The sequence below is a fragment of the Corynebacterium tuberculostearicum genome (assembly GCF_022347385.1).
GTDB classification, from domain to species: Bacteria; Actinomycetota; Actinomycetes; order Mycobacteriales; family Mycobacteriaceae; genus Corynebacterium; species Corynebacterium tuberculostearicum_M.
This window is the reverse complement of sequence record NZ_JAKRDT010000004.1, coordinates 57,672-115,342: the sequence shown is the minus strand read 5'-3', so window position 1 is coordinate 115,342 and position 57,671 is coordinate 57,672. Positions and strand designations below refer to the sequence as shown.

At 60.5% G+C, this 57,671-nt stretch carries 41 protein-coding genes (2 of these 41 cut by a window edge); 25 read left to right on the top strand and 16 right to left on the bottom strand.

Going from position 1 to position 57,671, the window contains the following annotated elements:
• The 4 genes in view from MHK00_RS03595 to MHK00_RS03580 are tightly spaced (at most 52 nt apart) and all read right to left on the bottom strand, a layout consistent with a single transcriptional unit that may run on beyond the window.
• Positions 1-2,054 carry the 5' portion of a type I restriction endonuclease subunit R gene (locus MHK00_RS03595; protein ID WP_250410502.1) on the bottom strand. The gene continues 1,165 nt to the left of window position 1, outside the view, so only the first 2,054 of its 3,219 coding nucleotides appear in the window; it begins with the start codon at positions 2,052-2,054; its stop codon lies off the left edge, out of view.
• 36 nt (positions 2,055-2,090) lie between these two features.
• Complete coding sequence (locus MHK00_RS03590; protein WP_250410500.1) at positions 2,091-3,287, bottom strand: restriction endonuclease subunit S; 1,197 nt, start codon at positions 3,285-3,287, stop codon at positions 2,091-2,093.
• Positions 3,287-4,918, bottom strand: coding sequence for a class I SAM-dependent DNA methyltransferase (locus MHK00_RS03585; RefSeq protein WP_250410498.1), 1,632 nt, complete (start codon positions 4,916-4,918; stop codon positions 3,287-3,289). The genes MHK00_RS03590 and MHK00_RS03585 overlap by 1 nt, the downstream gene beginning before the upstream one ends.
• Positions 4,919-4,970: 52 nt before the next feature.
• Positions 4,971-6,965, bottom strand: a complete 1,995-nt coding sequence (locus MHK00_RS03580; RefSeq protein WP_250410497.1) for a helix-turn-helix transcriptional regulator — start codon at positions 6,963-6,965, stop codon at positions 4,971-4,973.
• A gap of 464 nt (positions 6,966-7,429) precedes the next feature.
• Between MHK00_RS03580 and MHK00_RS03575 the strand changes: the two genes are divergently transcribed.
• Positions 7,430-7,630 carry a DEAD/DEAH box helicase gene (locus MHK00_RS03575; RefSeq protein ID WP_200288542.1) on the top strand — a complete coding sequence of 67 codons (201 nt, stop codon included), beginning with the start codon at positions 7,430-7,432 and terminating at the stop codon, positions 7,628-7,630.
• Between the two features lie 65 nt (positions 7,631-7,695).
• Entirely contained in the window at positions 7,696-8,283 is a 588-nt protein-coding gene (locus tag MHK00_RS03570; protein WP_250410495.1) for a three-helix bundle dimerization domain-containing protein, read from the top strand.
• Here MHK00_RS03570 and MHK00_RS03565 read toward each other — a convergent pair.
• The gene (locus MHK00_RS03565) at positions 8,280-9,542 is read right to left on the bottom strand and encodes a hypothetical protein (RefSeq protein ID WP_250410493.1); all 1,263 of its coding nucleotides are present in this window, start codon (positions 9,540-9,542) and stop codon (positions 8,280-8,282) included. The genes MHK00_RS03570 and MHK00_RS03565 overlap by 4 nt on opposite strands.
• Before the next feature lie 106 nt (positions 9,543-9,648).
• Here MHK00_RS03565 and MHK00_RS03560 point away from each other — a divergent pair, with 106 nt between their 5' ends.
• From MHK00_RS03560 to MHK00_RS03500, 13 genes are all read left to right on the top strand, one after another.
• Positions 9,649-11,601, top strand: a complete 1,953-nt coding sequence (locus MHK00_RS03560; RefSeq protein ID WP_179387094.1) for a glycosyltransferase — start codon at positions 9,649-9,651, stop codon at positions 11,599-11,601.
• Entirely contained in the window at positions 11,591-12,106 is a 516-nt protein-coding gene (locus MHK00_RS03555; protein WP_005325407.1) for a phosphatase PAP2 family protein, read from the top strand. The genes MHK00_RS03560 and MHK00_RS03555 overlap by 11 nt, the downstream gene beginning before the upstream one ends.
• Positions 12,099-13,079 carry a decaprenyl-phosphate phosphoribosyltransferase gene (locus tag MHK00_RS03550; RefSeq protein WP_005325409.1) on the top strand — a complete coding sequence of 327 codons (981 nt, stop codon included), beginning with the start codon at positions 12,099-12,101 and terminating at the stop codon, positions 13,077-13,079. Before MHK00_RS03555 ends, MHK00_RS03550 begins: the two co-directional genes overlap by 8 nt.
• Positions 13,080-13,132: 53 nt before the next feature.
• Complete coding sequence (locus MHK00_RS03545) at positions 13,133-14,827, top strand: arabinofuranosyltransferase AftB family protein (RefSeq protein ID WP_250410492.1); 1,695 nt, start codon at positions 13,133-13,135, stop codon at positions 14,825-14,827.
• 137 nt (positions 14,828-14,964) lie between these two features.
• On the top strand, positions 14,965-15,978 hold the full coding sequence (locus MHK00_RS03540) for an alpha/beta hydrolase (RefSeq protein ID WP_250410491.1): 1,014 nt from the start codon (positions 14,965-14,967) through the stop codon (positions 15,976-15,978).
• Between the two features lie 159 nt (positions 15,979-16,137).
• A complete protein-coding gene (locus MHK00_RS03535) occupies positions 16,138-17,283 on the top strand; it encodes an HNH endonuclease signature motif containing protein (protein WP_250410490.1) in 1,146 nt (381 codons plus the stop codon).
• A 21-nt stretch (positions 17,284-17,304) separates the two neighbouring features.
• Positions 17,305-18,705: an NAD-dependent succinate-semialdehyde dehydrogenase gene (locus MHK00_RS03530; RefSeq protein ID WP_250409113.1), complete on the top strand. Its 1,401-nt coding sequence runs from the start codon at positions 17,305-17,307 to the stop codon at positions 18,703-18,705.
• A gap of 137 nt (positions 18,706-18,842) precedes the next feature.
• Entirely contained in the window at positions 18,843-20,789 is a 1,947-nt protein-coding gene (locus MHK00_RS03525; protein ID WP_250410488.1) for an alpha/beta hydrolase-fold protein, read from the top strand.
• A gap of 2 nt (positions 20,790-20,791) precedes the next feature.
• Complete coding sequence (locus tag MHK00_RS03520) at positions 20,792-21,223, top strand: DUF732 domain-containing protein (RefSeq protein ID WP_250410486.1); 432 nt, start codon at positions 20,792-20,794, stop codon at positions 21,221-21,223.
• 22 nt (positions 21,224-21,245) lie between these two features.
• Positions 21,246-22,160: a cutinase family protein gene (locus MHK00_RS03515; RefSeq protein ID WP_250410484.1), complete on the top strand. Its 915-nt coding sequence runs from the start codon at positions 21,246-21,248 to the stop codon at positions 22,158-22,160.
• 59 nt (positions 22,161-22,219) lie between these two features.
• On the top strand, positions 22,220-23,932 hold the full coding sequence (locus tag MHK00_RS03510) for an AMP-binding protein (RefSeq protein ID WP_250410482.1): 1,713 nt from the start codon (positions 22,220-22,222) through the stop codon (positions 23,930-23,932).
• A 79-nt stretch (positions 23,933-24,011) separates the two neighbouring features.
• Complete coding sequence (locus MHK00_RS03505; RefSeq protein WP_250410480.1) at positions 24,012-28,718, top strand: type I polyketide synthase; 4,707 nt, start codon at positions 24,012-24,014, stop codon at positions 28,716-28,718.
• Positions 28,693-30,249, top strand: a complete 1,557-nt coding sequence (locus MHK00_RS03500; protein WP_250410478.1) for an acyl-CoA carboxylase subunit beta — start codon at positions 28,693-28,695, stop codon at positions 30,247-30,249. Before MHK00_RS03505 ends, MHK00_RS03500 begins: the two co-directional genes overlap by 26 nt.
• Before the next feature lie 189 nt (positions 30,250-30,438).
• Here the strand turns inward: MHK00_RS03500 and MHK00_RS03495 are convergent, their stop codons facing one another.
• From MHK00_RS03495 to trmB, 5 genes are read right to left on the bottom strand one after another with little or no spacing between them, the layout of a single operon-like run.
• A complete protein-coding gene (locus tag MHK00_RS03495; RefSeq protein ID WP_250410477.1) occupies positions 30,439-30,768 on the bottom strand; it encodes a DUF3054 domain-containing protein in 330 nt (109 codons plus the stop codon).
• Positions 30,765-31,781: a lysylphosphatidylglycerol synthase transmembrane domain-containing protein gene (locus MHK00_RS03490; protein ID WP_250410475.1), complete on the bottom strand. Its 1,017-nt coding sequence runs from the start codon at positions 31,779-31,781 to the stop codon at positions 30,765-30,767. The genes MHK00_RS03495 and MHK00_RS03490 overlap by 4 nt, the downstream gene beginning before the upstream one ends.
• Positions 31,782-33,935, bottom strand: coding sequence for an MMPL family transporter (locus MHK00_RS03485; protein ID WP_250410474.1), 2,154 nt, complete (start codon positions 33,933-33,935; stop codon positions 31,782-31,784).
• Between the two features lie 12 nt (positions 33,936-33,947).
• The gene (locus MHK00_RS03480; protein WP_005325427.1) at positions 33,948-34,541 is read right to left on the bottom strand and encodes an NYN domain-containing protein; all 594 of its coding nucleotides are present in this window, start codon (positions 34,539-34,541) and stop codon (positions 33,948-33,950) included.
• Positions 34,542-35,318, bottom strand: coding sequence for a tRNA (guanosine(46)-N7)-methyltransferase TrmB (gene trmB, locus MHK00_RS03475; protein ID WP_005325428.1), 777 nt, complete (start codon positions 35,316-35,318; stop codon positions 34,542-34,544).
• Between the two features lie 349 nt (positions 35,319-35,667).
• Between trmB and MHK00_RS03470 the strand changes: the two genes are divergently transcribed.
• Positions 35,668-37,491 (top strand): phosphoenolpyruvate carboxykinase (GTP), encoded by a 1,824-nt coding sequence (locus tag MHK00_RS03470; protein ID WP_250409120.1) that lies wholly within the window; start codon positions 35,668-35,670, stop codon positions 37,489-37,491.
• 45 nt (positions 37,492-37,536) lie between these two features.
• On the opposite strand, the gene MHK00_RS03465 is transcribed toward MHK00_RS03470, so the two are convergent.
• On the bottom strand, positions 37,537-38,280 hold the full coding sequence (locus MHK00_RS03465) for a class I SAM-dependent methyltransferase (RefSeq protein ID WP_250410471.1): 744 nt from the start codon (positions 38,278-38,280) through the stop codon (positions 37,537-37,539).
• Between the two features lie 24 nt (positions 38,281-38,304).
• Between MHK00_RS03465 and MHK00_RS03460 the strand changes: the two genes are divergently transcribed.
• Positions 38,305-39,414, top strand: a complete 1,110-nt coding sequence (locus MHK00_RS03460; RefSeq protein WP_250410470.1) for a glycosyltransferase family 4 protein — start codon at positions 38,305-38,307, stop codon at positions 39,412-39,414.
• Here the strand turns inward: MHK00_RS03460 and MHK00_RS03455 are convergent.
• Entirely contained in the window at positions 39,329-40,747 is a 1,419-nt protein-coding gene (locus tag MHK00_RS03455; RefSeq protein ID WP_250410468.1) for an MmpA family trehalose lipid delivery protein, read from the bottom strand. The genes MHK00_RS03460 and MHK00_RS03455 overlap by 86 nt on opposite strands.
• On the bottom strand, positions 40,737-41,891 hold the full coding sequence (locus MHK00_RS03450; protein ID WP_250410466.1) for a PorA family protein: 1,155 nt from the start codon (positions 41,889-41,891) through the stop codon (positions 40,737-40,739). Before MHK00_RS03450 ends, MHK00_RS03455 begins: the two co-directional genes overlap by 11 nt.
• Positions 41,892-41,900: 9 nt before the next feature.
• On the opposite strand from MHK00_RS03450, the gene MHK00_RS03445 reads away from it, so the two are divergent.
• Positions 41,901-43,061, top strand: a complete 1,161-nt coding sequence (locus MHK00_RS03445) for an acyltransferase family protein (RefSeq protein ID WP_250410464.1) — start codon at positions 41,901-41,903, stop codon at positions 43,059-43,061.
• Here MHK00_RS03445 and MHK00_RS03440 read toward each other — a convergent pair.
• From MHK00_RS03440 to MHK00_RS03430, 3 genes are read right to left on the bottom strand one after another with little or no spacing between them, the layout of a single operon-like run.
• On the bottom strand, positions 42,982-46,050 hold the full coding sequence (locus MHK00_RS03440; protein WP_250410462.1) for an alpha-(1->3)-arabinofuranosyltransferase domain-containing protein: 3,069 nt from the start codon (positions 46,048-46,050) through the stop codon (positions 42,982-42,984). The genes MHK00_RS03445 and MHK00_RS03440 overlap by 80 nt on opposite strands.
• A gap of 2 nt (positions 46,051-46,052) precedes the next feature.
• The gene (locus tag MHK00_RS03435; protein WP_005325448.1) at positions 46,053-46,250 is read right to left on the bottom strand and encodes a DUF2613 domain-containing protein; all 198 of its coding nucleotides are present in this window, start codon (positions 46,248-46,250) and stop codon (positions 46,053-46,055) included.
• A 22-nt stretch (positions 46,251-46,272) separates the two neighbouring features.
• Positions 46,273-46,779, bottom strand: coding sequence for a universal stress protein (locus MHK00_RS03430; protein ID WP_250410461.1), 507 nt, complete (start codon positions 46,777-46,779; stop codon positions 46,273-46,275).
• A gap of 58 nt (positions 46,780-46,837) precedes the next feature.
• Between MHK00_RS03430 and MHK00_RS03425 the strand changes: the two genes are divergently transcribed.
• The 7 genes from MHK00_RS03425 to MHK00_RS03395 all read left to right on the top strand — a co-directional run.
• Positions 46,838-47,998, top strand: a complete 1,161-nt coding sequence (locus MHK00_RS03425) for a glycoside hydrolase family 3 N-terminal domain-containing protein (RefSeq protein WP_250410459.1) — start codon at positions 46,838-46,840, stop codon at positions 47,996-47,998.
• A 34-nt stretch (positions 47,999-48,032) separates the two neighbouring features.
• The gene (locus tag MHK00_RS03420) at positions 48,033-49,718 is read left to right on the top strand and encodes a VanW family protein (protein WP_250410458.1); all 1,686 of its coding nucleotides are present in this window, start codon (positions 48,033-48,035) and stop codon (positions 49,716-49,718) included.
• A 3-nt stretch (positions 49,719-49,721) separates the two neighbouring features.
• Positions 49,722-51,503 carry an ABC transporter ATP-binding protein gene (locus tag MHK00_RS03415; protein ID WP_005325452.1) on the top strand — a complete coding sequence of 594 codons (1,782 nt, stop codon included), beginning with the start codon at positions 49,722-49,724 and terminating at the stop codon, positions 51,501-51,503.
• A 645-nt stretch (positions 51,504-52,148) separates the two neighbouring features.
• Complete coding sequence (locus MHK00_RS03410; protein ID WP_005325453.1) at positions 52,149-53,633, top strand: SpaH/EbpB family LPXTG-anchored major pilin; 1,485 nt, start codon at positions 52,149-52,151, stop codon at positions 53,631-53,633.
• 193 nt (positions 53,634-53,826) lie between these two features.
• Positions 53,827-54,735, top strand: a complete 909-nt coding sequence (locus MHK00_RS03405) for a class C sortase (RefSeq protein ID WP_049378962.1) — start codon at positions 53,827-53,829, stop codon at positions 54,733-54,735.
• A 4-nt stretch (positions 54,736-54,739) separates the two neighbouring features.
• Positions 54,740-55,591 carry a SpaA isopeptide-forming pilin-related protein gene (locus MHK00_RS03400; protein ID WP_083312490.1) on the top strand — a complete coding sequence of 284 codons (852 nt, stop codon included), beginning with the start codon at positions 54,740-54,742 and terminating at the stop codon, positions 55,589-55,591.
• Positions 55,591-57,671 carry the 5' portion of a DUF6923 family protein gene (locus tag MHK00_RS03395; protein WP_250410456.1) on the top strand. It continues 1,429 nt past the right edge of the window, so 2,081 of the gene's 3,510 nt are visible here — the first part of the coding sequence; the start codon lies at positions 55,591-55,593; the stop codon falls past the right edge of the window. The genes MHK00_RS03400 and MHK00_RS03395 overlap by 1 nt, the downstream gene beginning before the upstream one ends.

Sequence of the window (57,671 nt, the reverse complement as noted above, 5' to 3'; positions counted from 1 at the left end):
TCCTGCTTGTCGCGGAACGTGCGGTTGACGCGGGCGAGGGTCTGCATGAGCAGTGCACTCTTGAGTGAACGGTCAATGTAGAGCGTGTGTAGCGGCGGTGCGTCGAAGCCGGTGAGCATCATGGACTGAACGATGGCGATTTCCAGCTCGTCGTCGACATCCTTGATGCGGTTCTTCACTGCCTTGAGCGCGCTCGGGCGGCGCATATGGACCTTGAGTTCATCCGGGTCGGACGGCGCGGCAGAGTAGATGACCTTGATTTTTCCCTTGTCATCGGCATCCGAATGCCACTCAGGCCGTAGCGCCACGATCTTGGAGTAAAGGCGTGCTGCAATGGAGCGCGTCGCGGTGACAATCATCGCTTTTCCCGGAGCGCCGATGAATTCCCGCATATTTTCGCGGCGGTCTTCCCAGTGGCGAACAAAGTCCTCAGCGAGCGCATCCAAGCGGTCGTCGGAACCGTAAATGATTTCCAACGCTGCGACGGAGCGCTGAATCCGGTCGCGCTCCACCTCGTCGAGACCCGTAAGTACTTCCTCGGCAGAGTCATCAATATCGTCATCCGTGATTCCAGCAATGCGCTTGAGCGGGATGAGGCGTGGCTCGAAGTAGACGGGCACCACGGCACCGTCCTCGACGGCGCGGTTCATGTCGTAGACATCTACGTCGTCACCGAAGACCTTGCGCGTATCGCGGTCCCACTCCTTGAGCGGGGTACCGGTAAACGCCAGCATGGAGGCATTCGGCAGCGCATTGCGTAGGTGCTGTGCGTAACCGTCAGCCGCGGTATCGCCAAAGCCATAGTGGGAACGGTGTGCCTCGTCGACGATGACCACGATGTTGCTCCGGTCAGAGAGCGACGGGTGCTCGGTCTCACGCAACTCACCCTGGCCGTTCAAGCCAAACTTCTGGAGCGTCGAGAAGTAGATGCCGCCGGAAGTTTTCTGCGACAGCAGCTCACGTAATTCAGCACGCGACTCGATATTGCGCGGTGCCTCCGGAAGGATGGTGGACCGGTTGAAGGTCTCGAAGAGCTGCTCATCTAGCTCCGTACGGTCATTGAGCACGATGACAGTCGGGCTGAGCATCTCCGGCCGACGCATAATCTTGGCGGTGTAGAGCTCCATCTCCATGGACTTGCCGGCACCCGTTGTATGCCAGATGACGCCAGCGCGCTTGTCGCCGCGCGCCGCCGTGATCGTGGAACCCACAGCCTTGGTCACCGCGAAGTACTGGTGCGGCTTCGCGATGCGCATGACCAGGCCTTCGGCGGTGTCATCGAACGCCGTGAAGTCGCTGTAGAGTTGTCCAAAACGCTCCACATTAAACAGACCATCAAGCAACAGATCCAGCTGCGTGACCGGCTCGCCGGCCACAACCATGTTGTTGGGGTCTACCGGGCTGCCGTCCTCATCCACATTCCACGGCGCAAAGTGGTTCCACGGAGTAAACGGCGTACCGTACTTCGCGCTGAGGTCATCCGAAGGAATCACAATATTGGCAAAGCGGAAGGCCATGCCGAATTCCTTGACGTAGGTCTGCAGCTGGTTGTACGCGCCCTCGACGGAGGTATTCGCGCCCGTCTTCTTCAGCTCAATAAACGCCAGCGGCATGCCGTTGACGTAGCAGACCACATCGAAGCGACGCTCTCCATCGAGGTTCGCAATGGTGACCTGGTTGAGCGACAAGTAGTCGTTCTTGTGCGGCTGCGAAGATAGGAAATAGATGGTGGGGTTCTGAACGTTGCCCTCGTGGTCGATGTACTCGATACCGCGATAGCCTTCCACCAGAATCTGGTGAATGCGCCGGTTCTCTGCAATCGCAGACTGTGATTTCGGCGTGATGACCTCACCAATCGCCTGGTCAAGGTACTCCTCCGGTACGCCCGGGTTGAGGTTGCGCACGGCATTGCGCAGACGCCCGCGCAGCACGATGTCATTCCAGGTGTCGCGCTCGCCGGAGCCCGGCGCAAAGTCCGGGCCATGCCCAGACACCCATTCCAGTTCCGCCAGGTGGTCCTGAACAATGAGCTCGAGGGATTCTTCGCTCAGCATGAGCTTCTCCTTAGTGGTTGTAGGGATAGGGGTTGCTTAGCTTTCCGACGCCGTCGTGCCCGCAACGTCCGCAGCCTCTTCCGCTTCACCGACCGTGATACGGCCGCTCATGAGGAGGGGAAGGAGCTCGTCGCGGGTGCGGGCGAGGACTTGGTTTTCATTTCGAAGCGCCGTAGCCTTCTTGAGGAGCGCGTCTGCGAGCTGCCTGTACTCTGTCAAAGCGCTTTCGGAAAGCCAAGGAACCGCAATTTCCTTGAGGTCGTCGGCTGCAATCCGTTGACGTCCAGAGGTGCCGGTAAGTGCTTTATACCCAAATCCTCGGAACTCAGGACTAGCGATAATGGCATGGATCGCAGCGGCAGGGATGCCTTCCTTGGGACGGAAAACGATGTACTCGGTAGAGCCCATTCCCACTTCGTCATCCTCCAGGAAGTCGACAATTGCCATCTTGCCGTTCTCAAAACACGGGGTGATGCGCGCGAGAAGGACGTCACCGTTCCTGAACTTGGTGCCTCCCTTGGTCTCGCGCTTTCCCCAGCGGTCCACAATCAATCCGTACTCCGGAAGATCCTTCATCTCCAGGAAGCTACATTCATCGCTTTGCGGCTTTGACGTGCGGGGATTGACGTCGGCGATACTGGAAATCGGCTCAGTAGAACTAACTTCGGTGTTGGTGATGGCATGCCACTGAGCATGCAGCAGCTCCTGAATCTTGTGAATCGCTAACTGGTTAGCGGCGATTTTGTCGTCGAGTGCTCTTAAGACGGACGCGATCTTTTGTTGTTCGCGTATTTCAGGCAAAGAGAACTGGAAGTCCATCATTGCCGCAGCACTGAGATTCGGTTGTGCCGACTTGGAGTGAGCGTTGGCAAAAATAAACTGCTTCCATGCTGGGGAATTCAATACATATGAAACAAAGACTGGGTCGACGTCTGGGGTCCTTGTTCTGAATCGCACTAGATAAGAAGCGAAGACTGTTGGCTCGGTACCTCTAAAGAGATGGCTAGCCCCCACGGTTGCACCTGTTCTGGCTACAACGATGTCATTTTGTTTAAGTAGCTTTTTTCTCCGATCTTCGTCATCGATGTCGATGAAAGGTACACCGGAATAGTCAGTGAAGTTAACTATGTCAGTGATACGAAGGAAATGGGTGCCTGTAGGCTGTTCGGTCGCACTGGCGGTGACTCCGTAGTCAGACTCGCATACTTCTTTTAGCGAAACGATTTTTTTCATTACTTCAACCTCCCCAGCTGTTCGCGCACGACCTGATCGAGGTGGGCGGCGTCGTCAAGCGCGGCGGTGAGCTCGCCGGTGAGGCGGGTAATTTTCTCGTCGATGGGTTCGTCGTCTTCTTCGGCCTCGGCGAAACCAACGTAGCGGCCGGAGGTCATGGCGAAGTCGGCGTCGCGGATGTCGTCGAGGGAGGCGGACTTACAGAAACCAGCAATGTCTTCGTAAGCCTCGCCCTCAGGTGCGGAGGTGCGGCCGCGCCAGAGGCGGTAGGTGTTCGCAATCTTTTGGATGTCTTCGTTGCTGAAGGTGCGCTCAGTGCGGTCAATCATGTGGCCGAGCTCGCGGGCATCGATGAAAAGCACCTGGTTGGTGCGGTCAATGGTGCCCTTGGAGCCAGCCTTCTTGTCCTTGGCGAAGAACCAGACACAGACCGGAATCTGCGTGCCGCGGAAGAGCTGCGCAGGAAGAGCGATGACGCAGGAAACGATGTCGTCTTCGACCATGGCCTTGCGAATATCGCCTTCACCGGAGGAGTTCGACGTCATCGTGCCATTGGCCATGACGACGCCGGCCTCACCCTGAGAAGTGAGCTTGGAGATAATGTGCTGCATCCACGCGAAGTTTGCATTGCGCTTGGGTGGAACGCCGTATTTCCAGCGGGTGTCTTCCTCGTTGCGCGACCAATCCTTGATGTTGAACGGTGGGTTGGCCATGACGTAGTCCATCTTTTTATCCGGATGGATGTCGCGGGCGAAGGTGTCGGCCCAGCGCTCACCCAAGCCAGCAGAGCTAATGGCGTGGATGGCCAAGTTCATCTTGGCCATGCGCCAGGTGCGCTCATTAAGCTCCTGACCGTAGATGGCCAGAGCAGTGCGGTCCTTTTCCGTGGTTTCGAGGAACTTCTCAGCCTGCACGAACATGCCGCCTGAACCACAGCACGGGTCGTAGACGCGACCCTGGGTCGGCTCCAGGATTTCCACGAGAGTGCGGACGACGGGACGCGGGGTGTAGAACTCACCGCCACGCTTGCCCTCAGCACGAGCGAACTTCTCCAGGAAGTATTCATAGACCTCACCCAGCAAATCGCGAGCACGCTCGGGACCCTCCGCGGTGAAACGCGTGGTGCTGAACAAGTCGATGAGTTCGCCCAACCGACGCTGGTCAACGCTATCCGAGGCGAAGTTCGTGGGCAGGGTACCTAATAGCGACTCATTGTCCAGCATGAGCTGCTTCATCGCGTTATCGATGAGCTTGCCAATGGACTGGTACTCCTGGCCGGCGTCGGCCGTCTTGCCCTTCGAGTTGTCGCGCAGGAAGGTCCAACGAGCGATGCGGTCCACCCAGAAAACGTTCTTCTCACGGTAAGCGTCGATATCCTCCAGGTCTTCCTGGATGTACTCTTCGCTATCGCCGTGCTCCTCGCCTTCGGCACGCAGCTCCGCGCGCCGGGCATCGAAAGCATCAGTGACGTATTTGAGGAACACCAGTCCTAGGACGATGTCCTTGTACTGGGATGCGTCCATGGAACCGCGCAGCTTGTCTGCTGCCTTCCATAAAGTGTCCTTGAGCTCTTTGAGGGTGGTGGCGGAGGCAGACTCTACGTTCTGCACATCCTTGACTGAGTTAGTCATTTTTCTCCTTACATATAACGGTGTTTGTGCGTTTGAATGTTGAACTCTGTTATTAGCCTGGCGGGGATTGTGCACGAGATTCAGCGATGGTGACAGCACCGGTACCTATCGAAATAGTGAGGTTGTGCCGTAGAACATCGATGCTCCTTAGCTGCTCAACCAACTGGCGACGCCGTGCGCCGAGCTGTTGCTCGACTGTGCTGAGGTCTTCCGCATTCTTGCGAGGCAATACGGGGAAGTACACCGATGCCAACTCGGAGGAGACAGCTTCGTTAATAGCCTTCTCTACGAGGTAGGGAAGGCAGACCTGTTCCAAGGGAGTGTGGCTGCGTCCACGGAAGGTGCGGCATCGTAGTGCTTGAGCCGGTGCAGTGACTAGCTTGCCGCCTTCCTCATCGATGAGCGCGCGTGGTCTTGGGTTCTTGATGAAGACCACGTCCCCTGGTTCTGTGAGGGTGCCGCGCGGTGCAATGTCTTCCAGCCGGAGACGATCGATGCAACGTGCGCCCTGTGGAATGCTCCCCAGAATTTCGGGTTCACCGATGAGTTCCAGTTTTGCTACTGCTTCAGGGGCGAGATCATGTTCGGCAATGCGGGATCCGCTGAGTTTCTGCAGTACCCCAGTGCGAGCGTTGGTCGCGGCCTTCCACGGTAGGTACTCAAGGCGCGTTGCCCCCGATTCAGCGCGCATACCAATCTTTGGCTGCGCGTCCTCCAGCCCTGCTGAACTGATGTCTAATCCTGCTTGATGCGCGGTATGCATGAGATCGGCGGCGGAGGACGTCGACGTAGAAGAAAAGACCGAGTCATCGAGAGAATGAGTACGACTGCGCCAGGCATCAGCGGCGCGAAGAATACGACCGCGGACAAAGGCGTGCTTGCGTGCTTCATCCGGTGTGGTGAGCATGGTTGCCCAGTCTGAGACGAGACCGGGTCTCTTAAGGTCCGGCACGTCAGCGATAACCACAGCAGCATCGGCAGGGTTGCCTATGGCCTCGCGATTAGGGCGCTTGAGAATCCATAGTGCGCCCTGCTGCTGTCCGCGGTCCGGAAAAATACCTCGGGGCAGCCGTGCGCTGTAACGCAGCGGTGCAATTGCGCCGGTTTCGGTCGGTGCGAGGAACCGCCGTCGGACGACCTGCGCTAAAGAGTCCTCGATAAGCATGTCTGCGGTGGAAATGCAGAACATTGCGCCGTGCTCGTCCAAGTTGTCGAGCAAGTCTTGGAGGTGCTCGAAGTATTCGGGCGCATTCTTGAGAAGGGAAGGAGCAGCGTGGACGATAAGAGAATTCGCTGGGATCTCCTCGCTAGCGTCGATGAATTCCACGTTTCGGCACGCTAGTTCGGCCCAATAGAGAGAACCTGGTGCGCAGTCCTTTCGATATCCGATGTTGAGCGCCAGAGTTTCTTCGAGTTCCCGGGCGAGTCCAGTGACGAAACCTAGGCTGTATTCATCAGTAGGGATGATAGGTGGAGTTGGGTTCTCTAACGTGAGGGCTTCCGATACTGCTTGCATAGCGCGGGAAGTAAATCGGGAAGAGAGTGTGACCTGGCGCTGAGCACTGAGGTCATCTGCAAGACGGGCGAGCGCGGCCGCGGGCCCGAAAGCTGCCTCGGCTACCTGCTCTGCTGCTTTTGCGATATCAGCTTCAGGGGCATCAGAAGGAATGTTGTCTGCTGCGCGCTGGTACGCCGCGGTAAGAGAGTCGATTACTGCAGCAGAGGGCGAAAAATCCTGAGGGGAGAGAGCCGTGTTGCAGTTCAAAAGGCCCAAGGCCGCGCGTGCCGGATTGCGGAGCAGCATTCGGTAGAGCGAAGAATAGAAGAGGGCATCTTTAACGGCTGTGTCGCGGCGGCCGAGCTTGGTTTCTTGCAGCCAGTCTTGAATTTCGGTGATGGCGTAGTAGGGGTGGCCATCATGTTCTCCGTAAGGGGAGGGGAAGGGCACGTTGGATTCTGAGTTAAAGCGCTGAATCCACTCGTTGACCGCGGGGCGCGTAACGCCGGTCAGCCGGGCGACATCGGCGAGTGTCAGTGTTGCGGTCACTTGAGGCCTCCTTTCATGGGGTAGTGATGGGGAATAAGGGCGAGCGGTCATTGCTGATTGCTCTGTCCACTACGTTAAAGGAACTCGAGTGAAGTAAACAGCTTTTAGTATGGTAATCGTCCTGAAGGGGGCTTAAGGCTGGTTAATTAATACTAAAAAGTGTTGCCCGAGAGTGGTTTGGGTTTCGTGGGGATCGGGCTTCAAAAGCGCATGACTTGCTGACGTGTTCGGTCAGATCCGGTGCTAAAGCGGGGGATTGATGTGCACTTTGTGGCCGATTTCCTGCTTGTAAACGTGTTGGCTCGGGCTGTCTGTCGATGTCGACATGTGCATGGCTATCGTTTCCGCGCTGAGCATGTTCGACATCAAGCTGGCTCCGTTCTGGAACGAGGGCAAGGCCATTGAGCAGGAGCGTGGCCACTAAGCGCTATACTTAATCACCTCTGAGGAAAGGAGGTGACGGCATGGCTGACCGCCGCATGTGGAAAATGTCGCCGGAGCGGCTGCAGGAGCACCTGAAATTGCGTAGCCGCGCATCGCGAATTCCCGATAAAAAGAAAGAACAGTCCAAGAAGGCCTGCCGGAACACCCGGCGGGCCTTTCCGCTTTCTTGGTGCAGAAAACTATTGGGTTATTCCCAACCGTTTGACTTAACCCAACGTTAACTATTAAAGTTAACGACAGGTTAACAATTAGCAAACGGGACAATAATCCGAGAAAGGGGATAACAATGAACCAGTTTGAAACCCTGCGCCAGGATCTGCACGAGAACTACGGCCACGAGTACACGGCCGCGGAAATCGATGCCAAGCTCGATGAGGTTATTGCCAAGCACACCAAGAAGGCGGAGCTCGAGGAATTCGTGCCGCTTTTGGTGGAGCGTGAGGTGCGCAACTACTTCGGTGCTCACCGCCTGCACGTTCGCTTTGCCGCCGGTACCAATAATGCGCTGGCCCAAGCCGCAGCGGAACTGACCCGCAAGCACGCCGGCGAAGCCCTCTTTGTAGATACCGCCGTTGCTCACCCAGAAACCGAAGCGGAAGGCCACCTTGCCCACGTCATGAACGAGCGTGGCATGGGTGAGGCCCCGAATAAGTACCTCGACGAGGTGCGCACGGTAGCGATGCCGGATTACATCGTGTTCTTGGGCCGCGAGGTAGAGCGCGATGAGGCGGGCAAGGACATCAAGATTTGGGATATTCCTTCCGCGGATACCGTGGAGCAGGCGCGCGAATTGGCCGATGACCTCGAAGCCCGCGTGCTCTACATGCTCAATAAGCTGGGCATCGATCCGGTAACCGAGCCGGTCAACGCCTAGAAGCGATAGGGGTCGGGCAGCTGGGAGGAGACGTTATTATTAGCCACCCAGAAGCCCGCAAACCTATAGGGCATGTAGTGCGTGCCCATACCGGGGCGCCATTCCGGCGTGCCCAACAGTGGGGGAGTTTTGCGGTCGCGCTGCGGATATAGCCGTTCTGGCAGCGCGCCCACCATGGGGTGATAGTCCTCGAGGACGCGAGCGAAGGCGGAATCGAAGTCTTCCCGCGACAAATCCTGGGACAGGTCGCTAATGCGCTGCGTTATCTGGCGCAAGCTGGCGTTGTCGGGCTGGCGAGAGAGGGCCGCTTGGGCGTCGCCAAGCAGCCATTGCACCTCGCCCGCGCGCACCGCAGTATCGCCGTCGCAGAAACTTTCCAGAGAATCTATCTGCGCTGCGGCCGTATTGATCTGCTTGAGCGCTTTGTAGGCCTCCTTGATGGAGGCAGCGTGAAGCGAATAGTCTTGGATGTCCTCCAGCGCCTTGAGCGTCGGCCGCGCATCAGTGTACTGATTGACCAGAGAGCGCCACTGTACCTTCAGGTAGTCGCCCGCCAAAGGGGAATGCAGGGCGTCAATCCGTGTCTCCGTGCGCTTGATGAGCTCCTCAGCCCCGTCGCGAGCGCCCTTAATATAATCGTAGCGCGTGCGCACTCGGGCGCGGCGGATGAACAAGTAGGAAATGAGGCCAACCGCGCCCAGAACCACGAGCACCATAGTGGCTGCGATGAATAAGGACCACGTGGGCACATCCTGCGTATATTGCCGGCGCACGGTGGTATCCGCGGCGGCACGCGTCGCTAGGATCATGCCGACGGTATAGTCATCGTCCGCCAGCGCCGGCCGCATCTGGTCCAAGATGCCGTCCATGCGGCCTTCGTCATAAATCTTGATGTCCTGGCACACCTCTGTGCCGCAGTGCACGGCCATACTATTGGGCTCAAAACCTACCGCGATGACGAGCACATTTTTCTGTAGCCCACTTCCGCTGATGAACTGTGGATGCTCGCGTTCCAAGTCATGGAACAGGGTGCGGGAAAATTCCTCGCCCGAATTCGGGTACGTAGCGTAGAGGACCTCGTGCACGGAATCCGGCAAATGCATGGACTGGGCTTGCGATTTGATGGCCTCTTCGTCCGAAGTGCTAAGGATTTGGGCGTGGTCCAGAAACTCCACCGCGGGCTTTTCCTCTGCGATAGCGGCGGGCGCGCTGGCTACAGCGAGAAGACCCACTGCTGCCGCGCAAGGAACCCATCTCATGATGTTCCATAATACGGGCTCCGCGTGTAAACCGTAGTACTTATGCAAAAGCAACTACGCTAAATCGCTGACTACTGTTTATACCGTTTGGAGAATCGAAGCTATCGTGACTGCCAACAACACCCAGGCCCATGAGCCCCTGCAGCGCATCCTGCTGCCTAAGCGCGGCGAGCCCTTTGATGTGCGGATGCTCTACCTCATCGAAGCCGAGCAAAACCGCGAACGCCTCAGCTGGTTTAACCGCACCTCCGTCACCATCCCGGCCGGCGAGGAAGCATCTTTTGAAACCTACTTCAACGCCTTCCCAGCCTCCTACTGGCGCCGCTGGTCCCAGCTGCGCTCCGTAATCCTCAGCCTGGACATTGAGGGTCAAGCAAATATTTCCCTCTACCGCTCCAAGCAGGATGGCCAGCGCATTTCCGTGGCCAACCACCTGGTAGGCACCGGCCACCACGAGTTCGAGCTGCCGCTTAAGAACTTCGAGGATGGCGGCTGGCTGTGGTTCGATATCACCGCCGAGCAGGAAACCACGCTTGCCGACGCCGCCTGGTGCTCCCCCCATGCCCCCGGCCCACAGCTTTTGCCGGACGGCACCGAGCAGCCGGCGCAGGACAAGCGCGTGGCGGTTGGTATTCCCACCTTTAACCGCCCGACCGATGCCGTGGCAGCGCTCAAGGCGCTGGCCGAGGACCCGGTAGTCGACGGCATCATCGACTTCGTCCTCATGCCGGATCAAGGCAACCAGCACCCGGCCGATGAGCCGGGTTACGACGAGGCGGTGGCCCACTTTGGTGAGCGCTTCCGCGAATTCCGCCAGGGCAACCTGGGCGGCTCCGGCGGCTACTCCCGCATCATGTACGAGGCGCTGGAAAATACCGAATCGCCCTTCATCCTGTACATGGACGATGACATCGCCATCGAGCCGGACTCCGTGCTGCGTGCGGTTCAGGCGGCCCGCTACGCGGCCAAGCCCATCATCGTCGGCGGCCAGATGCTCAACCTGCAGGAGCGCTCCCAGCTGCGCACCACCGGCGAGCAGGTCAACCGTGCCGATTTCATGTGGGGCGCGGCGCCGCACGCCGTCTACGACCACGACTTTGCCAAGTACCCGCTGCGCGCCATCGGCACCCGCGAGACTCACCTGGATCCCAAGAAGTACGATTCCCGCGCGCTGCATCGCCGCGTTGACGTGGAGTACAACGGCTGGTGGATGTGCCTCTTCCCGCGCATCGTGGCAGAAACCAACGGCCAGCCGCTGCCGCTGTTTATCAAGTGGGACGATACCGAGTACTCCCTGCGCGCGGCGCGCAACGGATTCCCCACGGTGACCTGGCCGGGCGCCGCTATCTGGCACATGGCCTGGGCGGATAAGGACGATGCCATTGACTGGCAGGCCTACTTCCACCTGCGCAACCGCCTCATCGTGGCCGCGATGTACCACGAGGGGCCGGCCAAGGGCATTACCAAGTCCATCTTTAAGTCCACCCTCAAGCACACCATGTGCATGGAATACTCCACCATGGCCATCCAGATTGAGGCTATGCGAGACTTCCTGGCCGGGCCAGACCATCTCTTCGACATCCTGGAGTCTTCGCTGCCGCGCATCGCGCAGATCCGCAAGAACTACTCCGATGCCGTCATCCTGGAATCCGCCGATGAGCTCCCGGCTCCCACCGGCGCGCCGGGCGTGCCCACCCGCAATGTCGGCGGCCGCCTGGCCAAGATTAAGAAGATCCCGTGGGCCATCAAGGGTCTCAAGCACCTCGTCAGCAAGGAAGACGCTGCGCACTATGAGGCGCCGCAGCTCAACCTCACCCCGGACGAGGCCCGCTGGTTCACCTTGTCCCGCGTAGATTCGGCCACCGTGTCCACCGCGGGTGGCACCGGCGTGGCCTTCCGCAAGCGTGATCGCGACCTAGCTAAGGACCTCGTGGCCCAGACCCGCGAATTGCTGAAGGAAATCGAAGAGAACTTCGACGACCTGCGCGCCGAATACCGCGCGGCCCAGCCGGAGCTGACCTCGCGCGAGTCGTGGAAGAAGGTCTTCGATGCCCAATAAGCTTTCCGTAGCCGAATCGCGCGTCCTCGAGTCCATCCAGGGTGCGGCTTTCGACGTGCCCGGCGTACTTCCCACCGCCCGCGGGCTTAGCCACTGGGGCGAGCATGCCTTAGGTTGGATGGGCAGCGCTGCGGTAGGGGCGGGCATCGACAAGCGCCGCCGCGAAGGCTGGGTCCGTGTTGGGGCCGCCGCCTTCCTCGCGCACGCCGCCAGTGTGGTGCTCAAGCGCATCGTGCGCCGCAAGCGCCCGGATTATCCGTACGTGCGCGTGGGGGTAAAGACGCCCTCCACATTGTCTTTCCCTAGCTCGCACGCGACTTCGACCACCGCATTCCTGGTGGCGGTAAGCCGCCTGACCGGCCGCAAGGCGCCCCTTCTCGGCGTGCCGGTAATGATGGCATCGCGTATGGTGCTCGGAGTGCACTATCCAACAGACACGGCCGTGGGTGCGGCCATCGGCGCTGCTACCGCGGAGGTCGTGATGAAAGGAATGAAGCATGAGTGATGATGGAAACCAGCACTTTTTCCATTCGGAACCGCACACCTCCGGCGTAGATACCGGCCGCAAGCGCAAGCCGCCGAAGAATCTTGCCGATGGCATGATTAAGGCCCTGCGCCCCAAGCAGTGGGTCAAAAACGTCCTGGTGCTGGCCGCCCCCGCCGCGGCCGGCGCCGATGCGTTATTCCACGGCCGCGTGCTTCTCGACGTCCTCTTGGCCTTCGTCGTCTTCTGCCTCGGCGCTTCCTCCATCTACCTGATTAACGATGCGAAGGACTGGCGCGAGGACCAAGAGCATCCGACCAAGCGCTTCCGCCCGATTGCCTCGGGCGTGCTGCCGATTAAGCTCGCCTATGTCATGGCCGTGGTGCTCATCGGCCTGTCCATCGGCCTGTCTTTCCTTGCCACCGCTGGGCCGCAGCTGGCTATCGTGATGGCGATTTATATCGCGTTGCAGTTGGGCTATTGCTTTGGCTGGAAGCATATGCCGGTGATCGATATTGCGCTGGTGTCCTCCGGCTTCATGCTGCGCACCATGGCCGGTGGCGTAGCCGCAGGCATCGAGCTGTCCCAGTGGTTCCTGCTGGTGGCGGCCTTCGGCTCGCTGTTTATGGCCTCCGGCAAGCGCTACTCGGAGATCCTGTTGGTAGAACAGACCGGCGCGAAAATCCGCAAGTCCCTGGAGGGGTATACGCCCACTTACCTGCGTTTCGTGTGGACCCTAGCCGCCACCGCGGTGGTCATCTGCTACACCCTGTGGGGCTTCGAGCTCGCTAACGACGCTCAGACCGGTGGCGTGTGGTACCAGATTTCCATGGTGCCGTTTACTATCGCCATCCTGCGCTACGCGGCCGATGTGGACCGCGGCCAGGGTGGCGCACCGGACGAGATTGCACTCGAGGACCGCACTTTGCAGGTTCTCGCCTTGGCCTGGCTCGCCTGCATTGCCATGGCGGTTTATATCATGCCGTTGTTCTAGACACAGCGGAAACGATGTAGAAATTTTCTGCGGGGCTGATAAACTTTCTCCCCGTGTTTAACACCGACCACAAGAGCATCGCCCGCTGGAGTACCCCAGCGGCCGTTCTTGTGATCGGTGTTTTATCTTTCTGGGGCGGCTTCGCCCGCCGCTGGATTTCCGATGACGGCCTCATCGTCCTGCGCACCGTGCGCAACCTCGAAGCCGGAAACGGGCCCGTGTTCAATATGGGCGAACGAGTCGAGGCCAATACCTCCACGCTGTGGCAGTACCTCATCTTCCTCGTGCGCTGGGTAACCCACGCAAATCTGGAAGGCATCGCCATTTATTTGGGCCTCTTTTTGGCGGTAGCGGCAATGGTTGTCGGCACGGGGGCGTCGGCAAGCGTGCGCTCTGGAGCCGTCCTTCCGGCCGGCTCACTTGTGTATGTGGCCCTGCCACCGGCCCGCGACTTCTTTACCTCCGGCCTGGAATGGGGCCTGTGCATCTTCTACCTTGCGGTGCTGTGGTGGCTGTTGCTGCGGTGGTCGCGCCCGCGCCGCCACTCCGGGAGCAATAGCGACGCCTATTGGCTCGCCTTCTGGGCCGGGCTGTCCTGGCTGGTGCGCCCAGAGCTTGCCCTGTACGGCGGCCTGGTGGGAATCGTGCTGCTCGTATCCCACCGCTGGTGGAAGATTCTTGCCGTCGCAGTGCCGTTGCCGTTGGCCTATGAGATTTTCCGCATGGGTTACTACGGCCTGCTGACCCCGCACACGGCCGTGGCCAAGTCTGCGGCCGGTTCCGAATGGGGCAAGGGCTTTACCTACCTGGCGGACTTTGTCGGACCGTACTGGCTCTTCCTACCGCTCATCGTGCTGGCCATTGCCGGTCTATGGAAGGCGGACCTGCGCCCCACAGCTCTGCGCTCCACCGCCACTGCCACCTATCTTTTTGTGGGCGCGGCGCTCATCCATACGCTTTACGTCTTGCGCGTGGGCGGGGACTTTATGCATGGCCGCATGCTGCTGCTGCCACTTTTTGCGTTTCTGCTTCCGATCTTTGTCGTTAGCGTACGCATGTGGATCGTCTCCGTCCTCTGCGCGGTGTGGGCGCTGGTTATCGTTCTACGCGGACATCCGGTGGATCGCAGCATCTATGCGGATGAGATCTCCATCGTGGACGAGCGCGATTTCTGGACCTATGCCACCCAGCGCCAGGATCCTCCTATGCGGGCCGAAGAGTTCCTCGGCGCCAAGTTTATGGAGGACTACCAGGAGGGCATCGACGAGCTAGAGGCGGGCGACGCCATGACCTTCCGCTATATCAAGGGCGAAGATAGGTTCTCGTGGACGGCCACGCCTGCAGACCCTTCGCGCACCGATCCGCCGACCGTTTACCTGCTCAATTTGGGCCTGTCTTCCATGAATGCGCCGCTGGATATTCGCGTGCTGGACAATATCGGCCTCAGCAACCCTTTGGCGGCGCGCCAGCCGCGCATCGAGGGCGGACGCATTGGGCACGACAAGAGCTTGGATATGTCGTGGCAGGTGGCAGATTCCGCGGCCGATATTGACGAGATCCCGGCGTGGATTGATAAGTACGAGGCGGCCAAGGCTCGCGCCGCGCTTGCCGACGCCGATTTTCAGAAACTCTTCGCCACATACAGGGAACCCCTAACTTGGGACCGTTTCTGGAAAAATATTAAATTCTCCCTGACCGATGGCCGGACCCTCACTTTTTCTTCTGATCCCTCTGACTACCTGCATTAATCCCTTTAAATGCAGACTTTAGGGAGAACCTAAGTTACACTATTCTGTGACATTGTTATCGATCCGTGACGTTAACGGTATACAGGTTCCGGACGATAGAACTTAGTGACAATCACCGAGTAGTTTGAAGGAGAAAGATGACTGCATCCATCAAGGGTCGCGTCCTTTCAGTCATCATGGCAGTTGCCGTAGCTTTGGGCCTGGCCGTCGTGGCGGGTTCCCAGCCGGCAGAGGCAGCCAACCGCGACTGGCTGCGCCGTGACGCCACTGGTACGTGTGAGTGGGACAAGGTTGGCTGGTGGGTCCAGCGTTGCGACGTATGGTCCCAGGCTATGGGCCGCACCATTCCGGTGCAGGTTCAGCCGGCAAAGCGCGGCGGCAATGCTGCCCTCTACCTGCTAGATGGCCTGCGTGCCACCGATCGCACTAACGCATGGGTAAATGACGTTAATGCTGCCAAGACCTACGAGCCGCACAACATCACCCTCGCTATGCCCGTCGGTGGTGCCGCTTCCTTCTACGCTGACTGGCAGGGTCCTGCTACCTACGACCTGGAAAATCCGGTCAACTACAAGTGGGAAACCTTCCTGACCAGCGAGCTTCCTGGTTACTTGGAGCGCAACTTCGGTGTTGCCCGCAACAACAACTCCATTGCTGGCCTGTCCATGGGCGCCGGTGCTGCACTGACCCTGGCTGCAAAGCACCCGAACCAGTTCCGTCAGGCGCTGTCCTACTCCGGCTTCCTGACCACCACGGTCCCAGGCGCTCAGACCATGATGCGCTTTGCCATGCTGGATGCGGGCGGATTCAACATCAACGCTATGTACGGTTCCCTGTTTAACCCGAAGCGTTTCCAGAACGATCCGCTGCTGCTCATTCCGCAGTTGCGCAATACCAACCTGTACATCTCCGCTGCCTCTGGTGTCCCAGGCGCTGGCGATGCTCACTACCTGCCGGAGCACCAAGCCGCCGGTGCTGCACTTGAGGTCGGCTCCAATATCACCACCCGCGTGTGGGAGGGTGCCGCTCGCCTGCAGGGCCTGAACCCGACCGTGGACTACCCAGCACAGGGTCTGCACAACTGGGAGCAGTTCGGCTACCAGCTCAATCGCTCTAAGCCACAGGTGCTTAACGTCATGAACGCTTGGTAATTCTTGCGGCCGAATCCCCTTTCTTAAGGAAAGGGGATTTTCTTTTGCGACGGGTATCGAACAAATATACGTCTAACTATTGCGGGTGTCTCGGCGTTGCGTTAATCTAGGGGTGTCAGTTCGATCGGGTGTGCGAAATTATTTAGAGGGGGAGCTTTCGTGACTACTGCTACCGCACCACCAAAACAGGCGTATTTTTCTACCAATGACATGGAAGACACCGTGTGTGTCATGGCCATGGTGCAAAGAATTCAATCATGGCAACTGTTCCAGGCAGTGCTGCCACAGTTAGAAGACGACGTTGATTGCACACTGGCCGTATTGTCCAAGAGACTCGGTCTTTCGCGATGGCGGGTATCAAGTGCAATCCAAGCCCACTTTCGGATGCGCGAACTGCCGCTTACTACCGCAGTGCAAACGGAACACTGGATTTTGGACCTTCCGCGACTCCAAGTTATTGACGTGGAATTGCGCCCCCTCGGCGAGGATGAAGCGCAGATCCAACTCGTTGATGCGGCCTTGGCGGATTTCCTCACGCCCAAAGACCCAGGACAGCATGTGCCGACGGAACCGGAAATCCGAAATTTCCTGCGTGGATTCATTGATGGGCTGCTGAAGCCAGATTTATCGGCGCAGATCGAGCGCGCAGTGTCGGTGTCCTATTCGGGTGGACAGGCCACGATTGTGTTGAAGACAGATAAGGCCACTGCGGCGGCGATTTCCCGGCATGTTGATAAAGCGGCAGCAGAAGACGGAGTTTCAAAGGCGGAAGCGCTGGAAAATCTGATCTTTAACCGCACTAGTACCAAGGTGGTGATTAACACCTATCGCACCGGCGAGGATCCTTCCCGCGTCTTTATTCCTAGTGCAGGATGGTGCGATCTGGGGGAGGACTTAGCACATGACTCTGCGGTGCGAACTCTAACCGCCGAGGACGTCAAAAAGTATGTCCCCTCAGAAGAAATCCGTGCCTGGGTGCAGGGGCGGGACGCGACCTGCCGGTGGCCAGGGTGCTCAATGCCAGCGCACTATTGTCAATTGGATCACCGAGTGGAGTACGGCGACAAAGGGCCTACCAGTGTGGGAAACCTGGTGTGCCTGTGTCAGCATCACCATAACGTGAAGACGGATGGTCGGGTGCGATACATCATGGACCCGTTTACCGGAGATATTGTCTGGATGTTTGAGGATGGCACCTATGAGGTGGACCGAGCGGCAGGTCCTCTGGCGCCCCGGAATATTCATTGGAAGCTGACGTGGGAGCGATTCCTCAAGCTCAGGAGGGGGCCATTGCAAGGTTTGTGAGTTGGGACTATACAGGGGCGCATGTTCGCTATTGAGAACCCAAGCACAGGCAAGAGTGAAGACCAGTTTGAACGTATCGATGATTCGCAGCGCGATGACATCCTAGACCGTTCCACCGCGGCCTACGAGGCATGGCGGAGCACTCGCATCGAGGAGCGTGCTGCGGTTTTGTCCCGCACAGCTGATCTTTATGAAGAGCGCATTGATGAGTTAGCGGATCACATCGGCCGCGAGATGGGCAAGCTGACCCGTTGGGCCAAGGCCGAGGTGCAGATTGTTGCCGATATTTACCGCTACTACTCCGAGCACGCGCACGAGCTGCTTGCCGACGAGTACCTGCCGGCACAGAATGCCGACAAGACCGTAGTGCGCAAGGAGCCGATCGGCCCGTTGCTCGGCATCATGCCGTGGAACTTCCCGTACTACCAGGTGGCCCGCTTCGCGGCGCCTAACCTGCTGCTGGGTAACACCATTGTGCTCAAGCACGCTTCCATCTGCCCGTTGTCTTCCCAGGCGTGCCAGGACATCCTGGAAGAGGCTGGTCTGCCGAAGGATGCGTACATCAACATCTACGCTTCCGGTTCCCAGATGGATGCCTTTGTAGCGGATAAGCGCATCAAGGGTGTTTCGCTGACCGGTTCGGAGGGTGCGGGCTCTGCCGTGGCCAAGACCGCCGGTGAAAATTACAAGAAGTCCGTGCTGGAGCTGGGCGGCAACGACCCGTTCCTGGTTATTGATGATGAGAACCTAGAGTGGGTACTGGATCAGTACAACCTGATCCGCATGTACAACACCGGCCAGGCCTGCAACGCGCCAAAGCGCCTCATCGTTCTGGAGGACTTCTACGACCGCACCGTGGAGTACCTGGAGAAGAAGATTGGGGACATGAAGGTCGGCACTTATGACGACGAGAATGCCGACATTGGTCCGCTGTCCTCCATCGATGCTCGCGATGAGATCGTGGAGCGCCTGGAAAAGGCTGCGGCCAACGGCGACGCTAAGATTCGCGTAGGCGGCAAGAAGATTGACCGCGAGGGCGCCTACATGGAGCCTGCGCTGCTTACCGACGTCGACCCATCCACCGACGTAGGCTGCAACGAGATCTTCGGCCCTGTGGCTATTGTCTACAAGGCCAAGGATGTTGAAGAGGCTATCGAGATTGCCAATAACTCGGAGTATGGTCTGTCCAGCTCCGTGTGGGGCACCGACCTGGATGCCGCATTCGAGGTGGCAAACCAGCTCAACGATGGCATGACGTTCGTCAACGAGGCGTCGGTAACCGCAGCAGGCCTGCCATTCGGCGGCGTGAACCGCTCCGGCTACGGCCGCGAGCTGGCGCGCTGGGGCGTCGGCGAGTTTGTCAACGAGCACCTGTACCGCGTGAGCGGACAGGATAACCCGGGCAACTCCCCGGCAATGTAGCGGCGTGTCAGTCTAGCGTAAGTCTCAAGTTCAACTTAAACTTGAGCACACGATAGACAGCTCACGCCGCAGGCATCGGTCCGGGGGAGGGGAACCCTCGGAAAGGTACCGCGGCAAATCTTCAAGGACGTTTACCTATGCGCAAAAGCACTTCCCCGAGCAAAGCTCGCAAGGGCCTTGCAGTGGCCGCAGTACCTACCGCTATTGCCGTGGGTTTGGCTCTGCTGCCAAACGCCACCGCACAATCTTCCGTAGGCGATCTCTCTTCCGCAATCGGCGGCGATTCCAGCCTGTCCGATCACTTCGCACCGAAGGAACCGCCCGCCCGCACCCCGCTGAACACCGAATACCCGGATGTTAAGGGCCTGCCGGAGGGCGTGAAGATCAACCGTGTGGAGTACCTGACCAACCGCCACCTGATGGTCTACATCAAGTCCGCAGCTATGCCGGACAAAGAGCAGAAGGTGCAGATCCAGCTGGCTCGTGACTGGTACTCCCACCCGGAAAAGAAGTTCCCAGAGGTATGGGCGCTCGACGGCCTGCGTGCACGTGACGATGAGTCCGGCTGGACCATTGAGACCAATATTTTGAACCAGTACGCTGACCGTAACGTCAACCTAGTTATGCCGGTAGGCGGCGAATCTTCCTTCTACTCGGATTGGGAGCAGGAAGACCGTGGTAAGCGCTATATGTGGGAGACCTTCCTGACCAAGGAATTGATCCCGATCCTGGACAATGAGTACCGCTCCAACCACAAGCGCGCGGTAACCGGCCTGTCCATGGGCGGTACTGCCGCGATGAACCTGGCTGAGCGCAACCCGCACCTGTTTAGCTTCGTGGGTTCTTTCTCCGGCTACCTCGATACCACTACGCGTGGCATGCCGGAAGCCATCATGGCGGCGCAACGAGATGCCGGCGGCTATGATTCCCGCAAGATGTGGGGCGAGCCAGGTTCCCAAAACTGGATCGACCACGATCCGAAGCTGGGCATTGAAAACCTGAAGGACATGAAGGTCTATGTCTCTGCAGGTTCGGGCAAGGATGACTTTGGTAACGCCAACTCCGTAGCCAAGGGTCAGGCCAACCTTGCCGGTATGGGCTTGGAGGTCATTTCCCGCATGTCCACCCAGACCTATGTTGATTATGCGAAGCGCGCCAAGATTGACCCTGTGGTTAAGTTCCGCCCATCCGGCGTGCACAGCTGGGAATACTGGCAGTTTGAGATGCAGCAGGCATGGCCCTACATCGCAGATGCCCTCGAGATGGACAAGGCTGACCGCGGTGCGGACTGTGAGGCCATCGGCGCCATCGCCAAGGAGACCAAGAGCGGCGTCATTGGCTCTTGCTTGAATAACGAGTACGACGTCGCCAAGAAGGGCAAGGCCCAAGACTTTGAGTCTGGTACCGCTTACTGGTCCCCGGATACCGGTGCGCACGCCCTCTTCGGCCGCATTGGTGCTCGCTACGCCGAAATCGGCGGACCTACCTCCTGGCTGGGCTTCCCTAAGACCGGCGAGTCTAAGACCCCGGACGGCAAGGGTCGTTTCGTGCACTTCGAGCACGGCTCCATCTACTGGTCCCCGGAGACCGGCGCTTGGGAGATTACCGGCGATATGTTCCAGGCCTGGGGTAAGAATGGCTACGAAAAGGGCGACCTGAAGTACCCGACCGGCTCGGTTAAGAAGGTCGGCGAGGGCTACATGCAGGAATTCCAGGATGGCGTCCTGACCCGTAACCCGGATGGCTCCAACCAGGTAGTCCACGGCGCTATCGGCGCCAAGTACAAGGACATGGGCGGCGCTGAATCTGCGCTCGGCTTCCCGACGTCCGGTGAGAACGCCGTCAATGGCGGCTTCTTCCAGACCTTTGAGAAGGGCAGCATCTACTGGTCCCCGAAGACTGGCGCGCACTACATTTTGAAGAGCAAGATCATGGACCGCTGGGGCCAGGCTGGCTGGGAGCAGGGCGAGTTCGGCTGGCCTACTTCTGACTACTCCGAGATTGCCGCTGGCGGCCTGAGCCAGGAATTCCAGCACGGCAAGATCAGCGAGGTCCTCGGCCAGGTTCGGACCGAGAAGAAGTAGCTATGCGCAAGCTAGTAGTTGTGGGCGCGGCGCTGTGCTTGGGTCTTGCGGGCTGCGATTCCGCCACGGTGGATAGCGAACCGCCGCAAGAGACCGAGGTCGCGCCCCTCGAGCGGGAGTCCGAGGCCCCTTCCTCTTCGGAGAGTGCCACCTCTAAGTCGCAAGAAGATCGCGGTGCGCGCGAGATTTCTGAAATCCCGTCCGCTGAGGTGCCGGAACCGGACGCCAAGTACTTGGACAAGCTCAAGGACGCCGGCGTAAACGTCGATGGCGTTGAGGATCAGCTCCTTGGAGCCGGCAAAGCGGCCTGCGACGAGAATGAGGTCACCATTTCTGCGGTTGCCGGCCAGCTCATCGAGCAGCAGCGCACCACGCAGAGTTTTGAGGAGCTTTCCCAGCTCATCAAGGATTCTGCACGTTCAGGGATTTGCTAGGTTTAGCTGGTACAACTAATCCATGCGAAAAACTATTACCGTTGTCGCGGCCCTCGTCGTATTAGCTGTCATCGGCGTGGGCGCGTCGCGTTACCTCAACCAAGGCACCGATTCCCCTGCTCCGCACACCACGGAGCAGGCAGCGCCGCCGCAACCGCAGCAGCCCGAGTGGTGCCCCCGTGTTGAGTTCATTTCTGCCCCGGGTACTTGGGAGTCCGCGGCTGACGACGACCCCATTAATCCTTCTGCCAACCCGCGCTCGTTCATGCTGTCTATTACGAAGCCGTTGCAGGAGGCCTACGGGGACGACGTGAAGGTCTGGACCCTTCCCTATACCGCGCAATTTAAAAACATTAATGCGCAGCACGAAATGAGCTACGACGATTCCCGCAATGAGGGAACCGGCAAGATGAATGACGAGCTGCGTAGCGTTCACCAAAGCTGCCCAGCTACCAAATTTATTTTGAGCGGCTTTTCCCAGGGTGCGGTGATTGCTGGCGACGTTGCTGATGAGATTGGCGGCGGCCAGGGAGCGGTTCCGGCGGAATCAATCGCAGGCGTGGCCCTTATCGCGGACGGCCGCCGTCAAAATGGCGTCGGGCAAAACCCAGGCCGCAAGGTGGGTGGCGTCGGCGCTGAAATTGCCCTTCAGCCGGTATCCGGACTGGTTCAGCCCATCGTGCCGGGTGCCTCCATGCGTGGTGCGCGCCAGAATGGGTTCGGTAGCCTCGCGGATCGCACCTTCCAGATTTGCGCGCCCAATGATTCGGTTTGTGATGCCCCGCCAAACGTGACCAATGCACTTGAGCGCGCGCAGGGTTTGATTGCCGCGAATGGCGTGCATGCGCAATACGCCTCCAATAGTGGCGTTATCGATGGCACGACTGCCAACCAGTGGGTAGTGGGCTGGGCTCGCCAGCTTATCGACGCCGCGTAACAACCATTCCCCCAACTCCGATAGTTTTATTATCGAAACCATTTACCTAAGGAGAATCGATGGATCTGAAAGCGCAGATGGGGCAGTTCCTAGCGCCCGAGTTCACCTTGGCCCAGTTGTCAGAGAATCTCTTCCAAGCGGAGACCAACCCAGACCGCGTGGTGATGCGCCAGTGGATCTACGGGGAGGAAGAAACCTGCCGGGAACTTACCCGCGCGCAGGTCAATAACCGCATCAAGGTGGTGGCGGCGCGCCTGCAGCAGGTGGCAGAGCCCGGTACCCGCGTGGCCATCTTGGCAGGTAATTCACCGGAGTACGTCTTCGGCTTCTTGGGTGCTCTTTATGCGGGTATGGTGCCGATTCCGCTCTATGACCCCAACGAACCGGGCCACTCGGACCACCTAAAGGCCGTATTTGGTGATTGTGAACCCTCTATCGTGGTAACTAACCGCGTTTCGGCGGCGGCAGTGCGCACGTATTTTTCCGCTCAACGCGAGCGCCCGCGCGTCATTTCCCTTGATGTCCTGCCGGATTCTTTGGCTAGCTCGTGGACCCCCGTGGAAGGAACTGCAGAGGACACTGCCTTCCTGCAGTACACCTCCGGTTCCACCCGCACCCCGGCCGGCGTGGAGCTCACCAATCGCGCGATTATTACCAACGTGGCGCAGATCTTCCAGGCCCTGCAGCTGCAGATGCCGGCCCGCATCGTTTCTTGGCTGCCGATGCACCACGATATGGGCATCATCCTGGCCGTATTTGTCACCATCTTGGGCCTCGACTTCGAGGTGATGACCCCGCGCGATTTCATCCAGCACCCGGATCGCTGGGTCCGGCGCCTCACCGCGGGCAAGCAGGCCACCTATACCGCCATCCCGAACTTTGCCTTGGAACTCGCTGCGCGTCATGCCAAGGATGCAGATTTCTCGCACGTGGCCGGCATCATTATCGGTTCCGAGCCCGTGACCGAATCGGCCGTGGACTCCTTCCTCGATGCCTTCAGCATGGATCGTTCCGTACTGCGTCCGTCCTATGGCCTGGCAGAAGCGGCGCTTATTGTGTCTACCCCGCAAACTGACAAGCGCCCGGTCATCGCGCACTTTAACCGCGCGGAGCTAGCTGCAGGTCGCGCCGTCATCGAGGATAAATCCGAAGACACCGTTGCCTACGCCTCCAATGGCCAGTGCGTGCCGCATCAGCACCTCGCCATTGTGGATCCGGAAACTCGCGCCGAGGTGAAGGACGGCGTTATCGGAGAAATCTGGGTCCACGGTCCCAACATGGCCACCGGCTACCTCAACCGCCCAGGGGAAACCGCTGCGACCTTCCGCAATACCCTGGGTGAGCGTCAACAGGATGGCCTGCCGGAAGACGATTATTGGATGGCCACCGGAGACTTGGCGGCCATCGTGGATGGGGAACTGTATATCACCGGCCGCCTGAAGGATCTCATCGTCATTGCTGGGCGCAACCATTATCCGCAGGATATTGAGGGCACGGTGCAAGCCGCTTCCACGCAGGTTCGCCCGGATTCCGTTGCTGCCTTCTCCGTGGAAGGCAATGACTCTGAGTCCCTCGTCCTGCTGGTGGAGCGCGCCGATGATGCGCAGCCGTCCGGCGATGCCGAGGCCACCGAGGCCATTCGCACCGCGGTCACTGCCCACCATGGCATCACTCCGGATGACATCGTGTGGAAGGCACCCGGCGAAATCAACCGCACGTCCTCCGGCAAGATTGCGCGCCGCGTAGCCAAGAAGAACTATGTGGGATTCTGATATATCGCTAACAAAGTGACAAAATATAGCGATATACCCCTACGCCATTTAGTAATTTTCCGTAACGAAAGACCTTTTTATGACCATCGAGCAACTGCGAGCATGGCTGCGTGACTGGGTCGCCCAGGCCACCGGTGTTTCCGCCGAAGAGATCCTAGATTCCAAGCCTTTGGAAAATTATGGCCTCTCCTCGCGGGATGCTGTAGTGCTATCCGGCGAGCTGGAAAACCTTCTGGGCACCCGCCTCGATGCCACCGTGGCATATGAGTATCCCACCATCGAGCTGCTGGCGGACCGCCTGCTGAACGCACCTGCGGCGCCCCAACCAGAAGAGCACGCCCCGCGGATCGCGCAGGGATCCGACGTTGCGGTCATCGGTCTTTCCGGCCGCTTCCCAGGCGCCAAGAATGCCCAAGAGTTCTGGTCTATGTTGGCGGAATCCCGCGCGGGCACCGGCCCGTTGCCAGTGGGCCGGTGGTCCGAGTACTCCGCCGATCCGGTGATGAGCGAGAAGATCGCTCAGCAGAATACCGACGGCGGCTATATCGAAGACATCGCGTCCTTTGATGCGGAATTTTTTGGCCTATCCCCGCTTGAGGCCGCCAATATGGATCCGCAGCAGCGAATCCTGTTGGAGCTGGTGTGGGAAGCACTAGAAAACGCTGGTGTTCCCGCCAATGAGCTGCGGGGAACGCAGACTGGCGTGTACATGGGCTCGACCAATAATGACTACGGCATGCTCATCGGCGCTGATTCCGCCGAGATGCACCCGTATGCGCTGACCGGCATTTCTTCCGCCGTGGTTGCCAACCGCATTTCCTACGCCTTGGATTTCCGCGGCCCTTCCATCAACGTGGATACGGCTTGCTCTTCCTCCCTCGTGGCGGTGAACCAGGCGATGAAGGATTTGCGCACGGGAAGCGCGGACGTGGCGCTGGCCGGCGGCGTGAATATTCTGGCTGCCCCGCATGCGTCCACGGCGTTCTCGGAGTTGGGCGTTACCTCTCCGACGAGTGCCATTCACGCCTTTTCTGACGACGCCGATGGCATCGTGCGTGCCGATGCCGCCGGCGTCCTCGTGCTCAAGCGCTTGGAGGATGCGGAAGCGGACGGCGACGATATCCTGGCCGTCATCAAGGGCTCGGCCGTCAACTCCGATGGCCACTCCAATGGCCTGACCGCTCCGAACCCGGAGGCACAGGAGGATGTGCTGCGTCGCGCGTATGCTGATGCGGGCGTAAATCCGCAGGACGTGGACTATATCGAGGCCCACGGCACCGGCACCATTCTGGGCGATCCGATTGAGGCTTCCGCCCTGGGCCGCGTGCTCGGTGCGGGCCGCGGGGTCGAAACTCCTATTTTGCTCGGCTCTGCCAAGACCAATATCGGCCACTCTGAATCCGCCGCGGGCGTGGTCGGCCTCATCAAGGTCATCCAGGCCATGCGCAATGACGTGATTCCGGCCAATATCAATTACTCGGCGCCGAACCGCTATATCGATTTCGAGGCCGAGCACCTCGAGGTAGTCGAGGATCCGCGCGAGTGGCCCGAGTACTCCGGCCACAAGGTCGCTGGCGTATCCGGCTTTGGTTTCGGCGGCACCAATGCGCACGTCGTGCTCACCGATTACCGCGGCACCCCGGCCGAGCGCGAGCCGCAGCTTTCCACCGATACGGTGGCGTTGCCGGTCTCTGGCCTCTTGCCTTCGCGCCGGGCACGCGCTGCGGCCCTGTTGGCAGACTTCATTGAGGCGGAAAAGCCCGCGCTTGTCGACGTCGCCCGCACCGTCGCCCGCCGCAACCACTCCCGTTCCCGCGCCGTCGTGACGGCTAGTTCCACCGAGGAAGCAGTCAAGCGCCTGCGCCAGGTAGCTGAAGGCAAGGTCTCCGTCGGCATTGCCGCTGCGGATTCCCCGCACGTTCCGGGGCCAGTATTTGTTTATTCCGGTTTCGGATCCCAGCACCGCAAGATGGCTAAAGACATGATTGCGATCTCGCCGCAGTTCAAGGCCCGCTTGGAAGAGCTGGATGCCATCGTGGACTTTGAGTCCGGCTGGTCCATCCTGGATATCGTCAACGACGATGCCCAAACCTATGACACCGAGACCGCCCAGGTGGCCATTACCGCCATTCAGATTGCATTGACGGACCTGCTCGCTTCCTTTGGCGTGCGTCCGGCCGGCGTGATGGGCATGTCCATGGGCGAGATTGCCGCGGCCTATGCCGCAGGCGGCATCTCCGCAGAGGACGCCATGGTTATTGCCTGCCACCGCGCGCGGTTGATGGGTGAGGGTGAGGCGTCGCTAAGCGATGCCGAGCAAGGAGCCATGGCCGTCGTAGAGCTCTCGGCCGAGGACATTGCCGCGCTCGACGGAAACATCGAACCCGCCGTGTACACCGGCCCCGGAATGACCACCGTGGGCGGCCCCCGCCAAGAGGTGCTGGACCTGGTGGAAAAGCTCGACGGCGAGGGGAAGTTCGCCCGTGCGCTCAATGTGAAGGCCGCCGGGCACACCTCGGCCGTGGACCCCATCCTGGGCGAGCTGCATGCAGCCATCGCCGGCATGGAGGCCAAGCCGCTGCACACCACGCTGTTTTCCTCCGTGGATAAGGGCGAGGTCTATCGCCCTGGTACCACCGTGCACGATGAGGATTATTGGCTGCGCATGACCCGCCATTCGGTCTACCTGCAGGACGCCACCGAGGCGGCCTTCAACGCTGGCCACACCCAGCTGGTGGAAATCTCGCCGAACCCGGTGGCGCTGATGGGCCTCATGTCCACCGCCTTCGCCGTGGGCAAGGCCGATGCCCAGCTGCTCTATGCCCTGAAGCGCAAGGTGGATCCCACCGAGTCGTTGCTGGACCTGCTCAGCAAGCTCTATGTCGCCGGCATGCCGGTGGATTTTGGCGCGGTCTTTGGCTCTGGTGCGCGCGTAGAGGCGCCCTATACCCAGTTCAACCGCCAGCGCTTCTGGACCAACGCGCGCCCGTCGGCCGGCGTTTCCGGCCTGCCGGGCGCACGCGTCAACCTGCCAGAGGGCAAGGTGGCCTTCTCCACCAATGCGGACCAGGCGCCATCCGCGCTGGCCATCGTGGAGGCCGCGGCCGAGGCCGTCAAGCCTGGGGCGCGCATCATCGCCACCGAGGAACATGCCGACCTGCCACCGCGCGGTGAGGTCACCACGGTGGTAAGCCAGTCCATCGGTGGTATGTCCGTAGCCGTCTACGCCGTCCGTGGCGCACAGACGGAGCTCCTGGCGGAAGGCTTTGCCTCCGCATTGGACTTGGGCGCGGCGCCTATCCCGGGCGTGGCCGATGTGCCTGAAAGCGAGCCTGCAGCAACCGCAGAGGTTGATGCCGTGCGCTGGGATCCCGCGGAGGAAACCGTGGAGGATCGCCTCGCACTCATCGTGTCGGAATCCATGGGCTATGACGTCTCTGACCTGCCGCGCGAGCTGCCGCTCATTGACTTGGGCCTGGATTCCCTGATGGGCATGCGCATTAAGAACCGCGTGGAAAATGACTTCCAGATTCCGCCGTTGCAGGTGCAGGCGCTGCGCGACGCCTCCCTGGCAGACGTTATTTCCATGGTGGAAGAGGCCGTGGCCGGCGGCAGCGTGGATACCAGCGAGATTGCTTCTGCGGATACCCCTGCGCCAGAAGAAGATGAGCCGGGCCAGGGCGTCGGCGTTGCCCCGCGCGATGCCTCGGAGCGCATGGTCTTTGGCACCTGGGCTACCTTCACCGGAAAGGCCGCGGCGGGTGTCACTTCGGCACTGCCCGAGGTAAGCGATGAGGTTGCCACCCAGATTGCTGAGCGCCTCACCGAGCGTGCCGGCATCGAGGTCACCGCCCAGCAGGTCCACGAGGCCGAGGCGCTAGAGACTTTGGCCGACCTCGTCCGCGAAGGACTGGAGACCGAGGTAGAAGGCAATATCCGCGTCCTGCGCGAGGCTGATGGTCCGGCCGTATTCATGTTCCACCCAGCCGGCGGCACCACTGTGGTCTACCAGCCACTAACCCGCCGCCTGCCCGAGGACGTGGCAGTCTACGGCGTAGAGCGCGTCGAGGGTTCGCTGGAGGAGCGCGCCGAGGCTTATATCGAGGACATCCTGCACTACGCTCGCGGCCGCAAGGTCGTGCTCGGCGGGTGGTCTTTCGGTGGCGCGCTAGCCTATGAGGTGGCCTACCAGCTGCATCAGCGCACCCAGCGCGGCCAGGATTCGGTGGACGTGGCGTTCATCGCGCTGCTGGATACCACCCAGCCGTCGAACCCAGCGCCGGATACCCCGGAAGAAACCCGTGCCCGCTGGGAGCGCTACGCGGCCTTTGCGAAGAAGACCTACGGCCTGGATTTTGAGCCACCGTACGAGATGCTTGAGACCATGGGCGAAGATGCGCTCATGACCATGTTGGCGGAGTTCCTCGCTACTACCGACGCCTCCGAGCACGGCCTTGCCGCCGGCGTCCTGGAGCACCAGCGCGCTTCCTTCGTGGATAACCAGATTCTGGCCAAGATTGACTTCCATCGCTGGGCCGATGTCACGGTGCCGGTGCTGCTTTTCCGTTCCGAGCGCATGCACGACGGTGCGATTGAGCTGGAGCCGCGCTACGCTGAGATTGATCCCGACGGAGGTTGGGGAGTTATCGTTAAGGATCTAGAAATTGTGCAGCTGCAAGGCGATCACCTTGCAGTGCCAGACGAGCCAGCCATCGGCATCGTGGGCAAGCATATGGACGAATGGATCGAGGAGAAGATACGTGGCGGCCAAGCAGACAACCGCTGAGAAACTCGCTGACCTGCGCGAGCGTCTGGACAAGGCGCAGGACCCAGGCAGTGAGCGCTCCCGCAAGCGCCGCGACGAGGCTGGGCGCACCACGCCTCGTCAACGCATCGATGAATTGCTAGATGAGGGTTCCTTCGTCGAAACCGGCTCCTTGGGTAAGACCCCAGGTGACCCTGACGCCATTTATTCCGATGGCGTGGTCACCGGTTATGGCCGCATCTCCGGCCGCCCAGTGTGTATCTACGCCCACGATAAAACCGTCTACGGCGGCTCTGTCGGCGTGACCTTTGGCAAGAAGGTCACCGAGGTCATGGACATGGCCATCAAGATTGGCTGCCCAGTCATCGGTATTCAGGATTCCGGCGGCGCCCGCATCCAGGATGCGGTGACCTCATTGGCCATGTACTCCGAGATCGCCCGCCGCCAGCTCCCGCTGTCCGGCCGTAGCCCGCAGATTTCCATCATGATGGGCAAGTCCGCCGGTGGCGCCGTCTATGCTCCCGTGACCACGGACTTTGTCATTGCCGTGGACGAGGAAGCGGAAATGTATGTCACCGGCCCGAACGTCATCCGTGAGGTTACCGGTGAGGATATTACCTCCGCTGAGCTGGGCGGTGCTCGCCAGCAAGAGCTCAACGGTAACGTCTCGGCGGTCGTCCCTTCCGAGGATGACGCCTTTGATATGGTCCGCGATCTCCTCGATCACCTGCCGCTGACCTGCTTTGATGAGTCATCGGAGTTCGCTGCGCCTTCCGACGCCGAAGTGGCCGAAGACGAAGAGCTCAATGCCTTCATGCCGGATGACACCAATGCTGGCTACGACATGATGGACTTGTTGACCCAGTTGGGCGATGACGAGGACCTCATTGAGATTCAAGAAAACTTCGCGCCCAATATGATCACCGCTTTCGGTCGCATCGATGGCAAGACCGTTGGCTTTGTGGCCAATAACCCCATGCACCTTGCGGGCTGCATTGATGCCGACGCCGCCGATAAGGGCGCGCGCTTCATCCGCATCTGCGATGCTTACAATATTCCGCTGGTCTTTGTGGTGGATACCCCGGGCTACCTGCCGGGCGTGGAGCAGGAGAAGGTGGGCCTTATCCACCGCGGTGCCAAGTTCGCTTTCGCCGTGGTGGAAGCCACCGTGCCGAAGGTCTCGCTCATCGTGCGCAAGGCCTACGGCGGTGCCTATGCCGTGATGGGCTCGAAGAACCTGACCGGTGATATCAACTTGGCGTGGCCGACCGCGCAGATCGCAGTGATGGGCGCGGCCGCTGCCGTGGTGATGATCGCGGGCAAGCAGCTTGAGGCCGCCGAGACCCCTGAGCAGCGTGAGATGACCAAGAAGATGTTCATGGACTTCTACGATGAGACCATGACCGCTCCTTATGTGGCGGCCGAGCGTGGCTATCTAGACGCGATGATTCAGCCGAATCAGTCCCGGTTGGCGCTCCGTCAGGCACTGCGCCAGCTGGCCACCAAGCAGGAAAGCGATCTACCGAAGAAGCACACTATTGCCCCGATGTAATGCCTTGTGCTTGGATAGCATATAAAGAGCTAATCCTAGTGAAGGAGTTATCTATGATTCTGTCTAGCGCTGTGGACATCGTCAGCGAGATCATTGGTTTCGTGGTCGATATTCTGAATCAGGCAGGCATTCAGGTAAGTTCCAAGTAAGTGGAGCAAAAAGGAAGGAGGGTTAAACCCTCCTTCTTTTTTATTTGCGGGCGAAAAGCCGCCAGCCAAAGAAAAATAGTGCGGACATCACCGTCGCTACGATGAGGAAGCTCCAGTGCGGCAGGCGGCCGTTGACCAGCATCCACAGGGCCATGCCGCCCACGACGGTGCTCAGCCAGACGATGCCGCCCTCCTTCCACTTGCCCTGCGCTTTGGCAGCCAGGATGATGACCCAGCCGATAAGCGCGCCTATGGCCCAGGGCCAAAAGGCATCTACCCAGGTGGAAAAACTCAATCCGCCGTGGGCGAGGCGGGCAGCAACGGCGAAGAGCATCAGGGCGATGATATCGATAATGGGGGCGATTCTCATGCGTTTTCCTTTCGGTTCAAGGCGGCATAGGTGATGCCCTTGCGGGCATAGTGCCAGAAGTAGATTACCCAGCCAATGATGGTGATCAAGGCAAAGGAGATGAGGCGGTAGATGATGGCAGCGCCGGTAGCGTCCACCGCGGTCATGCCCGTAGCCACCAGGGTGGCGATGATGGCGGCTTCCACCGTGCCGAGGCCGGCCGGCGTGACCTGAGCGGAGCCGGCAAGCTTAGCGGTGAGATAGGCCAGCGCCACGCCGGCCATCGTCGTAGTGTCCTCGCCCGCATGCAGGGCGGGTAGGTGGCCGGTAACGGCCCACACACAGCCCCAAAGCGAGACCATGTCGATCAGGCGGTTGGCCAAAGAGTAGAAGGAGACCCAACCGAATTGGCGGCGGGTAAGGTGAACTTCCTCCAGATTCTTGACCTGATCCACGAGGGCTTCGCGCTTGGAGCCCTTAATGAGCTTTTGGCGGTTGAGCCAGCGCATGATGGTATCCGGATGATTGGTCAGCCAGAACAGGCCGCCCGAAAGCGCCAGCATGAGCACCAAGGTGCCGATGAGGGACCACAGCGCCATATCTGCGTTCAAGAAGAGCACGCCGCCCAAGCCGATGAGCACGAGCCACATCGTAGAAATGGCAGAGGACAGCACGAAGAACCAGCCACACAACATGACGGACGCGCCCCACGTGCGCTGCACGTAGAAGGTGAGGATGGCGGAAAAGGCTGGGCCGGCCGGAAGAGTGGTGGACCAGGCATTAGCGGCCAACGTCAGTGCTGCGGTTTCTGAGGCCGGCACCTTGACGCCACCGGCGCGAATGAGCAGGCGCATGACCTCGCCCATGGCGAGTACCGCCACGATGGAGGCGATGATCACTAGCGCTATCGCGGCCGGATTGGAATGAGAAAGCCGCGAGAAGCCTTCGCGCAGGAAGTCCAGCTCATCGCGGAAGACATAAACCAAGACCAGCAGGACGATGAGCGAGGCGATAAGGCGCAGCCAATTCTTCACTTACTTACCCCCTTCGAGGCGTTGTTTGAGCTCAGTGAAGGGAACAGTCTTGCCGCGGTGGGTCGCACCGCCGGTCAAAGTGGTGGTGGCGTGGCGCAGCCAGCTAGGGGCCCACCAGTTATCCTCGCGCAGCAAGTGCATGACGGCCGGGACGAGGAGCATGCGGACAATGGTGGCGTCGATAAGCAGGGCAAAAATCATGCCGTAGGCAATGTATTTCATCATCACGATATCGGAGAAGCCGAACGCGCCGGAGACCACGATCATGATGAGCGCCGCAGCGGTAATTATGCCGCCGGTATGCGCGGTGCCGGCCGCAATGGACTCGTCGGTAGAAGCGCCGCGCCGGCGGGCCTCCACCATGCGGGAGACCAAAAAGACCTCGTAATCGGTGGACAGGCCGTAGACAATGACGATGATGAGCACCAAGATTGGGCTCATGAGCGGGCCGGGCGTGAAGTTGAGGATGTCCGAGCCCAAGCCGGCAACGAACATTAACGTCAGGATGCCCAGCGTTGCGCCCAAGGTCAGCAACGTCATCACAATGGCCTTGAGCGGCAGTACGAAGGAGCCGAATACTAGGGCCATAAGCAGGAACGTTGCCAAAACCACGTAGAGCGCCATCCACGGCAGCGTGTGGAAGAGCGCATCGAGGGACTCCACCTCCATGGCGGGAGTGCCGCCCACGTAGAGGTTCACGCCCTCAGGGGCCTTGACCTTCTCCAGCTCGTGCACGATCTTCGCGTAATCATCGCGGTCTTCGATACCGGCGGAAAGGACGGTGGTGCCGTCTTTGGTGGCGGTCGTCGGCGCCATGGGTTCGGTGAGGCCGTCGAGGCCGCGGACCTGCATGACGACGTCGACAAGCTGCTGGTTCGAGGCATTTTCCACCACGAGCTTGACCGGCTCCGTGCGGAAGGCTGGGAACTCTTCGTTGAATTTATCCTGTGCCACGCGGGTGTCCTGGTCAGGCGGCAGGTAAGACTCGTTGATGCCACCGAAGGTGATGCTCATGACGGGCAGGGTAAGCGCGATGAGCAGGCCGCATACGGCGATGGTCAGCCCGCGGGCATGGCGCATGGCCCAGCGTGGAAGCTTATACCACCAGGTGTCCTGAATAGTGCGAGCCGTTCGCGAGGTACGGCGCACGGACCAGGTATCGATCTTGGGGCCGAGCATGCCAAAAATGGACGGCAGCACGGTGACGGAAAGGAGCGCGGCCAAGCCGACCGCAGAAATGGACCCATAGGCCACGGATTTCAGGAAGGCCTGGGGGAAGAGGAAGAGGCCGGAAAGCGCAACGGCGACCATGGCTGCGGAGAAAACCACAGTTTGGCCGGCTGTTGCGGTGGTGGTGGCCACGGCCTCCTCGGTGGAGCGGCCCTTATCCAGCTCCTCGCGGAAGCGCGAGACCATAAAGAGGCCATAATCGATGGCTAGGCCGAGGCCCAGCAGCGTGACGACGGCCTGGGCAAAGACATTGACCTGCGAGAACCCGGCCAGGATGGACAGGATTCCCAAAGAGCCCAAGATGGAGAGGCCACCGACCACCAGCGGCATGCAGGCCGCCACCACCGAGCCGAAGACCACCAGCAGGAGGATGCCTACCAGTGGCAGGGCGGCCTTTTCGGCGCGGGAAATATCGTGGGACATTCCCTCATCCAGGGCATCAGCAACCGCGGTGGCACCCGCAATCTCCACCGGTGCGGTGGTATCCGTAAGCGCGCCTTCGATGGCGCGGAAATCCTTCAGCGTCTGCTCATCATCGCCTTTGAGCCCGATGGCGGCGAAGGCCAGCGAATGATCAGCATTGACCAGGTTCGGGTTCTTCGTGTCGAAGTAACTGGTCACCGAGTCAATCTGGTCCGGATACTCCGATTTCAACTGGGCCAAGTGCTGCTTGGCGGCGTCGAAGTTCTCATCGGGGGAGTGGAAGAGCAAGATGACATCGCCGGAGTTATCGCGGCCGAATGCTTCCTGCTCGATCTGGGCCGCGCTTGTCGACGCCGCATTGGGATCCTCCCAGCCCTCCTGGCTCATGCGGTCTTCGAGCTGCAAGCCAAAGCCGATGAAGAGCGCAAGGATAGCGGCGACGATGATGGCGGGGATGAGCCGGCGGTGCGCATAGGAAAAACGTCCCCATTTTTCAAACATTGGGGCAGCCTCCTAGCGGTTATTAAGCAGCGCAGCCAGGGGACGGAATGGCTGCAGCCATGCACCACCCTCCGGCAGATTATCCAGGTTCACGCGCGGTAGCGGCTCGCGGAATACACCCTCGATATCTTCCAGGTCCACAAAATTGATATCCGCGTGGCCTACGGCCCAGGCGGCATGCTCATGGAAACCGAGGACCGTTACCGGAAGGCCTTCTGCGATGAGCTCTTCCAATGGTTCCTGGAAATTCTGGCCATCGGCGGAGGCAACAATCACGCCGGCTAGATCCTCACGGAGGCTTTCGATGTGGTCGAGCATATCCGGATCCACGTCGTCGTCTTCGTGGATCTTGGGCTTGGCAAAAACGCCGAAGCCCACGTTGCGGATGGCTTCTACCCATGGGCGGATGACATCGGCGCCGCCCGGGGTGACATTAGTAAAGACATCGGCGCGCGGCTCCGCATCAACGTCCTGGGCAAGGTGTACCAGCCAGCGGCCGATGGCGTCGAAGCGCGGGCGGTGTGCGGCGGTGGGGCGGCCGCCGAGCAGGGAGCCCAGGCCCATGTCCATATTGGGCGCATCCCAGACAAGTAGGTAGGTGCTCATTTATTTCTTCTCCCAGAGATACTCCGTGATGACGTGTTCTTTATCTAGGCCCTTGCCCTCAAACTTGGTGATGACCTGACGATCCACCAACTGCGGGCACTCTGGCCATGGCCAGCCCTTGTAATCCAGGCTCGGCTCTACGTCCACAAGTTCATCGATCCACTCGGCGTATCCGGCGTGGTCGGTAGCAACGTGCAGCACGCCGCCCTTCTTTAGGCGGGACGCAAAAAGGTTGAGTGTGCCCGACTGGATGATGCGGCGCTTGTGGTGACGGGCCTTTGGCCAGGGATCCGGGAAGAAGACGCGGATGCCATCAAGGGATTCCGGCGCAAACATGCGCACCATGACCTCGATGCCATCGCCGCGAATCATGCGGATATTGTCGATGCCCTCGCGCTCGATCTGGCCCAGTAGCTTGGCCAGGCCCGGCTTGTAGAGCTCGACGGCGATGATATTGGTATCGGCCTCCTTCGGCGCCATGGCGGCGGTAGAGGTGCCGGTACCGGATCCAATCTCCACGATGGTCTTGGCGCCGCTGCGGCCAAACCAGGCATCGAGGTCAATGACCTCGTCTTCCAGCGTGCGGCCTAGTTCTGGCCAGCGCTTTTCAAAAAGCTCATGCTGATTTTCGGTCAGCGTGCCGCGGCGGAAAGTGACGTTGCCTAGGCGTGGGTAGTCAAGCTCGTTGTCGAATACGGCATTGAAATCGGTCTGTGGCGGGCGCCCTGGAGGCATTTCTCCAGCGCGGGTGTTTTGAGAGTTATCTGTGTTATTCATTGCGGCCTATTTTTCCCTGCTTAGCCTTGCCAAGCAATACGCCGCGCCGGGGATCACGTGTGGCGAAGCCAATCCTGGTATAACCAGTGGGCCCGGTTGGGGGTGGAAGATTATCGTTTTGCTTGCCGCTAGGGAGGGGAATAGACCCCCAGACAGGGGGATGGGAAAAGGCGATTTTTAACACAGTATCTGTGGTTGCGCTTGGTGAAGTTCTGGTAAACGCGGTGGATATAACCGGTGTGACAAAATCTGCGCAAATTATTCGGACAAGCACGTTAATCTTGAGGTGGAAGGCACAGTTGGGGATTTATTTCCCCAATTTTCACACCCACCCTCAGGAGAATTACTAATGACCGCCACTATCCCAGGGCTCGTCGGAGAGCTGCCGACTAAAAACGAAAAGCTTATCGGCTGGATCAGCGAGAATGTTGAGCTTTTCCAGCCGGACCAGGTGGTCTTTGTAGACGGCTCCCAGGACGAGGCTGACCGTTTGGCCGCAGAGCTGGTGGAAAAGGGCACGCTTATCAAGCTGAATGAGGAAAAGCGTCCTAATTCCTACCTGGCTCGCTCCAATCCTTCCGACGTTGCCCGTGTGGAATCCCGCACCTTCATCTGTACCGAGAATGAAGAAGGTGCCGGCCCGACCAATAACTGGGCGCCGCCAGCTGCGATGAAGGAAGAGATGACGGAGGCATTCCGTGGTTCCATGAAGGGTCGCACCATGTACGTGGTTCCCTTCTGCATGGGCCCTATTAGCGATCCGGAACCAAAGCTGGGCGTGCAGCTGACTGACTCCGCCTATGTGGTGCTCTCCATGCGCATCATGACCCGCATGGGTGCGGAGGCCTTGGACAAGATTGGTACCGACGGCGATTTCGTCCACGCCCTGCACTCCGTGGGTGCCCCGCTAGAGGCAGGCCAGGAAGATGTGGCGTGGCCATGCAATGACACCAAGTACATCACCCAGTTCCCAGAGACCAAGGAAATCTGGTCCTACGGTTCCGGCTACGGCGGCAACGCCATCCTGGCGAAGAAGTGCTACGCGCTGCGCATCGCTTCTGTCATGGCTAAGGAAGAAGGCTGGATGGCTGAGCACATGCTCATCCTGAAGCTCACCAACCCAGAGGGTAAGAAGTACCACGTTGCGGCCGCCTTCCCTTCGGCATGCGGCAAGACCAACCTGGCCATGATTACGCCGACCATTCCGGGCTGGAAGGCTGAGGTCGTCGGTGACGATATTGCCTGGCTGCACCTGCGCGAGGACGGCCTCTACGCCGTGAATCCAGAAAACGGCTTCTTCGGCGTGGCCCCTGGCACCAACTACGACTCCAACCCGATTGCCATGCGGACCATGGAGCCGGGCAACACCATCTTCACCAACGTTGCGCTTACCGACGACGGCGACGTCTGGTGGGAGGAGATGACCAAGGAGGCACCGGAGCACCTCATCGACTGGACCGGTCAGGATTGGACTCCGTCCTCCTCCACTAAGGCTGCGCACCCGAACTCTCGTTACTGCGTCCCGATTTCCCAGTGCCCAAGCGCCGCGCCGGAGTACGACGACTGGCAGGGCGTGAAGATCGACGCCATCCTCTTCGGTGGCCGCCGCAAGACCACCGTTCCGCTGGTAACCCAGGCCTTTGACTGGAACCACGGCACCATGATCGGTGCCCTGCTGGCTTCCGGCCAGACCGCTGCAGCAGAGGGCAGCGTCGGCACCCTGCGCCACGATCCGATGGCTATGCTTCCGTTCATCGGTTACAACGCCGGTGACTACCTGCAGCACTGGATCGATATGGGTGAAAAGGGCGGCGACCGCATGCCGTCTATCTTCCTGGTTAATTGGTTCCGCCGTGGCGACGACGGCCGCTTCCTGTGGCCGGGCTTCGGCGAGAACTCCCGCGTGCTCAAGTGGATCATTGACCGCATTGAGGGCAACGTTGAGGCCGAGGAAACCGTCGTGGGCAACACCGCCCGTGCCGAGGATATCGACCTCGAGGGCATCGACTTCGATATCGAGGACGTTCGCGCCGCTCTTGCCGTCAACCCGAAGGATTGGGAAGGCGATATGCAGGATAACGCCAGCTACCTCAACTTCCTGGGCTCCCGCGTGCCGTCTGAGGTGTGGGACCAGTTCCACGCTCTGAAGGAGCGCGTCGAGAACGCTTCTTAAGCACTAGGCCTAGCTAGCCTCCAGCGACGTCGGCGTTGCTGGGGGCTACTTTTGTAACACCAACGTCAGGTTAGACACCGCGAACTCCCGCATACCCGGCACGCGGGTGAGCCACCAAGCCCAGCTGGGGTGGTAGCGGGGGAAGGCGAGTTTGAGTGCGCCGGTGCGCTGTGCCCAGGCGAGGCCGGCGGAGCAGGGGACGTCGAAAAGCGAGGTGCCAAAGACGTTCTTGGGTGGATGTCCGTGGCGGCGGGTATAGCGATCGCGGGCAAACTCGCCGCCCACATAGTGCTCCCACAGGCCGGTTTCGTGGCCGCCAAAGGGACCGAGCCACACCGTGTAACTCAGGATGGTGAGGCCGCCGGGGCGGGTCACACGCAGCATCTCCTCGCCCATATCCCAGGGGTTGGGGATGTGCTCGGCCACGTTGGAGGAATAGACCACGTCAAAGGAATTATCGGCAAAGGGCAGATTGGTGCCATCGCCGCGCACGGAATTGTTTAAGTGTATGCCGGCCGCAGACATCTCGCCGGCATCCGGCTCCAATCCCACATAGCGGGCGTCGCGCCGAGAAAAGGCGTCCGCAAAATAGCCTGGGCCGCCGCCGACATCGAGCACCCGTGCTCCGAAAAGCTCCACGCCCAAGTCGCGGCCGAGGTTATCCACCAGCGCGGCCGTATCCTCCGCGAGCCCGCCGTAGAAAATCTCCGGGCGCGTCTGCTCAAAGCGGAAGGAACGCAGCAGCTGAATGGAGCGGCGGAGCGTGGCCATCTCACGGGTATGTCTCATAACCCACTAGGCTAATACCTCACGATGAAGATTCTTTTACTATGCTGGCGCGATTCCACCCACCCGCAAGGCGGTGGCTCGGAGCGCTATTTGGAGCGCGTGGGCGAGTACCTGGCAGCCCAGGGCCACGAGGTGGTCTTTCGCACCTCCAAGCACATGAATGCCGCGCGCCGGGAGGTGCGCGACGGCGTGCGCTATAGTCGCGGCGGCGCCAAATTTGGCGTGTATCCGCGTGGTTGGGCGGCGATGCTGGCCGGCCGCCTGGGGCTGGGGGACCTGCGCGGAGTGGATGCGGTGATTGATACACAAAATGGCATCCCCTTCTTCGCTCGCCTGGTGTCTGGAGCACCGACGGTGCTGCTTACTCACCATTGCCACCGCGAACAGTGGCCGGTGGCAGGTCCACTCCTCGGCCGGCTCGGTTGGTTCCTCGAGTCCCGGGTGGCCCCGCGCGTGTATCGCGGCGCTCCCTATGTCACCGTGTCTGAGGCCTCCCGTGAGGATTTAGAGGCGCTGGGCATTAAGGGCGCGCACATCATCGCCAATGGCCTGGACCCGGTTCCGGATCACGTTCCTTCCCTGGAACGAGAGGCCGAGGTGCACCTGGTCACGCTCTCGCGCCTAGTGCCGCATAAGCAGATCGAGCATGCCATGGATACGGTGGCACAGATCCCGGGCGCGGTCCTGGACGTCATCGGCTCCGGCTGGTGGGAGGCTAACCTGCGCGCCTATGCCGAGGAGCATGGCGTAAGCGATCGCGTGCGTTTCCGCGGCCAGGTGACCGAGGACTATAAGCACGCCCTGCTCGCCCGCGCCGATGCCTTGCTTATGCCCTCGCGCAAAGAGGGGTGGGGTTTGGCAGTAATGGAGGCAGCCCAACATGGGGTGCCCACCGTTGGCTATACATTTGGCCTGCGTGACAGCGTTATCAACGGCAAGACCGGCATCTTAGTAGAGCGCGAAGAGGACTTCGTGGCGGCCACCAAGCAGCTGCTTGCCGACGCCCCACTTCGCCGCACCCTCGGCTCCAACGCGCGGGATTTTGCCGCTAGCTTCTCGTGGAAGAAGACCGGCGAGCAGTTCGCGGAATTGCTGCAAGGGCTAGTAGCGGACACGCCATCCACAAAGCGGTAAGCGCCCACGGAACCTGCGGCCGGGGCGCGTTCGTTTCCGCGGCTATGGCACCGTCCACCACGACCACACCGACGCCGATCTCGGCCAGCCGGTTCATATCGTGTTCTTTCCACGCGCGCAGCGCCGCCCGGTATCGCGGCGAGGCTTGGTCCACCACGGTCCCGTCTACGCTTAGTTCCCCCGATTCCACCATGGCCACCGCCTTGGAGTAGGGGTCGACGGCTACGCCGCCAGGAACCTCCACGAGGTTGGCGCGTTCTGGGAAGAAGGCCACGCGGCCGTCAATCGCGCGCACCAACTGCTCGTCTATCCCCGTCTCCCGCGGCGCGAGCACCGCGAGGCGTCCTGGAACGGGCAGCAGCTGCACGGCCGCAGCCACGGTGGCCAGTGTCGCAGGCAGATTCGGCAGCGCTCCTAGTGAGGCCACATAGAGCGGCAACGCCAACATGGTCAGTTTCCCGCTATCGCGCAGCAGCGCCGCCCCCGGTACGTGATCGATGGACCACACCAGAGCACCGGGAACCAGCCAGAAGAACATCGCCCCGCCGAGCCCCATCGCCGCGAGGACGCTTAACCGCGCGGGAACCCGCCACGCCCCGAGCAGGGCGATGACCGCCACGATGACGCCGCACACGGCGAATCCGATGGCCGCCTCCGCATTCCAGATACCGCCGAGCCGCAGCAGCGCGCCCGCGGTGCCGACGTAGTCTTCTGCCCGCGGGGCAAACGCGGCCACCGCCGCCGCGGTATCGCCGGGCGCGGCGGGATTGAACATGCCCGGAATGGCCCACGGCAAACACAAGACCACGCCGCCGAGGGCTACCCGCTTGCGGCAGGTCACCGCCGCGGTCACCACGGCAAAGAGACCACCCGTAGGGGTAAGCGATGCTCCCCACATGGCCAGCCACGCCACCCAGCTGCGTTGCTTTCCGGCCCACGCGATGACCGGCAGCAGCCACGCAGCGACCGCAAGCGACCACTGGCCCTGCAGGAGACGCTCGATGACGAAGGGATTGGCCACCGCCACTGCCATCGCGCTCACCGCGGCGACCGTAGAGCGCGCCCAGCGCGCCGCGGTGAGCGCGGAGGACGCGGCGGCGGCAAAAATGAGCACCCGTGCCGCCCACGCGCCGCCCACGAGAGCGAGGAAACCGTCTTGCGGTGCGTTGCGGGCGGGCAGACTGCCGCCACCAAAGGCAGAAGGGGAAAGGGCCGGATGGTCAAGCAACGCCATATCGCGCCACAAGAACTCGCCGGGCAAGGCAAAGGGCCAGCACACCGCGGCCACGAGGAGGGTGCCCCAGATAAGGAGTAAAAGACGCCTAGCCTTCACGGTGGCGGCGCATGTACATATAGGCGGCACAGAGCAATAGACCAACGCCGATGGCCTTGCCGGCCCATCCGACCACCATCAAGGCGCGAATGGTGCGAATGACCGGGCGCACCTCATTAAGGCGCTCCGCGCGGGTCTCATCGGACCAGCGCAGATCAGCGGCAAGGATGGAGCGGTCTTCTGTATCGTCATTCGCCACCATGGTGCCGGCCTGCTTTTCGTCCGCGGCGAAGAAGATTTTGATGTTCTCGCGCAGGTCCACCATGGTGCCGGTGGTCGGCTCGACGGAGATATCGCGGCCGATGGTGTAGAAGGGCTCGACCGTGACTCGGTCAGTGGCATCCAAGCCGAGGAGCTCGCGCGACTCGGCGTCGTAGAACCGCTTCGCTGGCCCGGAGATACGGAAATCCTCGGCCGCTAGTTGCTTATCGCCGGTGCCGGTATCGACCTCGGTGGTAATGCTTTTGCGCATATCAGCCAAGGAAATGGGCTGGATATCGTGGTGGAAAGAATAGGTAGGGATACCATCGAGCTTTTCCGTCGTGGTGAAGTCCACCGCCGTGGAGGATTGCGTCGCTAGATCGAAAAACGGATAGGAGCGCTGCTCGGTACCGGAGGGAAAGAAGTAGTTGATTCCATCGCGCTCGAAGTCGGTGCGGGCCATGCCGGTATCCAGCGCCGGTAGGACAAATCTCCATTTATCCTTTGGCGCGGCAACCGGGTAGGTGGACTCGCGGTTCAACACGGAATGCTCCGTGATTTGGGCAAGGGGAGTATCGCCGGCGAGCAGGCGAGAGAGCGAATCGGAGTTAGCGAGCGCATCATCTTCTGCCACCTCAGAGGTGGTGGTATTGCGCTCGATAGTGAGCAGGTCGTGGTGCAGGTAGCACCACATGGGGGCCTGCTTTTCCTGGCACTGCGGGTCCTTGCTATCGCCGGAGGCTTTGGCCCCGGCGATGAACTCGGGCGCTTCCATCCACACCCCGGCCGACGGCGCGGTGACGGTGTCGATGTTTTGGTCGAAGGCCAGCGGCCGAGTCTGATTGTTATACAGCGGCGGCACCACGGTACCCAGCACCAAGAAAATGACGGCGGCAATGACAACCCACGCCAGTGGCGAGCGTGGCCAAAGGTAGCGTTTCATTGCAGTAGTATGTCCAATCAGTTTCAGGTCGATCCGGGGTTAGGAGCAAGCGTGCAGCCGCAGGCATCTGTGAAAAGCGTACCCCAGCATCTGCCGGAGCTAGACGGTTTACGCGCGGTCGCCTCCCTTGGAATCATTGTCACCCACGTGTCTTTTCAGACCGGAACCGGGTGGGGGTTTGCCGGGCGCTTTGATTATTTCGTCGCCGTCTTCTTTGCGCTCAGTGCCTTCCTCTTGTGGCGTCGCCGCGGCTTGCACACCTTATCCGGCTATGCGCGCTCGCGCGTGGCCCGCCTATTGCCAGCCTATTATGCCTGCGTGGTGGCGGTGATGCTCCTGCTTCCCGACGCCCACTCGCTCACCCTCACCCAACTGCTGAGCAACCTCACCTCTACCCAGATCTATGTGGTGGACGGGCTAGCACCGGGGCTTACCCACCTGTGGTCGCTATGCGTGGAGTTCTTCTTCTACCTTGCCCTGCCTTTGTTGGTGTGGCTCCTCGATGCGCTGCCGCGGCGCTGGCGGGTAGCGGCCATCGCGCTGGGCGCTGTGATCAGTTGGGCTTGGGGCTTCGTTCCCTTTGTGGCCGATTACGCCAAGGATCAGGTCAATTCGCAGATCTGGCCGCCGGCGTATGCTTCGTGGTTTGCCGTGGGAATGCTGGCCGCGGAATGCGAAGAAGCCGGTATTAGCTGGCGCGTGCAACGCGCGCTGCGGCCGCGCTGGGCGTGGTGGCTCGCGGCGGCGGTGGTGCTGTGGATTTCCAGCCGCGAGTGGTTCGGGCCGCAGGGGCTGGTGCATCCAGGACCGGGCGAATTTTCCCGCCGCATCATTGCGGGAGCGGCCTTCGCCGCAGCCGTGGTGATACCGGTAGCGCTTGCTCCGCGGGACAAGTCCTGGCTGACCACTCCGCTCATGCAGGCACTGGGCGCGTGGTCCTATTCCATCTTCTTGTGGCATGTGGCCATTCTGGGACTGGCGTTTCCGCTTACCGGGGTGCCGCTGTTTAGCGGGAAGCCCCTGGACTTTTGGGTGATTCTGGCCGTAACGGTGGTGGCCACCGTGGTGGTCTCGGCCGCGAGCTATACACTCATCGAGCGTCCCGGCCGGGATTTTCTCCTCGGTCGGAGGCGAAAAGACAGGCCACGCCCGCGGCACACAAGCAGCTAAGCAGGAGCGAATCGCCCGCATAGGATCCCGATGTCCACGGCGCGCGGGCGAGGATCGCCCCGGCCGCCGCCACGACACCGGGCGCGAGGTAGGCGCGCGGGATGGTGGTCCAGCGCAGCACTAACCAAGCGGAAACGGCCGCTACCGCGGCCGGCCAGCCGGTGAGGGCCAGCGCGCCGAGTGCGACCACGGCCGAGGCGGCACCGCCGCGCGGCGCGCGCCACGTGGGCTGGGACGAGCGCCGCGTGGCCGCCAGGATGCACAGGCCGAGGGCGAGCAAGCCCAAGGCACCGCCGAAGAGGAGGGTGGCGCGGTAAACCGGTTGGGCGCTAAAGGTCATGCGGAAGTCGCCGGAGCGGCCGGCCGGAATGACAAAAGCTTGGGTGGCCGCATCGATCTCGCGCGGGGTGAGCTCTTCCTCGCCTAGGTAGCCGCGCAGGCCCTTATTGAAGGCGCGACCAGTGACCAAGAGGCGATCCTCATCAGCGGCTGCAATCGAGTACCCGGTGGGCTCGGAAGAGCCTGCTGGTTGCCAGCCCTCCTCGCGCAGGCTTACCCACGGCCCCGTGGTGCGCACGCGGTGCGTGCCAGGGCTGAGGGTGAGGGAAGCGCCGGGGGAGTAGCGGTGGGCGTCGATAAGCACGGGCTTGGTGGAATCCACCGTCACGCGCATGGGGCGCGGCGCCGTGAAATCGCGGATGAGCACGCCGGTATCCTGCAGCATGCGCTGGAAGAAGAATTGGTGCACGTCAGGGGAGGTATCCGGGACGGTCACCACACGCTCGACCGGCTGGCCTTTCACCCCTAACTCCGCGATGCCGGTGCGGTGGGATAACTCCACGCGGATGGACTCGGTATCGCCGCCGGGAACGCGGACCTCCTGCGAGCGGAAGGGCTGTAAGTCCACGTCTACGGCCGCGCTGCCGGAGCGAACGGTTACCGTGGTGGCGCTGGTGGCCATGAGCTTGAGGTGCGGTTGAGTGAAAGAGCCACGCAGTTCAATCCATCCGGAGTCATCGCCCGGCGCGGGCCACCAGGCGGTGGAGTTCTCCCCATCCACGGCGGCCGTGGCGGACTTTTTCGGCTGGGCGCCGCCAAAGGCTGTGGCATCGGCGGCCGAGGAGGAGACCGCCACGGAACCGCCGTGGGTTTCCACCTGGGTAAGGGGCCCAGCGGAGGGATAATCGCGCAGGCGGTTATTCACGTGGCTGGGGTCATCCGCGGCCAGAGGTGCGGAGATGGGGCCGTCGAGGGTGCCGTAGTTGCGGTCCGTGAGCGTCGGGGTATCGGTGACGATATCGGCGTCGCGATCGACGAGCTGGCGGGTGGTGGGGGTGGAGTGGGCGTCGAGAAGCGCCAAGGCTTCCCCACCGCCGGCCACGCGCACTGGATCTGTAGGTCCTAAGGACATGCCGGCGTGGTTGAGCAAGATGACATCGACCTCGCCGAAGCGATGGACCTCGCCGCCAAACTCGCTGGCCAGGGCCTCGTCCTCGCCGGTGAAGAGATCGTGGCGCACCATGACCGCGCCGATGCCCAAGCGCTGCAGGGAGCGCACGCCGGTGGCTGGGTCCTCCTTGAGGGCGGCCATGACGCCGTCGAGCCCGCGGATGGCCTCTGGTGGCACGAGCGGAATGGCATCGCGCACGGCCCAGGGGACATCGAGCAGCGGCTGGGCCGGCTCGTCGCGCGTCCATCCCCAGGTCTGCCGGGCAAAGGACGCCTCCGGGTAGATAAGGGTGCGGGTATCGGCGGCATGGGTATTGATAAAGTCCGTGGCCTCGTGCCAGTAGGAGGGCACCTCTTTATAGGCGCCCAGCGGCAGCAAGCGCTGCGACCATGCCGGGGAGACCACCGCGATGCACAAGAGCAGCGTCAGCGCGCCTAGCGTCTGTTTCTTGGTGGGGCGCAAACTCCTCGGTAGTGGAAGATGGGCGCAGGCGCGCGCCACGCCCAACAGCAGCGGGATGCGCACCAGCGGATCGAATTTATGCAGGTTGCGCAGCGCGGCCAGCGGTCCATCGAGCGCATCGAGGTACCACGCCACCTGGCAGCCCAGCACCGCGATGCCCACCACCAGCATGACGGACCACACGCGCGGCAGCTTGCAAAGCCCGTAAATGCCCACGGCCGCGATGCCCATGGTGACCAGCACAAAGAAGGACTCGGTGGCTAGCTCATAGCCGGCCACGCGCTCGGTATCGACAAACGGCGTCCAACTCGTGGTTCCGCGCAGAATCTCAGGCAAGTTGAGCCAGCGCGTGGTCACGCGGGCGGATTCGATGAATTCCGTAAACGGCGGGGCATAGCGCCCAAGCACGACGAGCGGGCCGATCCACCAGGCCGATACCGCCAGGCACCCTAAGAGCCAGGCTGCGCCGGGTGTGAAGGCGCGGCGGTAGAGCAGGATTACAGCGGCCGGGATACACGCCGCGATGGTCGCGGTGGCATTGACCGCACCCATCAGTGCTACGGGGATGGTGGCCGCGGCGGCATCGCGCCAGGTGAGCTTGGCGTTGAGGAAGGGCAGGATAACCCAGGGAGCGAGCATGACCGGCCAGGTCTCAGAAGAAATGGCGGTCAGGGTAGAAAGAGTGCGCGGCGAGAGCGCGTAGAGCATCGCCGCTACCCAGACCCACCTTCCGCGCAGGCCTACCTTGCAGGCGAGCTTATGGAAGCCGATGAAGCCGACGCTTAAGACCAGCAGCCACCAGAGGCGCTGGGCCACCCAATCGGGCAGGGGCCGGGTTAAAACGAAGAAAGGTCCCTGGGGAAAGAGATAGCCATAGGCCTGATTCTGCAGCTGCCCCAGGGTAAAGGTATCCGTATAGGCGCTGAGCGCCCCGTGGAGAAAGTGCAGCGGATTGGCCGCCAGATCATGCTTAGTGTCGGCGGCCGTCAACCCCCACGGCTGCACGAGAAGGATGAGCGCTAGGGCAAAGATCCCCAGCGGGTAGGGGCGGGCGAGCCGCCCGCGGAGGGTACGCACACCTAGTTGCGGGATCCGTACTCAGGGCCGCCCAAAACCGCATCGGAAGCAGAAACCGCATTGCCTTCCGGCACGGTATCGGTGCCGGAGAATTGTGCGATGCCGATGATGGTGATGACGCCGAGCGCGATGCCCACAACAGCGCTACCGATGGCAGGGCCAAGGGTGCGCTTGTTCAAAGAATCGGTTTCCAGAGCCATGGCTAAAGATACTAGCAGCTATTTAGAAGTATTCTGCCTCATCATCGTCCGCGTCATCCTCGTTTTCCTGCGGCACGATGAACACCGGGAGGCCGGCATTGCGCACAATCTGGTCGGCGGTGGAGTTGGTCCACCACGCACGGAAGCCGGTCAGGGCGCGGGTGCCGGTCACGATGACATCCACGTCCAGCTCGTGTGCTGCATCAATGATGGCGGAGGAAATAGTGGTGGCGGATTCCACCAAGTGGGCGCGGCCGGCTAGGCCCAGGCTTTCGGCCAGCTCGATGCCCTGGCGGCAAATCTTGAGCGCCTCTTCATAGGCCGGATCCTCCTCGACGCTGTCCGGGGAGACGGTGGACTGGTGCATTCCGGTGCGGCTGACGGCGCGGGCGGTTTGCCGCGCTACCGGCTCCCAGGCGGTGAGGATTTCTACCGTGGTGGGCCGCAGCAGCTGGGCCGCGTACTCGAGGGCGCGGCCGGCTCGTTCGGTGCCATCGTAGGCAATTAGCATTGTCTCGCCGTTACTCATGTCACTAGTCTACCCACCGCTTGCGACAGAACGCGAGGAATATTGCACACTAGAAGGCATGAAAACTCCGCGCATCCTTGCCAGCCTCGCCCTCGTGACGGCCCTAGGCGCCTGCTCTACTTCCACCCAGGAGGACAATGAGAGCCAGGACTCCACCACTCCGGCTGCGTCGAGCTCACCTGCCGCAACGCATGAAGCGCACGAAGAGACCTCGCAGGAAGAGGCCCCGCAGCAGGACATCCGCGCCATGGCTGCCTCTGTGCTGATGCCGCCGGTCACCAACTACGACGACGCTAAGGCCAAGCTGGAGGCCGGTGTGGGCGGAATCTTTATCCCTAGCTGGGCGGATCCAAACCTGCTGCAGGAAGAGGGCCGCGATATTAATGCCCTGCGCCAGGAGGTGGGCCGCGACTTTGAGGTCTCCATCGATTTTGAGGGCGGGCGCGTGCAACGTTTCTCGGAGATCCTGGGCGAATATCCCGCGCCGCAACAGATGGCAGCCGAGCGTTCCCCACAAGAGGTGGAGCAGCTTGCACACGAGATTGGCACGAGCCTCAAGGCGCATGGCATCAACGTGGACTTTGCACCGGTACTCGACGTCGACGGCAATGGCCTAGAGGTGGTGGGCGATCGATCCTTTTCCACCGATCCGGTCCAAGCAGGCGAGTATGGCGCGGCCTTTGCCCGCGGGCTGGATTCCGCCGGGGTCAAGGCCGTGTTCAAGCATTTCCCAGGCCACGGCCGCGCTTCTGGCGATACCCACCTGGCCGAGGCCGTTACCCCGCCGCTAGAAGAACTAGAAGGCCACGAGTTCATTCCTTTTAAGACTGCCCTTCCCCAAGCGCCCAATGCCGCGCTCATGATGGGCCACCTCGCCGTGCCCGGCCTGGGTGATGGTCAGACGCCTGCCTCAATCCTGCCCGAGGCCTATGGCCTGGCCCGCGAGACCCTGCAGTACGACGGGCCCATCTATACCGATGACATCGGTGGCATGAAGGCGATTTCGGATTCGCTCCCGCTTGCCGACGCCGTCGTGGCCTCCCTCAATGCCGGTGCCGACATGCCCCTGTGGTCCACCGAAAGTGACATTAATGCGGTGATCGACGCCGTTGTTGGCGCCGTCGACCAAGGCCGCCTGCCACTCGAACGACTTGCGGACGCCGCCCGCCATGTCAGCGCTCCCCCGGCCGGCGCTGCACCCGAGCCCGCACAGGACTAGGAAAAATGCCACTAAAACCGTTAACCTTTAAGGCGTGAAAAAGGCAGAAGGAAAAAACGGTGCTAAAGGCTGGCTCATCGCGCTCGGCGTATTGGTCGGCCTTGTCCTAATCGCGGGCATTGCTTATGCCTGGGATGTCGCAGCAAACCAGGACAAGATTCCGCGCGCCGTTTCCGTCAACGGCGTGGATATCTCCGCCATGGATCGCACCGCCGCCGTGGAGAAGCTCGAAGACGAGCTTGCGGGCGTAGAAACCGAACCCGTCTCCGTCACCTCCGGTGACCTCCACACGGAACTCGTCCCCTCCGAATCGGGCCTCGCCCTGGATAACCAGCGCGCCGTGGACAATATTGAGGAGCCTTCCCTCAATCCTTTTACCCGCCTGTATAGCTTCTTCCGCTCCACCCGGGATATTCCGGTAGAGACTAACGTGGATGAGGCCCAGCTGCAACCAGCTCTGGACCGCGTGAAGAAGGATCTCTCCACCGATCCAGTCGATGGCATGTTGGAGCTCAACAATGGTGAGCTCAAGGTCACCGACCCCAAGCTCGGCCAAACCGTGGATGCCAGCACCCTGCACAATGCGGTTACGGATAATTGGCTCGATTCCGAGGGCGTAAATGTGGACCCAGAAGAAGTAGAACCGGCCATCAATGATGAAGCCATCGAGGCCATGCGCACCGGCGATGCCGCCAAGGCGCTGGATAATCCCATTACCCTGAAGGCCAAGAATAATGTCAGCGCTACCTTGAATAAGCCGGAAATCTCCCAGTTCACCAGCATTGAAAAGAAGGACGGCAAGCTCAAGCTTGCCGTGGATACCAACCGCGCGCAGGAGCTGCTGGCCGAGCGCTCCGAGGGCGCCGATGTCCCCGGCGTAAATGCCAAGATTTCCTTCAACGGCAACGACAAGCAGATCACCCCGTCCGAAGACGGCGAGATCATCGACTGGGAGCCGACCATGAAGGACTTTGACAAGCGCGTGACCGGCGATGACCGCGAGTGGGATGCTACCTACAAGCCGGACCCAGCAGAGTTCACCACCGACGATGCCAAGAAGGCGACCTTCAACGACACCGTGGGCGAGTTCACCACTGAGGGCTACTCCGCTGCCTCCGGCAAGAATATCGAGCTGGTAGCCCAACAGGTCAACGGCGCCGTGGTCAACCCAGGCGAGACCTTCTCCCTCAACGGCCACACGGGCCCTCGCGGCACGGCACAGGGCTACGTTGAGTCCGGCATCATTATCGATGGCCACTCCGGCTCCGCCGTGGGCGGCGGCATCTCCCAGTTCGCCACCACCTTGTACAACGCTGCCTACTTTGCGGGCATGGAAGACACCGCCCACACCCCGCACTCGTACTACATTTCCCGCTACCCAGCCGGCCGCGAGGCCACCGTGTACGAGGGCGCCATCGACCTGCAGTTCACCAATACCTTCAATACCCCAGTCCGCATTGAGACCGACTTTGGTGGCGGCAAGATCACCGTGCGCCTGAAGGGCACTAAGACCGTCGACGTTGAGTCTGTGAACAACGGCCGCTGGGCCAAGACGGAGCCGCAGCGCAAGTCGGTGAGCGAGGATTGCTCGCCGTCGTCTGGCGCGCCGGGCTTCACCACCTCGGATACCCGCGTGATCAAGGACCTCTCCGGCAAGGAGATCTCCCGGGAGACCACCACCACGGTCTACGACCCGCAGCCCATCGTTACCTGCGGTTAAGCCATGACCCGGCCGATGCACACCGCGGTGAAGGACCCGGCGGACATCGATCAGCTGGCCCAGCACCCGGTTGCCTTCCGCCGCGTCGCCGGCCTGTTTCGCCCGCACCGCGGCACGCTGTTGCTGGTGGTGGCACTCATCATCGCCACCTCCGGGCTGACGGTGGTGCAGCCTTTCCTGGTGCGCCGCACCGTGGATGAGGCCATTCCTGAACACGACACCGCGCTGCTGCTGTGGCTCGTCGGCGGCATGCTGGCCATCACCGTGGTCTCCCAGGCCATCGGCGTTATCCAGTCCTTTCTGTCGGCGCGGGTGGGGCACACCATCATGCACGAGCTGCGCACGCAGGTCTTTGCCAACCTGCAGCGCCAGTCGCTGCAGTTCTTTACCAATAACCGCGGCGGTGAGATTCAGTCGCGCCTGACCAATGACATCGCGGCGATGCGCGGCATGGTGACCACAACCGCGACATCCGTGGCCAGCAACCTCACCATGACTGTGGCTACGTTGGTGGCGATGGTGGCGCTTTCGCCTACCCTCTCGCTTTTGTCCCTGGTGGTACTGCCGCCTGCAGTGTGGCTGACCCGCCGCGCCGCCGTTCTGCGCCGCAGCCTCATGGAGAAAAACAGCCGCGCGCAGGCAACATTGCAGCAGACCATTTCGGAGAACCTGTCCGTGTCCGGCATGCGCCTGGCGGCCACGCTGGGTGCGCAGGAGCGCGTCTATGACGGCTTTGAGAAAACCTCCCGCTCCCTCATCCGTTTGGAGCTGGAATCGCAGTTGGCCGGGCGCTGGCGCATGGCGCTGACGCAAATCATCTTCGGCGTGATGCCGGCCCTGATTTACCTGGCGGCCGGCTTGCGCCCGGGCATTACGATTGGCACGCTCATCGCCTTTTCCACCCTGCAGACCCAGATCTTCCGTCCCATTACCGGCCTGCTCAACGTGGGCGCGCAGTGGGTGGCGTCGATGGCGCTGTTTAGCCGCATCTTCGAGTACCTGGACCTGGAGCCCGAACTCACCGAGGCCACCCAGCCCGCCCAGCTTGCCGACGCCTCCCTCACCCTCCAGCACGTCTCCTACCGCTACCCCGGCACCGACACCGACGCGCTTTCCGACGTCTCCCTTTCCATCCCCGCCCACACCACCACCGCGCTAGTGGGGCATACCGGGTCCGGCAAGTCCACGGTGGCCGCACTTTTTGCGCGCCTTGCCGATCCGACCGAAGGCACCGTGCACCTGGGCGGGGTCGACCTGCGCGATATTCCACCTGAGCAGCGCGCGGAGGTCATTGGCGTGGTCTCCCAGGAGACCTACCTGATTCACGGCACGGTGCGGGAGAACCTCCTCTTCGCGCAGCCGAATGCGAGTGAGGAACAGATGTGGGCGGCGCTTAACGCCGCGCGCGTGGACGAGGTCATCGCCGCGCTGCCGGAAGGTCTGGACACAGTGGTGGGCTCGCGCGGCTACCGCTTCTCCGGCGGTGAGCAGCAGCGCCTTTCGCTTGCCCGCACGTTGCTGCGCCAACCACGGGTGCTCATCTTGGATGAGGCCACCTCCGCCCTCGACAACGAGACGGAGCGCGCCATCCAGGAGGCAGTGCTTGGCGCGGATGCTACCCGCTTGGTCATCGCCCACCGCCTGTCCACTATCCGCGATGCCGACCAGATCATCGTCCTCGACGCTGGCCGCGTGGTCGAGCGCGGCACCCACGCCGAGCTGCTTGCGTGCGGCGGTGCCTATGCGGCGCTTCTTCGTGCTGTCGACGAGGCTCAGAGTACGTAGAGAGCTCTTGTCAGGAATCTTAACGCTATTAACTCTTTGGTACGTGGGCTGTTGAAGGCTGAGAATCTAAATGAGTTCAGGGTACCTTGAGCGCTCTTGGTGACGCTTCCTTTTATGGGTCATCAAAGGGGATGTTCTACCTGGTGGTATTGGCAGCATATATGGTTCGTTTCGTCGTCGTTGGAAGGTGCTCTCTGGGAAGCTACTCTCCTGCGTGAAGCTTGCATTCTATGTAACGGGTGTAAAATCGAGCAGGCTTACCCCCTTAAAGGGGCAATGTGTTCAGTTTCACACAAAACTAGATGACGTCTCGAAAGCATTAGTTGAACTGCAGAAGGAGTCTTCACGTTTGGGTGGACCGTGCGGATTCTTGAGAAGTTTAGCCGGTTTTGCGGGGGAGGAGCTTTAGTCGGGGACTTTGCCCAACACGCTGGGGTAGAATCTAGTTATGTAATCCACAGGCTATCGTTAGTTAAGGTTGGGGCCTGCGTAGACGTTTCCACCTGAAAACTACTCCTACTCTCGGCAGGCGAAAGATTCTTAGCAACGAGTCAGGTCATGGTGCGTGAACCGTGGGGAATGGATTGCACACAGCCAATGAGGCGCGGTGCCTCATTTCAGAACTCGTGTAAAGGACCAGTTTCCGTGAACAAGATCTCTCGTACCGCTCGTTCGGTTACTTTCGCTGCCGTCGTTGGCCTCTCTATGGGTATCTCCGCTCCGGGGGCCCTGGCGCAAGACGGTGCTGTCGATGCACAGCCTGCTGCTGAGCAGGGCGCCGTGAACAAGGCAAACATCAATTTCAACCAAAAGGGCTCTATCACCCTCTTCAAGAAGAAGGGTGCTGAGTCTGGTACTGCGGCTACCGGTAAGGAAATGGCAGGCGTTCCGGGTGAGGCTCTGTCTGGCGTGACCTACAAGATCACCAAGCTCGATTACGACCTGCAGAAGGATGATTGGGCGGCGTTCCCGAAGTCGGCTGCTGACGTCAAGGGCGACAAGAAGACTGCGGAAACCAAGGAAGAAACCACCGGCACTGATGGCAAGGCAGCTTTCACTGATCTGCCTTTGGGCATCTACTTGGTAGAGGAAACTAACGCTCCGGACGGCATCGTTGCCGGTGCTCCGTTCATCGTGTCGGTGCCGATGGTTAACGAGGCATCGGATGCCTGGAACTACGACGTCATCGCGTACCCGAAGAACACGGAAACCAAGACCAAGAAGACTGTCAAGGATGCAGATCAGAACATCCAGGACGCGTACACCTACACCATCAACGCGGATGCTCCGACCTGGGGTGCGGGTAAGAGCCTGACCGCCTTCCGCTTCGAGGATCAGCTGGACCAGCGTTTGGACTTCCAGAAGGTCACCGAGGTCAAGGCTGGAGAGACCGCTCTGGGTGCCGGTGACTACGAGGTCAACAATCCGGCTGAGAACGGAAACAAGCTCGTCGTTAAGCTGACCGACCAGGGCCTTGCCAAGGTTAAGTCCGGTGACAAGATGTCTCTGACCTTCGAGGTCAAGCGCAAGGAAGTGGGCGACACCACTGAGCTGAAGAACCAGGCTGACGTCATCTTCAACAACCCGAACACCGGCAACGAGGTCAAGAACAAGACCAATGAGGTCGTGACCTACCACGGCAAGCTGAAGGTTGTGAAGAAGGACGGCAAGGAGGACGGTAAGGTCCTGGAAGGTGCTGAGTTCGAGCTATACCAGTGCACCGCGGCAAATAAGCTGGGCGGTAAGTTGACCGTCAAGGAGCAGGACAAGTGGACCACCGGTGCTGACGGCACCATCACCATCGACGGACTGCACGTCACCGACTTCGCAGATAACGCACAGGTCACCGACATCAAGAAGTTCTGTCTGAAGGAAACCAAGGCTCCAGCGGGCTACGCACTGCCGGAAAACCCTGTTACCGAAATTGAGTTCACCCGCGAGAACATCGCGAAGACTGGTGAGCTCGAGGGTGACGACGCCGTCACCCTTGTTTCTGAAATTGAAAACATCAAGCGCGACACCCCGAACCTGCCGATGACCGGTGGTGCCGGTGTGGGCATCCTGGCTGCTATTGGCGCAGCAATTGTTGCTGCTGGTGCTTGGTTCGCTCGTCGTACCGCGCGCAACTAATAGCCGGGCGTAGTTCCGGTGGCGCAGACTGTCCATGATGGTCTGCGCTGCGGGTCGGGTAATCAAAATATGGTGCTCGACCCAGTGAGGGGACTGGGCTAGGTATAGACTTCAGTCCCCTTCATTCTCTTTCGTTGTAATCCCGGTCGCGCTGCGCTAGCGCGTGGGGCATTGTTTTGGGTGGTGCGGGTCGTTGACTACGGTGGTAGGCCAAAATGCAGGCCGACGGCACAGGCGCCGTGGAGGCCTAGTCCTTCCGGCGGTAATCGTTGTCGTTGGGTTGTTGGTGATGCTGTACCCAGTGGTCTCGACCGCATGGAACAATTGGAACGCCTCAAGAGTGGCGCAGGAATATGCGCGACTGGATAAAGAGACACCGGCGCAGGTGCAGGATTCGGTGTGGGATGCTGCACATGCATACAACGAAGAACATACGTCGGGTCCGATCTTGGATCCGTGGCTGAACCGTATCGGGGTAGACAATCCCGACTATGAGGCTTATTTGAAGCAGTTGGGTGAGACCGAAGCGATGGCCCGCCTCGTGTTCCCAGCAGTAGACGTTGATCTTCCGGTGTTTCATGGCACCGCAGATAAGACACTGCAGCGTGGTTTGGGGCATTTGTATGGTTCTGACCTGCCGGTCGGTGGATCAGGAACCCATTCCGTCATTACGGGGCATACGGGTCTGGCAAATTCGACGATGTTTGATCACCTCGACTCTGCCACCGAGGGAGATGTGTTCTATATCCAGGTTGCTGGCCACAAATTGAAGTACGTCGTAGACGACATTCAAGTTGTGCTGCCGAGCGAGGTAGATGGCCTACGGCCAGTCGCTGATCAGGATTACGTCACACTGATTACGTGCACCCCGTACGGGATCAACACGCATCGCTTGCTGGTGCGTGGCCATCAGGTTCCTATGGAGCCTGGGGAGGAGTCGGTGTTTGAAAACTCCCATGGTCCGGGCTGGCAATGGTGGATGTACGCGCTGTTGGCTGCGGTGATTGTCATTGGGTGTTGGCTGGTGTGGTGGCTGCGTCGCCAGAAGGCGGCTACCGGGGTGCAAGAAGTTATTAATAAGGAAAGTAGCGTGCGGGAGTAAGGCGATGAAGAGGTTGACAAATGCATGGTCGGCCCGAGTGGTTGCCGTCGGAGTAGCGTGTGCGGTTGCGTTCGCAGGGCCGGGCGTCGTTGCTGCAGAAGCGGTGCAGGTTGCCGGGCAGCAGTCCACTGGTGCGGAACGCACTTCGGCTACGGATACAGTGACAATCCGGCTGACACAAGGCAATCCCAACGACGATGGCCAGCCGCCCTCGGGAAAAATCCAAGGTGTCACAATTCATCTGGACCGGCTTGCCGGCTTGGACCCGACCAACGCTGACGACGCAGCCCGCGTACGGAACGCGAATCTCGACGAGGTTCGTGATTGGCGCACCGATGTGCACGTGGATCTGGTCACCAATGCCAATGGCGAGGTGACGTTTGATGGTCTAGCTCATGGCTTCTATGTGGTGACGTCTACAGCGCCGGATGATTCCTACCGAGAGATAAACCCGTTTGTGGTGGCGGTTCCATTCCACACGGTGGTAGATAACCCGAAACCAGTACCAGGAGTAATCGTGGCTAAGACCCACAAACCGGGTGAAACGCCGACGCCACCCACGTCGTCATCTGCTCCGAGCGCTCCGCCGTCACGCCCGGATACCCCGCAAACACCTCCGAACTATCCACCGACTAAACCAGGGAAGCCACCTCACCAACCCGAGACAACGCCGCCGGGTACTCCAAGTGCCGGTAAGACCTCAACCCCAGTAACGTCGTCGGGCAATGGTGGCTCATTGGCGATGACCGGTGCACAGGTAATCGGTGTAGTAGCCGCAGCGTTGGCATTGATTGCCACTGGTTTCGTGATGATTGCCTTTAGCCGTAGGAAGAATTCAGAAAGCGAGGGACGCTAATGTCCTGGACAGATTCTCATCCGGTCGAGCCGGTTGTGTACCGCTGGCGTGCTCTTGCGGCGTTCATTGCTGCACTGGCTCTCGTTGTTGGTGTTGCTGCACCGGCTGCTCTGCCCGGAATCGTTGGTGCCGTAGCCGAAGCACAAACCACAACCCTGCGCACCAAGCTCGATTCCGCAGACCAACTGAGCCTGACTGTTGGCGACTCCGCAACATTTGAAGGCCACTTTGTTGACGCCGGAACCGTGGAGGAGTTGGAATTCACTGTTGAGACTGCAGGACTGGAGTTCGACGGCTCGGCCTACACACTGACTATCGACGGCGAAGTGATCCCCGTCCGCGAAGGAGACAACCTCGTTGTAAAATCAACCAGTTCTTCAGTGACTTTCCGAATCGCTGGCCTTTCTACTGACGTGCCAGCAGGGGCAGCTTTCTCACTGAAGATCCCAGCGGTCGCAGAGGAATCCGAACTGAGCGGGATGTCCGTCGACGTGCGTGGAGTAGCCGAGGAGACTACCAGCACGTCATCACCTGAATCCAGCGAAGCCTTAGAAGCCCCTTCGGAGGTGACTGAGCCGCTTGATATTGCTGACGTTGACGCGGCCCCAGCCCGTCTGATGGCGGCGCCGAACATTACCCCGTACGCTGCAGGCGACCGCACCATCACGATGGTAAACGATGGATACGTGCTCAAGGGAAGCCGCTATATCCCGAACTTTAAGATTCCGGCCGGTGAGCTTTTTGGCGGCCAGCTGTCCATTCCGCAAGGCACGGTGGTTACCCTCAAATCCAGCGTTAACAGTTATTTATCGACTAACCCTGATGACCTGACGATCTATTACACCGGTGCCAACGGAGGTTGGTATGAGGCGAAGGTGACCTACAAAAGGATTAGCGCCAAGGAATACCAAGTCATCCTGCCGCAGATTACTATTGGTGGCACCGCACAGATTCAGTTTAAGGGTGTTCACCGCGGGCCAGCCGATACAGTGTTTACAGCTTCCTTCACCGTTCCTGCGAAAAAGGAGTGCCAAGATCCGGTTACAAGCAGACAGCCAAAGCGCGATCTCACCCCAGCTGAATTTGCCGACGGTAGCCCTGTCTACGTTGTAACCAGTGAACCTAAGGATCTTCGCCGAGACACTTCCATTCTGAGCCGTCAAGTCAACCAAGGCCGAGACTTTCGCCAGGTGGGAGAGTCCACTCCCTGGGTATACAATGCTCTAGCCTTTGATTCGAGTGATAACTGGCTTTATGCGGTAAGCCAGATTCGCGGTCAAAATGGTGATCCCTGCTACCCTGCAGGAAATCTCCTGCAGATCAATCCGGCAACCGGTGAAGTATATAATCTTGGGCCTATTTTAAAGGCCGGAAGTACCGGTACCCCGTTTGAAACGAGCGGCGACCGGGATCTCCTCAACGCTGGCGTGTACACCAGCGAGGGATTCTTTGTGGGCAACACGTCCACTTCTGGTAGCCGTCACCTTTATAAGGTCGACGTCGACAAAGTCACGGCTCAACGCGTGCTAGGAAGCCAGAAGTCCTACTCGGAGGACTGGGCGGTGCTCCCGCAAGCCCAGAAGTATATGTGGGGTTTCCAGAGTAAGGCTCAGGCAGGCGACAAGCTTATCCTTGAACGCATTGACACACAGACCGGCGACATCAGGACCTGGGATCTCACCGGCATCAAGACCTTGGATGGGCGCACGATCTCGAACCCCTCTGCTTCTTGGGGCAAGGCGTGGACCTACGCCAATGGAAACCTGGGTTTTGGCTCGGGTAGTGCGAATGCGAATCAGCTGGGCTTTGAGCTAAAGATCACCAACCCAGATGATGATAGCCCGAAGTTCGAGCTGGTCAACATAATGAACAACCTGCCTGCTTCATTTAACACGGACGCGGCCTCCGACCTAGTTCCGCCGCCGCCAGCGCTGCAATCAAACATTGCGGTGAAGAAGCAACGCTCCGAGACCAAGGTGGTGGACGGTGAGGTGCGGACTTTTTGGACTATCTCCGTGGAAAACACTACGGACAATGCCAGCTCGGGTGGTACGTTCTGGGAATACCTACCAACGGATAC

Excerpts from the sequence above, each read along its gene's own strand:
- MHK00_RS03430 (WP_250410461.1), bottom strand. The coding sequence starts at position 46,779 with ATGAGTAACGGCGAGACAATGCTAATTGCCTACGATGGCACCGAACGA.
- MHK00_RS03515 (WP_250410484.1), top strand. The coding sequence starts at position 21,246 with ATGCGAAAAACTATTACCGTTGTCGCGGCCCTCGTCGTATTAGCTGTC.
- MHK00_RS03555 (WP_005325407.1), top strand. The coding sequence starts at position 11,591 with ATGCCCAATAAGCTTTCCGTAGCCGAATCGCGCGTCCTCGAGTCCATC.
- MHK00_RS03530 (WP_250409113.1), top strand. The coding sequence starts at position 17,305 with ATGTTCGCTATTGAGAACCCAAGCACAGGCAAGAGTGAAGACCAGTTT.
- MHK00_RS03400 (WP_083312490.1), top strand. The coding sequence starts at position 54,740 with ATGAAGAGGTTGACAAATGCATGGTCGGCCCGAGTGGTTGCCGTCGGA.
- MHK00_RS03570 (WP_250410495.1), top strand. The coding sequence starts at position 7,696 with ATGAACCAGTTTGAAACCCTGCGCCAGGATCTGCACGAGAACTACGGC.
- MHK00_RS03460 (WP_250410470.1), top strand. The coding sequence starts at position 38,305 with ATGAAGATTCTTTTACTATGCTGGCGCGATTCCACCCACCCGCAAGGC.
- MHK00_RS03510 (WP_250410482.1), top strand. The coding sequence starts at position 22,220 with ATGGATCTGAAAGCGCAGATGGGGCAGTTCCTAGCGCCCGAGTTCACC.
- MHK00_RS03550 (WP_005325409.1), top strand. The coding sequence starts at position 12,099 with ATGAGTGATGATGGAAACCAGCACTTTTTCCATTCGGAACCGCACACC.
- MHK00_RS03470 (WP_250409120.1), top strand. The coding sequence starts at position 35,668 with ATGACCGCCACTATCCCAGGGCTCGTCGGAGAGCTGCCGACTAAAAAC.
- MHK00_RS03495 (WP_250410477.1), bottom strand. The coding sequence starts at position 30,768 with ATGAGAATCGCCCCCATTATCGATATCATCGCCCTGATGCTCTTCGCC.
- MHK00_RS03585 (WP_250410498.1), bottom strand. The coding sequence starts at position 4,918 with ATGACTAACTCAGTCAAGGATGTGCAGAACGTAGAGTCTGCCTCCGCC.
- MHK00_RS03415 (WP_005325452.1), top strand. The coding sequence starts at position 49,722 with ATGACCCGGCCGATGCACACCGCGGTGAAGGACCCGGCGGACATCGAT.
- MHK00_RS03435 (WP_005325448.1), bottom strand. The coding sequence starts at position 46,250 with ATGGCTCTGGAAACCGATTCTTTGAACAAGCGCACCCTTGGCCCTGCC.
- MHK00_RS03590 (WP_250410500.1), bottom strand. The coding sequence starts at position 3,287 with ATGAAAAAAATCGTTTCGCTAAAAGAAGTATGCGAGTCTGACTACGGA.
- MHK00_RS03540 (WP_250410491.1), top strand. The coding sequence starts at position 14,965 with ATGACTGCATCCATCAAGGGTCGCGTCCTTTCAGTCATCATGGCAGTT.
- MHK00_RS03445 (WP_250410464.1), top strand. The coding sequence starts at position 41,901 with ATGTCCAATCAGTTTCAGGTCGATCCGGGGTTAGGAGCAAGCGTGCAG.
- MHK00_RS03575 (WP_200288542.1), top strand. The coding sequence starts at position 7,430 with ATGGCTGACCGCCGCATGTGGAAAATGTCGCCGGAGCGGCTGCAGGAG.
- MHK00_RS03485 (WP_250410474.1), bottom strand. The coding sequence starts at position 33,935 with ATGTTTGAAAAATGGGGACGTTTTTCCTATGCGCACCGCCGGCTCATC.
- MHK00_RS03450 (WP_250410466.1), bottom strand. The coding sequence starts at position 41,891 with ATGAAACGCTACCTTTGGCCACGCTCGCCACTGGCGTGGGTTGTCATT.
- MHK00_RS03565 (WP_250410493.1), bottom strand. The coding sequence starts at position 9,542 with ATGAGATGGGTTCCTTGCGCGGCAGCAGTGGGTCTTCTCGCTGTAGCC.
- MHK00_RS03480 (WP_005325427.1), bottom strand. The coding sequence starts at position 34,541 with ATGAGCACCTACCTACTTGTCTGGGATGCGCCCAATATGGACATGGGC.
- MHK00_RS03465 (WP_250410471.1), bottom strand. The coding sequence starts at position 38,280 with ATGAGACATACCCGTGAGATGGCCACGCTCCGCCGCTCCATTCAGCTG.
- MHK00_RS03425 (WP_250410459.1), top strand. The coding sequence starts at position 46,838 with ATGAAAACTCCGCGCATCCTTGCCAGCCTCGCCCTCGTGACGGCCCTA.
- MHK00_RS03520 (WP_250410486.1), top strand. The coding sequence starts at position 20,792 with ATGCGCAAGCTAGTAGTTGTGGGCGCGGCGCTGTGCTTGGGTCTTGCG.
- trmB (WP_005325428.1), bottom strand. The coding sequence starts at position 35,318 with ATGAATAACACAGATAACTCTCAAAACACCCGCGCTGGAGAAATGCCT.
- MHK00_RS03525 (WP_250410488.1), top strand. The coding sequence starts at position 18,843 with ATGCGCAAAAGCACTTCCCCGAGCAAAGCTCGCAAGGGCCTTGCAGTG.
- MHK00_RS03505 (WP_250410480.1), top strand. The coding sequence starts at position 24,012 with ATGACCATCGAGCAACTGCGAGCATGGCTGCGTGACTGGGTCGCCCAG.